This is a genomic window from Vibrio sp. BS-M-Sm-2 (genome assembly GCF_041504345.1).
Lineage (GTDB): Bacteria > Pseudomonadota > Gammaproteobacteria > Enterobacterales > Vibrionaceae > Vibrio > Vibrio satsumensis.
Genome location: NZ_CP167894.1, coordinates 2,018,500 through 2,076,170, shown reverse-complemented (window position 1 = coordinate 2,076,170; position 57,671 = coordinate 2,018,500). Strand labels below are relative to the sequence as shown.

Below are 57,671 nucleotides of genomic sequence, written 5' to 3'. Positions count from 1 at the left end.
CGGTGTGTACAAGGCCCGGGAACGTATTCACCGTAGCATTCTGATCTACGATTACTAGCGATTCCGACTTCATGGAGTCGAGTTGCAGACTCCAATCCGGACTACGACGCACTTTTTGGGATTCGCTCACTATCGCTAGCTTGCTGCCCTCTGTATGCGCCATTGTAGCACGTGTGTAGCCCTACTCGTAAGGGCCATGATGACTTGACGTCGTCCCCACCTTCCTCCGGTTTATCACCGGCAGTCTCCCTGGAGTTCCCGACATTACTCGCTGGCAAACAAGGATAAGGGTTGCGCTCGTTGCGGGACTTAACCCAACATTTCACAACACGAGCTGACGACAGCCATGCAGCACCTGTCTCAGAGCTCCCGAAGGCACACCTGCGTCTCCGCTGGCTTCTCTGGATGTCAAGAGTAGGTAAGGTTCTTCGCGTTGCATCGAATTAAACCACATGCTCCACCGCTTGTGCGGGCCCCCGTCAATTCATTTGAGTTTTAATCTTGCGACCGTACTCCCCAGGCGGTCTACTTAACGCGTTAGCTCCGAAAGCCACGGCTCAAGGCCACAACCTCCAAGTAGACATCGTTTACGGCGTGGACTACCAGGGTATCTAATCCTGTTTGCTCCCCACGCTTTCGCATCTGAGTGTCAGTATCTGTCCAGGGGGCCGCCTTCGCCACTGGTATTCCTTCAGATCTCTACGCATTTCACCGCTACACCTGAAATTCTACCCCCCTCTACAGTACTCTAGTTCACCAGTTTCAAATGCAGTTCCGAGGTTGAGCCCCGGGCTTTCACATCTGACTTAATGAACCACCTGCATGCGCTTTACGCCCAGTAATTCCGATTAACGCTCGCACCCTCCGTATTACCGCGGCTGCTGGCACGGAGTTAGCCGGTGCTTCTTCTGTTGCTAACGTCAAGAGATAGCGCTATTAACACTACCCCCTTCCTCACAACTGAAAGTACTTTACAACCCGAAGGCCTTCTTCATACACGCGGCATGGCTGCATCAGGCTTTCGCCCATTGTGCAATATTCCCCACTGCTGCCTCCCGTAGGAGTCTGGACCGTGTCTCAGTTCCAGTGTGGCTGATCATCCTCTCAGACCAGCTAGGGATCGTCGCCTTGGTGAGCCATTACCTCACCAACTAGCTAATCCCACCTAGGCATATCTTGACGCGAGAGGCCCGAAGGTCCCCCTCTTTGGCCCGTAGGCATTATGCGGTATTAGCCATCGTTTCCAATGGTTATCCCCCACATCAAGGCAATTTCCTAGGCATTACTCACCCGTCCGCCGCTCGACGCCCATTAACGCACCCGAAGGATTGTTAGTGTCGTTTCCGCTCGACTTGCATGTGTTAGGCCTGCCGCCAGCGTTCAATCTGAGCCATGATCAAACTCTTCAATTTAAGATTTTGTGACTCAACGAATACTGACTTCAAAACTAATATTCATGTAAACATGAATATGTAATTCTAAAGCTATTACCATTCCAACAGAATGGTAATGAATTGACTGTGCCAAATAACCGAAGTTATTTGTATTGGTCACTCAGTTCATTGAAATCAATTTTGATTCCGAAGAATCTGTTTTATCTAACGATAAAACGTTTTGATATTCATCAACGAGTGCCCACACAGATTGATAGGTTTAAATTGTTAAAGAGCTTTGCTTTCAGTGCCTTAGCACTTAAGCAGGACGCGTATAATACGCTTTCTACTTTGAAAGTCAACATAAAATACTAAGAAAACTTAGAACTCTATGGTGACTTGTCTACTTTGTAGACAAAGTCGAAATTAAAGCCTGGCGATGTCCTACTCTCACATGGGGAAGCCCCACACTACCATCGGCGCTATTGTGTTTCACTTCTGAGTTCGGCATGGAATCAGGTGGGTCCACAATGCTATGGTCGCCAAGCAAATTTTAAAATTCGGAAAGCTGCTTCTCTATTTAATAGAGCTATAAAAGTTATTCTCTTCAAACTCATTCAAGGTCTGTCTTTGAGTCCACAAAACCCCTTGGGTGTTGTATGGTTAAGCCTCACGGGCAATTAGTACAGGTTAGCTCAATGCCTCGCAGCACTTACACACCCTGCCTATCAACGTCGTAGTCTACGACAACCCTTTAGGACGCTTATAGCGCCAGGGAAAACTCATCTCAAGGCTCGCTTCCCGCTTAGATGCTTTCAGCGGTTATCGATTCCGAACTTAGCTACCGGGCAATGCCATTGGCATGACAACCCGAACACCAGAGGTTCGTCCACTCCGGTCCTCTCGTACTAGGAGCAGCCCCTTTCAATTTTCCAACGCCCACGGCAGATAGGGACCGAACTGTCTCACGACGTTCTAAACCCAGCTCGCGTACCACTTTAAATGGCGAACAGCCATACCCTTGGGACCGACTTCAGCCCCAGGATGTGATGAGCCGACATCGAGGTGCCAAACACCGCCGTCGATATGAACTCTTGGGCGGTATCAGCCTGTTATCCCCGGAGTACCTTTTATCCGTTGAGCGATGGCCCTTCCATTCAGAACCACCGGATCACTATGACCTGCTTTCGCACCTGCTCGAATTGTCATTCTCGCAGTCAAGCGGGCTTATGCCATTGCACTAACCACACGATGTCCAACCGTGTTTAGCCCACCTTCGTGCTCCTCCGTTACTCTTTGGGAGGAGACCGCCCCAGTCAAACTACCCACCAGGCACTGTCCGTAATCCCGATTCAGGGACCAACGTTAGAACATCAAAACTACAAGGGTGGTATTTCAAGGACGACTCCACCACATCTAGCGACGCGGTTTCAAAGTCTCCCACCTATCCTACACATGTAGGTTCAATGTTCAGTGCCAAGCTGTAGTAAAGGTTCACGGGGTCTTTCCGTCTAGCCGCGGGTACACTGCATCTTCACAGCGATTTCAATTTCACTGAGTCTCGGGTGGAGACAGCGTGGCCATCATTACGCCATTCGTGCAGGTCGGAACTTACCCGACAAGGAATTTCGCTACCTTAGGACCGTTATAGTTACGGCCGCCGTTTACCGGGGCTTCGATCAAGAGCTTCGACCGAAGTCTAACCCCATCAATTAACCTTCCGGCACCGGGCAGGCGTCACACCGTATACGTCATCTTACGATTTTGCACAGTGCTGTGTTTTTAATAAACAGTTGCAGCCACCTGGTATCTGCGACTCTCGTCTGCTCCATCCGCAAGGGACTTCACTGATAAGAGCGTACCTTCTCCCGAAGTTACGGTACCATTTTGCCTAGTTCCTTCACCCGAGTTCTCTCAAGCGCCTTGGTATTCTCTACCCGACCACCTGTGTCGGTTTGGGGTACGATTCCTTACAATCTGAAGCTTAGAGGCTTTTCCTGGAAGCATGGCATCAATGACTTCACTACCGTAGTAGCTCGACATCGTATCTCAGCGTTAGTAGCGGTCCGGATTTACCTAAACCACCCGCCTACGTACTTGAACCTGGACAACCGTCGCCAGGCCCACCTAGCCTTCTCCGTCCCCCCATCGCAATTGTAAGAAGTACGGGAATATTAACCCGTTTCCCATCGACTACGCCTTTCGGCCTCGCCTTAGGAGTCGACTTACCCTGCCCCGATTAACGTTGGACAGGAACCCTTGGTCTTCCGGCGAGGGAGTTTTTCACTCCCTTTATCGTTACTCATGTCAGCATTCGCACTTCTGATACCTCCAGCAGCCCTTACAGACCACCTTCAACGGCTTACAGAACGCTCCCCTACCCCACATACCCTAAGGTACGTAGCCGCAGCTTCGGTGTATAGCTTAGCCCCGTTACATCTTCCGCGCAGGCCGACTCGACCAGTGAGCTATTACGCTTTCTTTAAATGATGGCTGCTTCTAAGCCAACATCCTGGCTGTCTGAGCCTTCCCACATCGTTTCCCACTTAGCTATACTTTGGGACCTTAGCTGGCGGTCTGGGTTGTTTCCCTCTCCACGACGGACGTTAGCACCCGCCGTGTGTCTCCCGGATAGTACTTACTGGTATTCGGAGTTTGCAAAGGGTTGGTAAGTCGGGATGACCCCCTAGCCTTAACAGTGCTCTACCCCCAGTAGTATTCGTCCGAGGCGCTACCTAAATAGCTTTCGGGGAGAACCAGCTATCTCCAGGTTTGATTGGCCTTTCACCCCTAGCCACAAGTCATCCGCTAATTTTTCAACATTAGTCGGTTCGGTCCTCCAGTTGATGTTACTCAACCTTCAACCTGCCCATGGCTAGATCACCTGGTTTCGGGTCTAATCCTAGCAACTGTACGCCCAGTTAAGACTCGGTTTCCCTACGGCTCCCCTAAACGGTTAACCTTGCTACTAAAATTAAGTCGCTGACCCATTATACAAAAGGTACGCAGTCACACCACGAAGGTGCTCCTACTGCTTGTACGTACACGGTTTCAGGTTCTATTTCACTCCCCTCACAGGGGTTCTTTTCGCCTTTCCCTCACGGTACTGGTTCACTATCGGTCAGTCAGTAGTATTTAGCCTTGGAGGATGGTCCCCCCATATTCAGACAGGATATCACGTGTCCCGCCCTACTCGTTTTCACTGATGATGAGATGTCGATTACGGGGCTATCACCCTTTATTGCGGCACTTTCCAGAGCCTTCATCTGTCTCATTAAAAGCTTAAGGGCTAATCCAATTTCGCTCGCCGCTACTTTCGGAATCTCGGTTGATTTCTCTTCCTCGGGGTACTTAGATGTTTCAGTTCCCCCGGTTTGCCTCCTGTTGCTATGTATTCACAACAGGATACTTACTTATGTAAGTGGGTTTCCCCATTCAGGAATCCCAGACTCAAAAGGTTATTACTACCTAATCTGGGCTTATCGCAAGTTATTACGCCTTTCATCGCCTCTGACTGCCAAGGCATCCACCGTGTACGCTTAGTCACTTAACCATACAACCCGAAAGGGTTTCTATTTGCTTTCACTTTAAAAAGTGAAGACAAATAAGCGTATGGCAACTAACCAAGGTTTTTGGTTGTCATCAAGAAGGGTTAATTCTTGATAACTGTTTGCCGGACTCAATGTGATTCAAACAAGTTTGAATCGAATACAAGACACTTGAATGTGTTTGTTGTGTCTACCATAAAGGTAAACATTGAGAACTTTTAAATTTGATTGAATTACTCGTAAGTAATCAATCAGTCAGCTTTCCAAATTGTTAAAGAGCATAAAGCAAAAAGCTTTAATCAATAACTTACGTTATTAATTAAAGCTCTGGCTTTAACTAAATCTAAACCATCAATCTGTGTGGACACTTATCGTGAATATCTTCGTATAAGGAGGTGATCCAGCCCCAGGTTCCCCTAGGGCTACCTTGTTACGACTTCACCCCAGTCATGAACCACAAAGTGGTGAGCGTCCTCCCCGAAAGGTTAAACTACCCACTTCTTTTGCAGCCCACTCCCATGGTGTGACGGGCGGTGTGTACAAGGCCCGGGAACGTATTCACCGTAGCATTCTGATCTACGATTACTAGCGATTCCGACTTCATGGAGTCGAGTTGCAGACTCCAATCCGGACTACGACGCACTTTTTGGGATTCGCTCACTATCGCTAGCTTGCTGCCCTCTGTATGCGCCATTGTAGCACGTGTGTAGCCCTACTCGTAAGGGCCATGATGACTTGACGTCGTCCCCACCTTCCTCCGGTTTATCACCGGCAGTCTCCCTGGAGTTCCCGACATTACTCGCTGGCAAACAAGGATAAGGGTTGCGCTCGTTGCGGGACTTAACCCAACATTTCACAACACGAGCTGACGACAGCCATGCAGCACCTGTCTCAGAGCTCCCGAAGGCACACCTGCGTCTCCGCTGGCTTCTCTGGATGTCAAGAGTAGGTAAGGTTCTTCGCGTTGCATCGAATTAAACCACATGCTCCACCGCTTGTGCGGGCCCCCGTCAATTCATTTGAGTTTTAATCTTGCGACCGTACTCCCCAGGCGGTCTACTTAACGCGTTAGCTCCGAAAGCCACGGCTCAAGGCCACAACCTCCAAGTAGACATCGTTTACGGCGTGGACTACCAGGGTATCTAATCCTGTTTGCTCCCCACGCTTTCGCATCTGAGTGTCAGTATCTGTCCAGGGGGCCGCCTTCGCCACTGGTATTCCTTCAGATCTCTACGCATTTCACCGCTACACCTGAAATTCTACCCCCTCTACAGTACTCTAGTTCACCAGTTTCAAATGCAGTTCCGAGGTTGAGCCCCGGGCTTTCACATCTGACTTAATGAACCACCTGCATGCGCTTTACGCCCAGTAATTCCGATTAACGCTCGCACCCTCCGTATTACCGCGGCTGCTGGCACGGAGTTAGCCGGTGCTTCTTCTGTTGCTAACGTCAAGAGATAGCGCTATTAACACTACCCCCTTCCTCACAACTGAAAGTACTTTACAACCCGAAGGCCTTCTTCATACACGCGGCATGGCTGCATCAGGCTTTCGCCCATTGTGCAATATTCCCCACTGCTGCCTCCCGTAGGAGTCTGGACCGTGTCTCAGTTCCAGTGTGGCTGATCATCCTCTCAGACCAGCTAGGGATCGTCGCCTTGGTGAGCCATTACCTCACCAACTAGCTAATCCCACCTAGGCATATCTTGACGCGAGAGGCCCGAAGGTCCCCCTCTTTGGCCCGTAGGCATTATGCGGTATTAGCCATCGTTTCCAATGGTTATCCCCCACATCAAGGCAATTTCCTAGGCATTACTCACCCGTCCGCCGCTCGACGCCCATTAACGCACCCGAAGGATTGTTAGTGTCGTTTCCGCTCGACTTGCATGTGTTAGGCCTGCCGCCAGCGTTCAATCTGAGCCATGATCAAACTCTTCAATTTAAGATTTTGTGACTCAACGAATACTGACTTCAAAACTAATATTCATGTAAACATGAATATGTAATTCTAAAGCTATTACCATTCCAACAGAATGGTAATGAATTGACTGTGCCAAATAACCGAAGTTATTTGTATTGGTCACTCAGTTCATTGAAATCAATTTTGATTCCGAAGAATCTGTTTTATCTAACGATAAAACGTTTTGATATTCATCAACGAGTGCCCACACAGATTGATAGGTTTAAATTGTTAAAGAGCTCTAGCGTTTTGTGATTTACATCTCAGTCGCTAGGGGTGCGTACTATACCTGCACCACTTTGAGAGTCAAGGGTTATTTTCAAACTCTTTTTCTCTACCGATTTCGCTGTGTGACTTTCGTCTCACTCCGTGTCGGTGAGGCGGCATTATAGAGAGATTGAAGGGGAGCACAAGGGCTTTTTGAAATAAAAGTTTTGTTCGCCTAAAAAGCCACCAGATCCGCATTTTTCGAATAAAAACTAAACATTTGAGACGTATCACAGCAATACATTGGAAAAATGGAAGCCATGAACGTAAGATTCATGTGTCTATTTTGTTAATGGTAGATGCGTCTATTTCGTTTATTAATATGTAGTATTCCGATATGAACTCAAAAAAATCGATGTTGTTAATTGTCGCACTGGCTGTATTAGGCGGCATTGTTTTCTCTCAGGTAGATATATCGCCTGCAATTACCTTTATCCTTGGTGTCTTGGCTTCCGCTTTTGTTGTTAACTTTTCAAGCACCGACTCAAAATCAGATTCAGAACCTAAGGCTTCAACAAAAACACTTTATGTGGGTAACCTTCCATACAAAGCGAACGAATCACATGTACGTGAATTATTCTCAGAGCATGGTGAAGTATTTGCAGTACGTTTAATGAAAGACAAACGTACTGGTAAAAGAAGAGGCTTTGGATTTGTTGTTATGGCAAGTAATGATGTGAATCATGCAATATCTGCACTTAACGATAAAGATTACATGCAACGAACTTTAAAAGTACGTGTTGCAAATGATCCTAAACATCCTGAAGCGGACGAATCTGAACTGAGCTAAACCCTAACTGCTTTAACATACTATTTAGTGCACTTTCTTTTTTAGGGAGTGCACTACAAAAAACCTCACGCACTCCACCTTCTTTATTAATGCTTTCCAAGCTCAACAAATCTTGAACCCGCTTAGCTATCGCTTTACCAGAATCTATCAGCACTACGCTTTCACCTAATACTTGTTGAATCTCTGATTTGATCAGTGGGAAGTGGGTACATCCTAAAACTGCCACATCAATCATGTTGATCATCGGTTGAAGAATTTGCTGCAACTCTTCAAGGCTAATCTCCTCGCCTCTAAGTTTATCTTCGGCCATATCCACCAGCCGAGTGGAACCTAATAGCTCCACTCTTTTATTACTCGAAAAATTTTTGATTAGATCGTGTGTGTATTCACGAGTAATCGTCGCTGGAGTTGCAATAAGGCCAACGGCTTTATTAGCCAATAATGAAGCTGGTTTGATTGCCGGGACAACACCGACAATAGGGATAAGATTATTAGCGCGAAGTGTAGGCAAGACTATCGTACTGGCCGTATTACAAGCTATCACTACAATATCAATAGCGTGACTCACCACAAAACTGGCCACAATACTTTGGACTCGCTGAATGAGAACTAGCTGATCGAGCTCACCATATGGGTAAGCCTCATTATCGAATACATAGATATAGTTGTGATTGGGTAGTAACTGGCTTATCTCTTTATATACAGACAGACCGCCAACTCCAGAATCAAAGACCAATATGTTTTTTTGTATGCTTTCCGACACAACCATTACCTGTAATAAGTTCCACAGCAATGATACCCTTTCACTTAGTTTTCGCCAATCATCACTCTACATAATGCAAGCTCGGTAGCGTTGATGCACAAAGCACTCACCCTGCTCTGCATTTTCTAGCTCTATCTTAAGTTTTCCTTTAAAGCATGGCGCTGACGTTACTAAGGTATGAAACTCACCATCTTCACCACATGGGTCGACGTGACTTGGCAGACTGTCTATTAGTTCAGGTGTGTATTCTTTCCCGCAATAGCTCATGTCTAATGCATCGATATCAACTGTGACGAGAAAGGTTTCGATTCCTCTATCTATTATTTCTTGAGCCAGCGCTTGGCTACTCTGTCCCAGTAGAGGAAAAACACACTCCCAACCCGCAGGTTCTATATAACTTCTTCGGTAATCAGCAATACCATTGCAAAACATATCGCCGAATGCCACGGCATCGATAAATAAACCAGATCCTTTAAGTGCCGTAACAATAGTACTTTGATAGATCTCATTACTTGGGAAGACTTCCGGCAGCTCAATCGTTATTAATGGCAAACCAATCAATGTTGCCTGCATTCCGACAACCTCGATTGGTGTTACTTGGAAAGGAACCTCATTTCCCACATACGTAGTATAGAGAGCAACAACTTCATACTCAGTGCTTTCAAGTAGACGTTCTAGGGTTAATGTAGAGTCTTTGCCTGATGACCAACTTATGACGACTTTCTTTTTCATTGATATACCCAATAAGAAAAAACCGCCCGAAGGCGGTTTAGGTGTTAATTAGAATTGGTAAGTAGCATTCATGTGATATGTACGCTCTGGTGATGGGTACCCACCAGCAGTCTCATACTCTTCGTCAGTTAAATTATCCACTCGACCATTTAAAGTTAGGTTTTCATTCGCATAGTAGTTCACTGAAACATCAAACAAACTATACGCAGCAAGATCTTCAGAGAAATCCGGTCTCTCACCGACATATTGGTAACCTAGCGAAACATCAACCTCATCGAAACTAGCCACTGCATTATACTTGTAAATCTTCTTAGCTCGGCGTATCAATTGCTCACCAGATTGATCTTCTGGGTCTTGGAAGTTAGCGCTCACTTGGTGATTAATAAAGCTAGTATCAAATCCAACGACCACTTCCACACCACGCAGTTGGCTTTCGCCACCGGTATTGTAGTACTTGCTTGTCGCGTAGTTGTAATCAATTAAGTCTTCGACATTCGTATCATAGCCAGTAATCGACCAATCAACATCTTTGATTAAGCCACCAAAAGTCAGCTCAAATGAATCTGCCTTTTCAGCTTCTAACTGTGCATTACCGTAGTAGCTATAAAGTTGATATAAGTTAGGTGCCTTGAATGATGTGCCATAAGCCGCTTTTACGAAAAGCCACTCAGCATAACGGTAGCCTAACCCGGTATTGTAAGTAGTCTCAGTACCAAACTGTTCATTATCATCAACACGAAGGCTAAGCTCACCAAACACTTTATCCGCATCTGCGTTTAATGCTGCGAAGTATGCAATATTCGTTCTATCGTATTCAGTATTCGAAGGCTTCACAATATAAGCCTCATCACGCCAATCTACACCGCCACTAAGAGTCAGTGCCGAAGTCAGTTTGTATGAATTCACCCATTGAACATTTAGCTGTTCGAGTTCATCAGATGTTGCTGACACCGAGTTTTTACCTAAGGACTGTTCGTAGTTCCAGTTATCTTGATTCTGATAGTTAACTAGGAAATCAGACTTAAGTTCACTGCCACTATATTTAACCCCAGCAGCAAAGGTAGAATTCTGAACTTCTGCCTCTTTGTAAGAGTGGACAGGTGCTCCCGTAATATAATCAACATACGAACCATCATATTGAGAGATAGTCTCGAACATTCGGAAGTTAGCAAAGCCACTCCATTGCTGATCAAAGTTATGAACATAACCAATTAGTGCGTTGCGCGATTCGAAACCATGGCGGTCACCATCATTTATTCCCGAGATTGGGTGAACGTTGTAACCCTCATCCGAATCGTAACCAACAGATACGTTTAAGTGACCATTTTCGCCAACTTTAGTACCGCTAACAAAACTTAACTCTTCATAATCACGGCTGCCTAATCCCGCACTCACTACCGTTTCTTCATTGTCAGAACTGGCAACTGTAATGATATTAATCACACCACCAATAGCCTCTGAACCATACATAGCAGCACGAGCGCCTCGTACATACTCGACTCGTTCAACAAATGTGATTGGCAGCTGGCTGAAATCGACACCACCTTTTGCAGCGCGAGCAAAACGAATGCCGTCAATTAACACAAGAACCTGATCAGAGTTAGCACCTCGAACAAAGATCGAAGCTTGCTGGCCTCTACCACCATTCTGTGTAACTTGAATACCCGTTAATCGTTTGAATACATCAGTTAGTGACTTAGCTTGAATACGAGCTATATCTTGACGTGTCACAACCTCAACTTGAGCGACAACACTTTCAGTGCTTTGCTCAAAACGGTTAGCCGTAACCACCATGGTTTCGTCGGTAGATGCTTGTTGGGCGTGTAAATTGGAGATAGGTGAAAGCAGCGATGCTACAGCAACCGCTAAAAGGGATTTGTTCATGTTGTGATCCTAAATCGCGTAAAGTCCTACCAAACCACATCTTATGGTTTGGCCGCTGGCAGGTATTCGGACTCAAGAGCACAACCTTTATGGTTACCTAATACTCGACTTCCCACAAAAAGCTATTTGCAGTGTCTTATGAATACTCGTTCTCTTTTACCGCTGCGCGTCAGTTCTGGATTTACACCAGATTCCCTCTTCAGCCATCTATACATCTAAATGACACCAGCTTGCCGAAGATAGTATTGACCTCTGAATCATTTGTCTAGTCTAAGATAGTTATAAGCTATAGTTTTCATGGCCTATTTACACTGAATGACTCTCAACACTGGACAAGCGCCTGTGATTGAATAAAATCTGCGCTCTTGATTTAAAAGCACGACAGCAAAAGGCATAACAATGGCGAATTTAGATGTAAACCCGCAACGCTACCAAGAACAACTGGCAGAAAAGACAGAGCGTCTTACTGAAATGTTCTCAGAATATAATGTGCCTGAGCTGGAAGTGTATGAATCTCCAGAACAACACTACCGCATGCGTGCTGAGTTCCGCGTGTGGCATGAAGGTGACGATATGTATTACGTCATGTTCAACCAAGAGACTAAAGAAAAATATCGCGTAGACCAGTTCCCTGCTGCTAGCCGTCTAATCAATGACTTGATGCCTCTATTAACGGATGCAATGAAGGACAACCACTCTCTACGCCACAAACTATTCCAAGTAGATTTCCTTTCTACATTAAGCGGCGAGATTTTGGTGTCACTACTTTACCACCGTCAATTAGGTGAACAGTGGATTCAAGATGCTAAAGTACTTAAGCAGCAATTAAACGATGAAGGTTTTAACCTAAACCTGATTGGTCGTGCGCGTAAGATGAAAATCGTACTGGACCGTGACTACGTTATTGAAAAGCTAGACGTGAATGGTGATAGCTACATCTACCAACAAGTAGAGAACAGCTTTACTCAACCAAACGGAAAAGTAGCAGAGAAAATGTTGGAATGGGCTGTCGACTGTACTCAAGACAGCAAAGGTGACTTGCTTGAGCTTTACTGTGGTAACGGTAACTTCTCATTAGCGCTGGCACAAAACTTCGAGCGTGTACTGGCAACAGAACTGGCGAAGCCGTCAGTGGAATCTGCACAATACAACATCGCGGCGAACAAGATCGATAATGTTCAGATCATCCGTATGTCTGCAGAAGATTTTACCGTAGCAATGGAAGGCAAGCGTGAATTCCGTCGTCTACAGCAAGCGAACATCGATCTTAAGAGCTACAACTGCAACACTATCTTTGTTGATCCACCGCGTTCAGGTATGGATGTAGATACTTGTAAGATGGTTCAAGGCTACGAGCGTATCATGTACATCTCTTGTAACCCTGAAACGTTGAAAGAGAACCTAGAGATCCTAAGCGAAACACACAATATCACTCGTTTTGCTCTGTTTGACCAGTTCCCTTACACCCACCACATGGAAGCAGGTGTATTCTTAGAGCGCAAAGCATAAGTCTCGCTTTCTCGGCCTAAGACAAACAGCAAATACAAAAAAACGAGCCAATTGGCTCGTTTTTTTATTTATAGATTGGTTTAAGCGGTTTTACCGATAAAGCCTAGCTTCTTACCTACCCAGGCTAAAAGCAGCATCGCGACAATAATCGCGAAGAAGTTTGAACCTGCATCAGGGTGTTGTGCTTTCACAAAAGCCGAGTGGCCAAATGCACCCACGAAGAAACAAGCTAGACCTACTAGTGGGATATCTTCAGATACTGGATTAGTTAGGTATTCTTGGTAAAGCGCTTGTACTGCCAAAACTAAAGCGATAAGCGGGAAAATAGAGAAGCCCACTTCGCTCATTGTTACCCAAGATAACAATGCATCACCACACACACCGGCTACAACAGCAAGTACGAGTGTCTTTCTTTCAGAACCACGGTTTACAGTATTATTTTCATTCGACATTATTCAATCCCGCCTTTTAATCGGTTACGTTCACGTTCTTTACGATACCAAAAAGCTCCTTTGGCCATCATTCGCAATTGCATGATCAAGCGTTCAGCCAATTCATCTCGCTGACGTCGATCTAAATCTAATGCTTCTGCCCCTGAGTTGAAGACTAAGATGACCGAGGCTTCAGCTTGAGTGAAAGCTTCGTCCCTTGTCATGCCAGTCGTTATCAAATATTCGGTTAACTCAGCAGAGAAGTGCTGTATCTCACGAGCTACCGCTGCACGAAACTCAAATGAAGTTCCTGAGCGCTCTCGCAATAACAGTCTGAATACGTTAGGGCTGCTTTCAATGAATTCCATAAAGGTTTCAACCGATGTGCGAATCACACTACCTTCTTTTACTATGCGTTGCCTAGCTTGACGCATTAACTGGCGCAACAGTAAGCCACCTTCATCAACCATGGTTAAGCCAAGCTCATCCATGTCTTTGAAGTGACGATAAAAGGAAGTCGGTGCTATTCCAGCCTCACGAGCGACTTCTCTCAAGCTTAGATTGGAAAAACTACGATCGGCACTGAGCTGGCTAAATGCTGCATCGATTAAGCTGCGACGAGTTTTTTCTTTTTGCTGTGCGCGAATGCCCATTGGTTTCATACTTTATCAATTTCTTCTTTTACAGCCTAAACAGGCATGTCTAATACTCTGTTTAATATAACGCGAATCACTTATTTATATAAGGCACTCTGGTTATATAAGACACTAAACATACCTCTTTGTTCACGTACCGAAGTAAATACGTTCGCAGAAAAAATTTCAATATCCACACTGTCATTTGGAGACATACGACAGACCAAATATTATTTTTTCGATAACACTGCGTGATCCCACCGACTCTCTGATGCCCTTTTCATGTACCCAAGAACAGAATCAGTTAAAATCTCGCTAAAGCAATGTTAATCAAATATAACAAGGAAGATATCTATGCCGCACTCCAACCACTTTGATGTAATCGTAATTGGTAGTGGCCCCGGAGGAGAAGGGGCAGCGATGGGATTAACCAAAGCCGGGTTGAACGTTGCAATCATTGAGAAAGAGAGCAGCGTTGGTGGTGGTTGTACTCACTGGGGAACAATACCTTCAAAAGCACTGCGCCATGCCGTAAGTCGTATTATCGAATTCAACAGTAATCCGCTGTTTTGTCAGAACAACAAAAGCATTCACTCTACGTTTTCCAACATTTTGGGTCATGCTAAATCAGTTATCGATAAACAGACTCGATTACGCCAAGGCTTCTACGACCGCAACCAGTGCACGCTGGTATTTGGTACTGCACGTTTTATCGACACCAACACTGTCTCGGTAATGCAAAGCGATGGCACTGAAGAACATTACAGTGCAGACAAATTTGTTATCGCGACAGGCTCTCGCCCTTACCAACCAGATAACGTCGACTTCCTGCATGAACGTATCTACGACAGCGACTCGATTCTTTCTCTTAAACACGACCCGCAACACATCATCATCTATGGTGCTGGCGTTATTGGTTGTGAATATGCGTCGATTTTCCGCGGTTTGGGTGTAAAAACCGATCTTATCAATACTCGTGACCGCTTGTTGTCATTCCTAGACAATGAAACCTCAGATGCACTTTCTTATCACTTCTGGAACAGCGGCGTCGTGATTCGCAACGATGAAACCTTTGAGAAAATTGAAGGGACTGATGATGGCGTGATCATCCACCTAGAGTCAGGTAAAAAGATGCGTGCTGACTGCCTGCTCTATGCCAATGGCCGAACGGGTAATACCGACAAACTTAACCTTGGTGCTGTTGGCTTAGAAGCGGACTCTCGAGGTCAGGTATCAGTGAATACCAACTACCAAACTAGCGTTGATCACGTTTACGCGGTAGGTGATGTCATAGGCTACCCTAGCCTAGCAAGCGCGGCTTATGACCAAGGTCGATTTGTTGCCCAAGCAATTGTCAAAGGCGAAGCAGAAGGTCACCTAATTGAAGACATTCCAACAGGTATCTACACCATCCCTGAGATCAGCTCTGTAGGTAAAACAGAACAAGAACTTACCGCTGCAAAAGTACCGTATGAAGTAGGACGTTCTTCATTCAAGCACCTAGCTCGCGCTCAAATTGCGGGGAAAGATATTGGTAGCTTGAAGATTCTGTTCCATCGCGAAACCAAAGAGATTTTAGGTATCCACGTGTTTGGTGAGCGTGCAGCTGAAATCATTCATATCGGACAAGCGATTATGGAACAAAAAGGTGAAGCAAATACTATCGAGTACTTTGTGAATACGACCTTTAACTACCCAACCATGGCAGAAGCTTATCGTGTTGCAGCACTCAACGGCCTTAACCGTTTGTTCTAGATAAAGAACCGATAGGAGTATTTGACCACCCATAGGCCAAATACATAAACAGCAAGCCACGCGCTTGCTGTTTTTATTTAAGGCATTGAATAATAGGGCATTAGTAGCAATTAGATCATGATGTTCTAAATACCCCTTTACCTGTACAACCTCATTTACCCTTCCATAAACAGAGTCCCCAGGGCTAAGCGAGAAACTCCCCCTTCTTCCACTGAGAAACAAACAACACACCCAAGCCAACCCCGCGCATTGCCATAAAGCTCAGCATCGCTAGCCACAGTGCATGGTTCTCTAAACCTGATGCTAAGTAGAAAATCGCGAAGAAACTGCAGGTCGCAACAAACATACTATTGCGCATATCCTTGCCTTTAGTGGCCCCAACAAAAATACCATCCAACAAGAAGCACCACATAGACACCAATGGCATTGCGATTAACCACGGTAAATACACCTCGGCTTGGCTCTTCACGTCTGGGATTGTAGTGATCATATTAATTAAGCTCGAGCCAGCAATTGCGAATACTATGGTCAGTACCAAACAAATATTAAAGCTCCAGAAGAAAGTACCAATCAATGACTGGTTCAGTTCATCTTGGTCTTTCGCACCTATCGCCTTACCGACCATGGCTTCCATTGCATAGGCAAAACCATCCATCCCATAAGAGATGATCATCAAAAAACTCATCAACACTGCATTGGCCGCAACAACATCATCGCCAAAGCTTGCACCTTGGAAGGTCATGAAAGTGAAAGTCGCTTGTAGGCACAATGAACGAAGAAAGATATCGCGATTCAGTTTCACGAAACGACTCAAACCTTGGCTGGTTTTCTTAAACAGATCCCATGGCGATGGCAACTGTTTCTTCGCCCAGATTCGGTAAACACAAATCAGGCCAAATGTTAGACCAGCATAATCAGCCATTACAGATGCCAATGCTGCACCTTCCACTTGCCACCCTAAACCGATAACAAAAACGATATCCAAAACGATATTAGTGACATTGGTGATTATCACCATCCACATTGGCGCTTTGGCATTTTGAGTCCCGAGCAGCCAACCTAGAATCACAAAATTAGTCAGCGCAGCAGGCGCACTCCAAGCTCGGATTGAGAAGTATTGCTGACCATAGTGCTTAACTTGATCACTGGCGCTGCTCAATGAGAAAACTAAATCGGCGACTAGACTGTGTAAAAGCAAAAAGGCACCTGCAAACCCTAAAGCCATGGTCACGCCTTGCACAAAAACTAGGCCAAGTTGCTTACCATCATTCGCACCATAAGATTGTGCGGCTAGCCCTGTTGTCGACATACGCAGAAAACCAAGCAACCAAAAGGTCACGCTGATCATTGTGCCGCCCAGCGCCACACCACCTAAATACCAAGAATGCTCTAAGTGGCCGATAACCGCCGCATCGACTAAGCCCAGCAGTGGAACAGTAATATTAGAGAGAACCATCGGGATCGCGAGCAACAGCACTTTTTTGTGCATCGCCTGATTGGATAGCGTTTGAAAAATAATTTGGGGGTTAAATAGCTTCACGATCACCTCTTAGTTTAGAGGCGATAGTTTAACCTAGTGGGTGGGCTTTCACTATGTTGTGGAATTTTACTTATACCGATTGTGTACTCAGTTACTCGAAATGCAGAATCGCTAAGATTACCACTTAACGAGTACTAACTGCGGCGTTAAGCGCTTTTTGACCTGAGAGATTTTACAAAGAAGTCGCTGCCACAACTTCCAACGATTACATTGCTGTTCTAATGGTGAAAATGACTTAACCCATTGAGCCCATGGCAACCAATTGAGAACACTGTCTATTGGTGAAGATAACCCGTGAGCATACTTTCCTGAACCAAGCTTTTGCCCAAGAGCACTAGAGCTTTTATCTCCAGCTAACACTAAACACGCGTGTGCATGAGTAAAATAACGACTGAGAGACTGAATAAAGTGCGCGGTCTGTTGTTCATTGCAATCCAGCAGAGCATGTTCACACACCACCATCACTGAGGCTTGTTCTGGAATGTTAAGTTCATCCAACCAAGTTAGTTCATCAACAGAGCCACACTCCAAACGATAGCGTTCATTTTTGTGGAACAGGCGTTGGCGCCACACTAGGTTTTCCGTCACATCCAGCTCAACCCAATGGCAGCGTCCATTATCCAAACGGTAGAAACGGGTGTCGAGCCCTGCCCCAACATTGATGATCCAGGCATCTGGGTTGTGAGACAGAAATTGTTGAACTTGAGAGTCACAAAGTTGAGTCAGTGTTGCGTAGAGAAGTTGTTGCTGATCGAGCTCGCCAGTAAGACATTCAGGTGCGAGTTGGCAACGCTTGCAGGCTTGTGCTGCGATAGGGTCATAAACGAGACCATCATCAGCTAGGCTTTCACGACTACGAAACCAAAGGTGTTGAACGAGGTTGGTTGGAACTTGGAATTCTTGATGTGCAGCCCCTTGAACAGAAGAAGCCTTTTGCACAGAGGAGCGCGGCTTACGAGTAAGCGGCTTCATTTGAGGTTTGGTTGGGTTTGGCATCATCATCTTCCTTGTATCTCGACAAAGAAGATGATAATGAATATCAATTACAATAACAAGTTATTGAGAATAAATATCAATAAACTGTTTGTACTTATTACATCCAGTCGGTGTTACGAATAATACCAACCGCAAGTCCTTCAATAGACAAGTGTTGAGATTCTAGATCGACATGGATTGGAGAAAACTCTTCATTTTCAGCGTGTAACAGAACCGTTGAACCTTTACGTTCTAGGCGTTTTACCGTTACATCATCATCGACACGAGCCACGACAACCTGACCATCGCGTACATCTTGTGTTTTATGAACAGCCAGTAGATCACCATCCATAATACCGATGTCTTTCATACTTTCGCCATTTACACGAAGTAAGAAGTCAGCTTGTGGCTTAAACATGCCAGGGTCAACTTGGTAATGCATCTCTACATGCTCTTGAGCCAAGATAGGCTCACCAGCGGCAACCTGACCGATTAATGGTAAACCTTGCTCTTCGTTTGCAGCATCTTCGAGCAAAATACGAATACCGCGAGACGCACCCGGGATAATCTCAATCGCTTCTTTACGAGCAAGAGCTTTCAAATGTTCTTCTGCAGCATTAGCAGAACGGAAGCCTAGTTCACGTGCGATTTCTGCACGTGTCGGTGGCATACCGGAATCTTCGATCTTACCTTTGATAAGGTCAAAGACTTGTTGCTGGCGGGGCGTTAACGGCTTCATGATTCACCTGTCTTTTTATACAGTTGACTGTGAGTATATCCAGTAACTGAACAAAAGCAAAGCAATTGGTTGTTTTTAGTTCATTTTTAGCAAATTACAAAAACAAGATATCTAGCCATACATAACCGGCTAGTGCCAAACAGATGAAAACCGCAGCCGAACCGACATCTTTCGCCATCCCGGAAAGCTCATGGTGTTCACTGCCGATTCGGTCGACAACCGCCTCAATCGCGGTATTGATTAGCTCGACAACCATCACCAACACGACTACTGAGATCATCAGGATTCGCTCTACTTGGCTTACATCTAAGTAAAATGCCAACGGAATAAGCACGGCTGCCATGAACGCTTCTTGTCGAAATGCAGCCTCGTTTTTAAACGAACTGGTAATGCCTTGCCATGAAAAGCCTGCTGCTTTGATGATGCGTTTGAATCCGGTGTTTGATTTTTTGGTCATTTTTAACCCTATACTCAATCAGTCGATGAATGATTTTCCACAAACTTAACGGCAATATGACTATTTCCATTAAAAGGTTAGACCAGTTTCTGGTATTCTTGCATCGATTAAATTTACGCCTAGGCTTATCCCTATTTCACTCATAGGATTTATCCTTTTTAGCATAGAAATAGAGATACGCTTCAGCACATTGAAATAACTATTGAGGCAGTGAACCTATATGTCTTCTGGACAATCTTTTTCACGTTCATTAATGAAGCTACCTTTATCCGTATTGGTAAAGGGCACATCAATTCCTTCAAACCCTGTCGAGGATTTGAACATTGATTTGAGCAAACCGATTGTATACGCCTTACCGTTTCGCTCAAGTGTAGACATTCTTACATTGCAAAAACATGCACTTGAATTAGGCCTACCTGATCCGTTGAGCATGCTTGAAATCAACGGCAAATCACTGCAACGCTACGTTTTTATCTCTTCTCGCAAAACTCTACTGCAAGACGATGATTATGTACCAAGCTCTTCAATTGAAGTTTTCTCTGAATTGCTTTCACTACACGCTGACGACTCTGAACTCGATGTTCAAGTCATCCCTGCCACTGTGCTGTGGGGACGCAAACCTGGTAAAGAGAATAATCAGAAGCCTTACCTACAGGCAATGAACGGCTTAGAGAAATCAAAAGCAGTATTGCTAGCAGGCCGCGACTGTCTGGTTCGTTTTAGCCCAGTGGTTTCTCTACGCTATATGGCCAATTCACACGGCACCGACAGCACCATCGCTCACAAACTGGCGCGCGTGGCACGAATTCACTTTTCTCGCCAGAAACTTGCTGCCTCAGGCCCTAACCTGCCAAGCCGCCAAGCTCTGTTCGATCGCCTACTAAAATCAGAAGCGATCAAGAAAGCGATTGAAGACGAAGCGCAAGCAAAGAACATCTCGATCGAGAAAGCGAGCAAAGAAGCTCAAGATATCATGGACGAGATTGCGGCGAACTTCTCTTACTCGCTGATCAAGCGTGGTGAGAAGATTCTTGGCTGGCTGTGGAATAAGCTATACCAAGGCCTGCATATCAGCAACGCTTCAACGGTTCGTAAACTGGCTCAAGATGGCCACGAGATCGTTTATGTACCTTGTCACCGTAGCCACATGGATTACTTGTTGCTTTCTTATGTCCTTTACCACGAAGGCATGGTGCCTCCGCATATCGCTGCGGGTATCAACCTGAACTTCTTCCCTGCCGGTCCGATTTTCCGTCATGGTGGTGCGTTCTTTATTCGCCGTAGCTTCAAAGGCAATAAGCTTTACTCGACCATTTTCCGTGAATACCTAGCGGAATTGTTCGCTAAAGGTTACTCAGTAGAGTACTTCAGTGAAGGTGGTCGTTCTCGTACAGGTCGTTTACTGCAAGCGAAAACGGGCATGCTAGCGATGACAATTCAAGCAATGCTGCGCGGCATGAACCGTCCAGTGACTTTGGTTCCTGTGTACATCGGCTACGAGCACGTGATGGAAGTGGCGACTTATGCGAAAGAACTTCGTGGCAAGCGTAAAGAAAAAGAAAACGCGAGCCTAGTGATTCGTACCATTCGTAAGCTGCGTAACTTTGGTAAAGGCTACGTCAACTTCGGTGAGCCGATTCAGCTGAACCAATACCTGAATGAGCATTCACCAGAGTGGACGAAAGACATCGATCCTATGGGAACCAGCAAACCACAATGGATGAACCCGGTGGTTAATGACTTGGCGACCAAAATGATGACGCACATTAACGATGCGGCAGCGACCAATGCCCTGACCCTTTGTGCAACGGCACTATTGGCTTCAAGACAGCGCGCATTGTCTCGTGATTCTTTAGTTTCTCAGATCAATTGCTACCTGTCTCTGCTTAAGAACGTTCCATATTCTGCAACGTTCACTGTGCCAAAAGACAGCGCTGAAGATTTGGTAAAACATGCTGAGTCACTGAACAAGTTCTTGATTGAATCAGACTCAATGGGCGACATTATTTCACTAGACCGTCACCAGTCAATTCTGATGACCTACTACCGTAATAACATCATTCACTTGTTTGCTCTGCCATCATTAATTGCTCAGATGACTATTCGTCAGCACGGCTTAACGATTGATGCGATTCAAAAGAATGTTGCAGCAATTTACCCTTTCTTGAAGAAAGAGTTGTTCCTAAGCTACGACGAAGATCAGCTTGAAGATGTGGTTTCAAAGATCATTGAAGAACTAGTCGGCCAAGGCATGCTTGTAGTTTCTGATAACGAAGTCACCATCAACCAGTCAAACAGCCAAGCACTGATGCTACTAGGTCGTACGATTTCAGAGACACTACAACGTTATTCAATTGCTCTGAACCTATTGGCTGAGAATCCTGATTTGGATAAATCAGACCTTGAGCAGAAGAGCCAAGACATTGCACAGCGACTTGGCCGCCTGCAAGGCATCAATGCACCAGAGTTTTTCGATAAAGGTGTGTTCGCTTCAATGTTCGCAACTCTGAAACAGCAGCAATATCTGGATAACGATGGTAACTGTGATCTAGAAAAGACTCAGCAATTCGCTAAGCTTCTCTACTCAATGCTTTACCCAGAAGTACGTTTGACGATTCAAGAGAGTATCCACCAAGCAGAGTAACAACCCGTTTGGTGTCGCTTTAATAACAAAACGGAACACGATCAAAAAAGGCACCCAATGGGTAATGCCGATCAGTTAAGAAATTTGTGAGATCATTTGACCGATCCTCAAAAGGCTTCAAAATCCGATATTAGGAAACTAATATCGGATTTTTTATGTCTTTAGAAAGCCAACTTGCTAATACTTTTCGGTCATGTAATACCTTCCATCACTTTGACAAATACTCTGACATTCTTAGTCCAGAGCTTATCCAGCAAGGCTTTGAGCAAGCTGGCGTAGCAACCGTTAGAAGAAGACGGTTACCTTTGGAAGCAGTACTTTGGTCCGTTGTTGGAATGAGTCTCTTTCGTCAACAATCTGTTTGGGATATCGCTAACCAACTCGATATTGTCCTGCCAGACAAACAACGCTTTGTTGCACCAAGTGCTGTTGTTCAAGCGAGGCAGAGATTAGGTGAAGAAGGTGTAAAGCAAGTCTTTAAGAAGATGGCAGCGCATAGCTATCAAGCGTCTAACTTCGAAACTTGGTGTGGATTAAACCTTCTCTCCGTCGATGGTGTCGTTTGGAGAACAACAGATACACCTGAAAATCATCAAGAATTTAAAGCGCAGCGTAATCAATCATCTGAAAATATTTACCCTAAGGTACGTATGGTTTGCTTGATGGAGCTTACAAGTCATCAACTAATCGATAGTGCATTCTCTGACTATCGCACCAGCGAAATGCGGCTCGCAGAAGAGCTCATCGAGCAAACACCAAATCATTCTCTGACTATTTTTGATAAAGGATATTACTCTTTAGGGCTGCTTAATCGTTGGAACAAAGTAGGTCAAGAAAGGCATTGGATGCTCCCTGTGAGAAAGGACTTTCAGTATGAAGTCGTCCATAAATACAGCCGGAGTGACGCTATCGTTGCCATAAAAACAACACCTCAGGCAAGAAAGAAGTTCAGTGATCTCCCTGAGACAATAGAAGCAAGGTTAGTATCGAAAATTATCAAGGGTAAGGAATATCAGGTACTTACATCAATGTGTGATGGGTTGCGCTTTCCTGGTGAAGACATCGTAGAGCTCTATCGCTATCGTTGGGAGATCGAATTAGGCTATCGGGAAATGAAGCAAACCTTGCTGGATAGTGAGTATACATTGCGAAGTAAGCGGCCAGATATGGTCAAACAGGAGCTCTGGGGAATTTTGTTAGCCTATAACCTTATAAGGCAGGTTATGACAAAAGCAGCGAGTAAGTTAGATAGCATCTGGCCGAATCAATTAAGCTTTACGAGTAGTGCCATGGCTGTGACTCAATACTTCGCTGCTTTACCTTTAACGAGCCCGGGAAAACTACCTAAACACTATGAAGTGTTATTACAGCAAGTATCTATGTTTATCCTACCACCCCGAAGAGAAGATAGAAGCTATCCTCGCTGGGTAAAACTGAAACCCAAGAAATATGCAACAAACAGAAAAAATGCCAGTCAGCTTAACTGACTGGCATTACACCCAATGGGTGCCTTTTTCTTTAGCATTCGTTAACTCGAAAAGCTGATGCTTACCAGAAGGTAATGAACAAACCCACGGTCACTGCCATTCCAACATAGTTGTTGTTGAGAAAAGCTTGAAAGCATAGGTCGCGGTCTCGGTGGCGCATCAGATGTTGTTGATACACAAATAAGCTCCCAGCTACCAACAGTGCCCAATAGAAGGTGTCACCTAATTGGTAATACATGCCTAACGCAATCAGCATCGCTAGGGTGACGAGTTGTAAAGAACCAATAATCAGTTTATCGAAGCGACCAAATAAAATAGCCGTCGATTTAATGCCAATCTTCAGATCGTCATCTCGGTCAACCATCGCATATTGCGTGTCGTAGGCAATAGTCCACAATGCATTAATCACGAAGATGAACCAGACAACGCTTGGTAGCTCATTGGTTTGCGCAGCCCAAGCCATTGGTATTGCCCAGCTGAACGCCAACCCCAGAAATATCTGAGGAAGGTGTGTAAACCGCTTCATAAAAGGATAAATAAAAGCTAAACCAACACCGATAAAAGAGAGCTTTATGGTCAGTGGATTCATGGTGAGTACCAACAAAAATGAAACCACGGCTAGCACTAAAAAGAGCAGAATCGCTTCCTTACTGGAAACCAAACCTGAAGGTAATGGACGCAGCTTGGTACGTTTAACATGACCATCTACTTTACGGTCAGCAAAGTCATTGATCACACAGCCAGCTGAACGCATCAACACCACGCCGAGTACGAAAACAACCAAGACATCAAAATCAGGCATACCTTGTGCGGCGATAATCAGTGACCACAAGGTCGGCCAAAGGAGTAACAGGGTACCAATCGGGCGATTCATTCGCGTTAATTGCCAATACGCCTTCGCTTTGGTGGCAAGCATTTACACACTCTCCTTAGAGTAAATGGGTGATGTTGGTAAAAACAGTTCTGCCACAAGCATCGGTTTATGGTTCATCCATAATCGAGAACGACGCGCGAGTAATCGCTCATCGCCTGCGATAACCCAACCGACTTGCAGCGCATCTCGCTCCACGTTCTCAGCACTGAAAACGGTCAATCCAAGCGGGACATTACCTTGTTGAGAAAGGTCAGAGTGTTGATGGTCTTCTAATGTGACTCGGGGGATCAAGGTTCGACCTAACACCCACGGTTCGTCATCACCCTTTAAAATCACTTTACGCAGTAAGCAATCAAACGATGATAAAAGATGTTCCTCGTCCTGTTGTAGCATTGAGCGTTCTACAACTTGATTATGAAGCAACTCAACAGACAGGTGCTGACAGCACTTACCCAACTTGCGGGAAAGAGAACCTTGCTCCATCAGCCACTCTTTGGTGGTTTTATTAGGAAAATCAAATGTTTCTGTACTTTGCCAATCTACATTCATTAACGAATTAAGATACAGCGATATTGGCTGATTCATACTAGTATTCAATAGGTGACTTTACACGTACAATAAAGCTTCAACTTTCGAACAAAATTAAAGCGTTCTTCGAATTGTAAACGTATTTAGATTTAGACCGCTCATTGTAACAAGACTAATGCGTTTCGAATATCGCGAATAAACTAAAGAAAAGTCACAAATATGCACAAACGTTATGTAGCCCAAATATTTCTTGCGATTACCCTACTCTTTTCAGCATCAAGTTTCGCTGAAGAGGAGTCGGCAGCTAAACTCGCCTACTTCACACTAGAGCCAGACCTGACCACCAATTTTTACACTAAAGGTAAAAAACTGGGCTACATTCAGGTTCGCCTCGACATCATGGTGGCAAATAGTAACGACTTGGCCGCTATTGAGCATCACCAACCACTGATTCGCGATGCGGTGATTGAATTGCTTGGCAAACAAAACGAAGAAACCATTAAGTCTCTATCCGGCCGTGAAGACTTAAGAAAATCCTTAGTTGAGCACCTCAACAAGATTTTGCTTCCAGAGACAGGTAAAACCCTGATTGCTGACTTACTGTTTACCAAATACCTTTATCAGTAATGATGTAAAACGAATCCCAATAAAAAAGCGGCTCATCTGGCCGCTTTTTTGTCTCTATCGTTTGCCTACTCACGAGAAGATATGAGTTAACTTCTTGCCGAGCTTGGTGCTTTCATCGCATCGATAAAGCCAATAATCACACCAGCGGCTAGGCCAGCTAAATGCGCAGTATTGGCGATAGCCATAAATGGCTGCATGTACCCAAGTACCAACCACACCAACATAAAGCCGACAATCTGTCTCGGGATACCTAAACCAAGTTGCGGCGCCTTCGCACCGACAACCCATAAGTAACCAACCAAGGCATACACAACACCAGACAAACCACCGAAGTTCGCCCCCTCAACCCAATACTGCCCAGCACCTGAAAGCGCAGAAGAGACAGCAAATATTTGCAGTAACTTAAGACCGCCTAACTTTTTCTCAATATCTCCACCCAGTTGCCACCACCACAAGATATTAAATGCGATGTGCATAACTGAGAAATGCAAAACAGCATGACTGAGCCAGCGCCACAATTGCCATTGCTGCCCATCAACCGCAGGGAAATGCAATGCGTTAAAAATCGCTTGCCCGAACCCTATCTGCTGCAAAGCAAAAATCACCACACACACCAACATGATACTCAGTGTCACTGGGCCAGCTTTGGCTTTTATCATGCCCATGAAGCTTGGCGTGTGATAATGAAAGTTGCTCTTTCTAGTCTCTGCCATATCCCAAGACGCCGCTTGATAACGCTTATGATTGGGTTCCGACAAAAAGCGGTTGAGCTCAGCTTCAGTTTCCACCTGAAATTGACCATCAATAAGCCAAAGAGCAAAACGCCCTTCCCCCTCAGGAGACATCTGAATAGGGATCTGACGAGACGCCATATAATCAATAAATGCTTGAGCAAGACGTGGGTTGTCTAACACCATCAATCTAATCATTGTTACTTCCTATTCATACTATGAGAGATGCTTGAAGCGATAAAGGTAATTAACCAGCAATCACAGGAAGTTCAGCACGGTGCCAAGCTTCGAAACCGCCGTCTACACTATATACCTCTTCAAAGCCTTGGTTCACTAAATATTGTGCTGCACCTTGGCTACTAATACCGTGGTAGCACATCACCAAGATAGGTTGTTCGAACTCAACCTCATCCATGAACGACACCATTGTATCGTTAGTCAGGTGGTAGGCTGTTTGTGAGTGAGCAACCGCAAAAGACTGCGGGTCACGTATATCGACAAGTCGAGCGTTGCCTTGTTCAATGAGGGCTTGAGCGCCTTTAACATCGATATGTTTAAACTGGTCCATGACTTTCTCTTTTATACTGATTTACTTTGCTGCCATTGTAACCTATCCCAAGGCTAACATTCACATCCACTTAATAAGGTTATCCACCAGCGATCACTTTTACACCATTTGTGGATAAATCTGTGAATTGCGTGAATAAAGTGCCTTTTTAAAAATAGATCCACAACATGTAGTAAGGATCCTGATCTAACTGTGGGTTAACTGAAAAATATCCCCACTCGAAAAACCCCGTCAAAGCCTTACTACACCCTGCTTTTAGACAGCTGACGAATAAACTTCTCACAGAGTTATCCACAAAATCATTTTGCAAATTTCGATCGCAAAAATTGAGAAATCGATCCAAAACAAAAAGGCCGAGATCTCTCGATCTCGGCCTTTTCAAAATTCAGTTATTTGCTAGCTCTACTATTAGAAGGTAGAAGCTAATAGAAACTAGATGCTATTAGAAATCGCCAACGGCTTGCTTCAATTTCTTCATCGCATTCTTTTCTAACTGGCGAACACGCTCTGCAGAAATGCTGTAGGTATCCGCTAAGTCTTGCAGGGTCGCTTTATTGTCGTCTAACCAACGTGAGCGAACAATGTGTTGGCTACGCTCGTCTAAGCTTGCTAGTGCGAGTCCTAGGCGATTATTGGTGTGTGACTCCCAGTTAGCCGCTTCTACCGTTTCAGCAACGTCTGATGCTTTGTCTTCTAGGTAGTAAACTGGAGCTGTGTAAGCAGAACCGCCGTCGTCATCGTCCATAGGCGCTTCAAACGTCGCGTCTTGTGCCGCTAAGCGAGATTCCATTTCACGAACTTCAGAAGGCTCAACACCTAGCTCACGAGCAACTGTCTCAACTTCACCGTTATTAAACCAACCTAAACGCTTTTTAGACTTACGAAGGTTAAAGAACAGTTTACGCTGTGCTTTAGTTGTCGCAATTTTAACGATGCGCCAGTTACGCAGAACGTATTCATGGATTTCAGCTTTAATCCAGTGAACTGCGAAAGAAACCAATCGAACACCAACTTCTGGATTGAAGCGCTTAACAGCCTTCATCAAGCCGATGTTACCTTCCTGGACGAGATCAGCCATTGGCAACCCGTAGCCAGAGTAGCCTCTTGCAACGTGCACCACGAATCGTAGGTGGGAAAGGATCAAACCTTTCGCAGCATCGATCTCACCTTTGTAATGTAATCGCTCTGCAAGTCCACGTTCCTCTTCAGGTGTCAGCATTGGGTAGCTGTTCGCTGAGCGGATATAGCTATCTAAACTATCTTGTGTGACTAAAGCCATTTGATACGCTTGGTTTGCCATTCGGTTCCTCATCAATCTCTGATCTGGAGTAATACATCTATTAAAACCCGACAATCTTGAACCTAAAATGAACAGGTTTCAAGGAGGGGGAAGTAATTATGCATAATCAATTCGTCTATACAAGACAAAAACTGGTTAAGAAGTGCCTATTTTTCGTCTAAATATGACTCTATTCACCTAAACTGGTTCAATTTCTTTTAGGTGACGCTGTGCAGAAAGCTTCGCAGCCACACTACCCAGCAGGGTTCCGACGATCAAAAGCAGTAAAGACTCATCCCAACTCAGGCCAATTAAACGGAAGTGACTGTCGTATAGCTGAGCCAAGTCATCCACTGCGCTGTTCAGTAATACGGTAATCAATGCCGTCATTACCCAAGCGCTAATCGAACCTAAAACGCCAAACCACATCCCTGCATAAAGGTATGGTCGAAGAATATAACTGTCGGTCGCACCAATCAGCTTCATGGTTTGAATCTCTTCTTTATGCGCCAACACATTAAATCGTAGTGTATTGCCGATAATCAGAAATACCGCGCCCAACATCAATACCGTTAAGGTAATCACGATGACAGCCGCTAATGCTTTGATCGCATCTAATCGAGCTAACCAATCTTCGTCTAAACGAACATCGGTGACTAATTCTTGTTGTTTAACTGTGCCTGCCAGTTCTTTAATTAGGGTATCGCTGTGTACGCTTGGCGTAATCACCAGCACACCTGGCAGTGAATAATCGTCTAAGATGGTTAGGGCATCTTCAAAACCAGAATACTGGCTGAGGTCTGCAAGCCCTTGCTGTGGAGAGATGTACTCCACCAGCTCGACTTGATCCCAACTTTCGATTTCATCCTTAAGCACCATTACTCGGGGCTCAGGAATACCATCCTCTACATAAGCACTTATTTGTGACGGGCTAGTGACATCTTGCGCTACTTCACCCACATTTTTACCCAATAGGTACAAACAAGCTGGCATCGCCAACGCCATTGAGATCACCGCAAGGGTCAGCAAGTTGCCTAACGGGCGCTGCCACATTTGCGAGAACGATGACTTGGCTTGTTTCCAGTGAACGATAAAGAAGCCGTCGCTTGAGGTGCGGTTCGCTGCTCGATTAGATTGAGGTTTCTTAATGCGCTTATTCGCGGCCATAGTCTTCAACCTCACTCAAAAATCCTTGGTTTAATTCAAGATGGCGGTATTGAGGGCGAGTGTTCACTAACCCGATATCGTGCGTCGCTAGGATGATCGTAACACCTGCGCGGTTGAACTCTTCAAACAATCGCAACACACGGTTAGATAATTCAGGATCTAGGTTACCGGTAGGCTCATCTGCTAAAAGCAGAGTTGGGCGGTTCACCACAGCTCGAGCAATACCCACGCGTTGTTGTTCACCACCCGAAAGTTGGCTTGGCAAACAACGGGCCTTGTCTAGTAAACCTGTTTTGTCCAACGCAGCACTGACTCGGCGTTTTATTTCGTTTTCAGAAATAGATTCAATGCGCATAGGCAGAGCAACGTTATCGAAGATCGAGCGATCCATCAGCAGGCGATGGTCTTGAAAAACAATCCCAATATTACGACGTAAGAAAGGAATGTCTTTGGCTGGGATACGAGTGATATCGTGATCGTTGAACCAGACTCGTCCATCGGTTGGACGCTCTATCGCGCAGATCAACTTCAGCAAGGTACTTTTACCAGCCCCAGAGTGCCCACCCAAAAAAGCCATCTCTCCACGTTTCAGGTGAAAGTCTACTTTTTGGAGCGCTTGTCTTCCACCTCGGTAAGCTTTACTCACTTGCTGAAATTTGATCACCGAAAATTCCTCTTACGATCACTAATATCAAATTTAAAAACGGTAGCAAATTAAGGATAAACCACTTTGCTACTCGCGTTACTCTTCGCGGCTAAATAGTGCTTCAATGAAGTCTTTAGATTCAAATGGACGCAGGTCATCAATACCTTCACCCACACCAATGTAGCGGATTGGAATCTGGAACTGGTCAGCAATTGAGAAAATCACACCACCTTTCGCCGTACCATCTAGCTTAGTCAATGTAATACCCGTGACCGGAGCCACTTCACTGAATAGTTTCGCTTGGCTGATAGCATTCTGACCCGTACCTGCATCTAGCGTTAGCATGATTTCGTGTGGTGCAGAGTCATCAATCTTCTTCATTACACGAACGATCTTGCGTAGCTCTTCCATCAGGTTGCTCTTATTCTGCAAACGACCCGCTGTATCGGCAATCACAACATCAACGCCACGCGCTTTCGCTGCTTCAATCGCATCGTAGATAACAGACGCACTGTCCGCACCAGTGTGCTGAGCGATAACTGGCACATCGTTACGCTGACCCCAAACCTGAAGCTGTTCAACCGCTGCTGCACGGAAGGTATCACCCGCAGCTAGCATCACTTTCTTGCCTTCATTTTGGAATTGTTTCGCCAACTTACCGATCGTAGTTGTCTTACCCACACCGTTCACACCAACCATTAAGATAACGTAAGGTGTTTTAGTGGTATCAACAACCAGTGGCTGTTCCACTTGACTTAAGATGTCTGCCATCTCTTCTTTGAGCAAACCATATAGAGCTTCGCCATCTTTTAAGTCATTGCGAGATGCTTTTTCTGTCAGGTTTTCAATGATCTTAACGGTAGTATTCATACCCACGTCAGCAATCAGAAGTTGTTCTTCTAGCTCTTCAAACAGATCTTCATCGATTTGCTTACCTTTGAATAGACCAAAGAAACCCGCACCGATGTTTGCTTTAGTACGACTTAGGCTGCGCTTAAGGCGAGCAAAGAAGCTTTCTGTCGGCTTCTCTTGTACTTCTTCAACCTTAGCTTGAGGAGCCACCACTTCTTCCTGCTCTGCTTCTGCTTCTGCTTCTGCTTCTGCTTCTGCTGCGACAGGTTGCTGCTCTTGTTGAGTTTCTTCAAGCGCTTGCTCAAATTCAGTTGGTATAGCGACTTCAGCTTCAGGCGCGACCTGTTCAGCCTCAACTTGTGATTCAACTTCAGTTTGATCTTCAACGCTTTCTACGTTCGCTTCATTCTGAGTTTTTAGGCTTTGTTCTTCTTCACCAAAACCAAGCCACGATAATAATCCGCGCTTCTTTTTTTCCGTCATCAGAGGAGTTTCCTAGATCTACTAATTAGCTGTATTGACTTAATACACGTCGACTCTTTGCTATTGTTATACAATACAAGCTTGTACAAACGAATAGTAAAGAAAAATGACAAAGCAGTGATAAGTTTGCTTTTAGCTTGATACACTTTGTCATTGCAAATTTATTTAATACACAAACCCACTTAAATTGGGCTCGGTATAGTATCACTTTATTAGCGGTCAAAAAATCTATGGTAAGACGTCGCCAGCAAAACACATCACAAAAAAAGCCATCCGGAGGCTTTGTTCGAATTATTAGTGGCTCATGGAGAGGTAGAAAGCTACCAGTTCATGATTTAGAAGGATTACGCCCAACCATTGACCGAGTAAAAGAGACACTCTTTAACTGGGTGGCTCAAGATATCCCACATTCAACTTGCTTGGATGTATTTGCCGGTTCTGGCGGTCTAGGTTTTGAAGCAGCTTCTCGCCAAGCAAAAATGGTGACACTGCTCGAAATGAATCAAAAGGCAGCCAAACAGCTTTCTGATAACGCGAAAGAGCTCAAAGCAGACAACATCAATGTCGTGAATACTGATGCTATCTCTTTCCTTAAGAAACCGGGCACTCCTTACGATATGGTTTTCCTTGATCCACCATTTCGTAAAGGCTTACTGGCAGAAACAGTACAACTGCTTGAGAGTAACGGTTGGCTTGCAGACAATGCCATCATTTACGTCGAGACAGAAAAAGAACTGAAACTCGAAGCTATGCCAGAGAACTGGGAATTGCATCGCGACAAGACCACCGGACAGTCAAGCTACCGACTGTTCAATCGAATCACTGAAGAATAGGAGTTATTGAATGAAGTTCTTGCTTCCACTAGCAAAAGCAGCCATCGCCTTTGTTTGGTTTATCTTAATCGTAAATATTTTCTACCCGTTCCCGGGTAATGCTGCGATTGCGCTTTATATCATGACAGCATTCTTGTTCTTCATGCACGGCCTGCAGATGCTGATTTTCATCGGTGCATTCGGCGATAAGATCGAGATGTCACGTTGGGAGAAGTGGTCAATATTGATTTTCGGCGTCTTTGCCTTACTCGATATCCGACGCAAACACATGATGTAATCAAGCTTAAGCTCAGATATAAAACGCTTAGCTACAGAAAACATCATGACAGAAACAGTGAAACAAAAACGCCGCTCATTTGAGCGGCGTTTTTTTATTTACTGTGGTAACGACATTAAGCCATGTAGCCTTTCACACCATCTAGGAACATTTGCGTCGACAACATAACCAGCAACAAGCCCATCAAGCGTTCGATGGCTTTAAGGCCCCTCTCACCCAGCACTCGCAGGAAGAAACCATTAAACATCAGAATAAAGAAGGTAGCCCCCCAAGCCAGCATCACCGCGCCTGAAAGCTCTAACATATTGTCAGGGTGCTGAGTCGATAACAGAATCAATGCCGCAATAACTGAAGGGCCAGCAATCATTGGGATCGCCATCGGCACAATAAACGGTTCTTCACCCGCCGCAAGGCCGGTAATACTGCCCGCACTTGGGAAGATCATCTTAATCGCGATGATGAACAGAATAATACCGCCAGAGATACTCAAGGTTTCAGGCTGCACGTGCAGGAAGTTCATGATGCTTTGACCAGCAAACAAGAACAACAGCAGAATAATCAGCGCAAACATCAGTTCACGAACAAGAACAATACGGCGACGCTTCGGATCAATATGCTTAAGGATAGAGAGCACGATTGGTAGATTACCAAGCGGATCCATAATAAGAAACAGCATGGTCGCTGCAGATAAAATTTCCATAAGTTTGTCTCGAAAAGCGTAAGTGCGCGGAGTATAGCAGCCTCAACATTGATTTTCGAACGCAGTAATAAAAGGATTAACTTATGTAATTAGAAGGGAATTTTTCGAGAGTAAATAGAAAGGTAGAAAGGTAGAAAGGTAGAAAGGTAGAAAGGTAGAAAGGTAGAAAGGTAGAAAGGTAATTTAAAGAGTGGAACCGAAAACATCGCATCCACTCCTCTTAATCTATAAAAGCCAAAAGGCTCTAAAAACCAAGTCACTGGGAATTAGTGGTTACACACACGTTCGCGATTAGTGCAAAGCTTGTCATCAATAACTACGACCTTTTCCATCTTCAAGAAAAACTTCAGCAATCCATCTAAATCCAGGCCGTTCAGCTTACAGGTATGAAAGCGCGCTTCTGCGCCATAAGTTTGAGCAAGCTCCTGCGTCAACTCTTCGCGAGTCAGTGGCTTTTCACTCAGTAGGTTTAAAACGTTGTGTGCATGAATTTCGGTAGTCATAACTCTATCTCATGTTTAATGAAGTAGATGTAGAGTACCTACTTTCATCTGAGCTGCCTTGATGTAGCTCAGAGTTAAGCTAGCTCTACCCTAAATGGTAAGGGAAGCAACAATGAGAGCGTGAGCCAGAAAGTAACTGCCCGTCACCCAAAAGTAGGCACCCTTAATTGGGCTACGATAGAAATTTAGCGCGTATGCTAATGCCGAAAGCAGCAACACGGCACAACCAGCAAAGCCCACCGCATGCGACAGTTGAGGATCAAGCAACCAGAGCTCACCAGAAGCCCATGCAAGCTGAATAAGCACAATACCCATGATAACCACAGGAAAGACGAGTTTGTCTAAGCGAGGCAGTAATAAGAAGAAAGCAACGACACAAGCCGCCAACAGCAGCGCGAACAACCACCAGACCATTTCTCCTGATAGCTGTAACCAAAATGCTTTGCTGTAACAGAGCTGAGCCAACAAGAAGCAAACAAAATGCAGAGAACGTTTTTGAGTAACAGTATGCAAGACATCTGCGATCGCAGAAACCGCCAACCCAGCAACGACCCAATAAGTAAAATCAGCAACGACAGATTGAGTTAAAGCAATGGTCGCTAATAATACAAAGGTAAAAACCTTATACGATAAGGCCTGACCGATATGTCCATGTTTCGTTCCTGCTATTGCTCCGATACCAGACAAGGAAACCGCCAACCAACTCCACATACCATTTGCCCTATTGCTTTAAATCGTCGCCAGTCTAGGCACACGAGTGTTGATGTAAAGCCTCAGCGCCTCAAAGTTGGATCTTGATTACGCTTCCACTAAAAAGAGTCTCTTTAGATTGAAGTCGTAACAATTACTACCGTGACAATGGCCATTCGTTTAAAACTAGCGCGAATCATCATAAAACCCATTCAAACTGGCATTAGAGTCACCATACTTGAATTTTGGTCAATTCTAACCTATCAGACCCACCAAAACCGACCATATTCCGCCAAAAACCACACTTGAAAAATTAAAATAAACACATTTAAAGCAAACAATAACAATAACTTAAAGAGATAAACTCAAGTTTAATAGGAAAATAAAAACACCAACCAACCCTAGACTTGTAAAGTAGCCAGTTTTCTTTTTTAAAGCCCAGTTTTGTCAGGTTATTTCAAGCCCCCGGTAAAAACCGCCACAAAAACCAAGCCGAAAATTTAAAAAACCAACCAAAACAAACCTCACCACCACCAACCCCCATTAATACAGTTTAACAACCTTTAACAATATAAATCACACATAACAACCATTATAAAACAGCAACTTAAAACAAATAAGAACAAACATGAATCACAACGAACAAAATAAGAACACACCAAAACACACAGTTAAACAGAGCCAAACAAGCCAAAAACTAATAGTTTTCTACTACTTTTGGAGCTTTCGAAAGTAATTCTTGATCTAAACCTATAAGTGGGCTATTCTTTAAAACATAGCGAGAGACAACCAAATTTAGGAGTAGTGTTATGATTTCATCTTCGCAAAGACAAGGACTTGTAATGATCGCGGTAGTTGTAGGTCTAATGACACTACCGATGATGTACTAAGCAAGTTACAGATAAAAAAAGGGACGCCATGAGCGTCCCTTTTTTTGTTCAATTTTTTCACTTCGAAAACAGATGCAGTGTTAGCACATCCCAGTTCGCATAATAGAAACCTGCGGCAGCTAAAGTCATTGCCATCATCAGTAAAATCGCAACTCGCCAGATAAAACGACCACTACGTGGAGTCAGCTCCTTCTCACAGTCGTTACACATCATGATGAATTTATGTTGGTCTTCCAACTTAGCCTCATGTTCATTGACTACCTTGTTACGACACGTTGCGATATAACGCAGCTTACTCACCATATCGTGCGGTAACCTTTCTTCACAGCTTGTTACAAGCTCATGCAATCCTTCGCCTTCGGCATGATATTGAAGCCTCAATAATTTCTCTATATTGCGAGTTCTTGTCACCACTTTTTCAATATCGGTCATCTTGGCCCTCCCACTCCACACTATAATTCTAGTCGAGCATTTCCCTATTCTTATACAAAATCACTGTTATTTACGAGAGAAAGAGACAATAAATAACAATGCTTTATCCCAAACTGGCCATTAAATGTGATGTCTGCCGAAAAATAATCAGCTTGGCTTACAACAGTTCACGAATAACGGCTTTAAACACATATCCCTATTGCCTGAAAGACTAGAATAACCATCACGACTACATGGAGGTTATATGCCTAATTCACTCTTTTTTGCCATCTTTGCACTCGCTGCTCTAGCGGCTTGGGTATTTATTGGTTTCTATAGAAAACACTCGCAAGGTGAAAATGCGCCAGAGAAGAAAGTGAATGTCACGGTGTTAGACAAACAATCCATCGACCTTCCTGACGCAGAACCTGGCCAAGAAGATCAAGAGTACTGGATTTACGTTCAACGTGGTGTGGTTGGTCCGAAGCGAGAATTCCAAGTCGGCATCCACTACTTCCACGCCCTTAACCCGGGCGACAAAGGAACCTTAACCTACCAAGGCGATAAGTTCTTACACTTTGCGTTGAAGCGCTAAACGTCAGCCGCTTCAACTGTCTCCCCTAAGCAATCCATCAGAAAGCCTTAGCACTCACAGCTAAGGCAATAACCAACGTGTTTTCTCTGACTTAGAGACCAACCAGCTCATCCATAACGCGCCAGCTCCGCTGATCACAATCCATAATGGAATAACCCAAGCTGGATGTCCTTGGTACCAACCGAACTCTTTCATTGGCCACAAGACAATAGGGTGCAGCAGGTAAATACCTAAGCTGTGCTTACTGATAAAGCCAACTACTTGGTTACTCTTCTCAGAGAAGCCTTCACCATAGTAACGGCATACCATGAACACCATGCTCGCTGCTAATACGGTATTCAACGTCTTGTAAGATAACCAGCGCCCTACCGTGTACTCTTCTGCCACCAAGCTTGCATCAACCACCATGTAAACCGTGGTTAGTAACGCAAATCCACCCAGTAATACACTCACGCCAACTGTCATCTTGTTAAGTGGCACAATCTTATACAGCAAGTAACCCAATGGTAAGTAACCGGTGTACAACCACAACTCGTGACTCCAAGGGCCATCGATTTTCAGTAAGAACAGCAATGTTGTGAACAACCATACCGCCGTAAAGGCATAGACAGATCTATCACCGTACTTTCTGACCATGATCTGCAAGAACGGAATCACAAAGTAGAGCGGAATGAAGTAATAGAAGAAACCAAGGTGGTAATAGGTGTAATGATGGTAGCTATTAAGCAACACGTCCCAGCTGACGTCGGCATCAAAGCCCATTGCCGACCAACCCGAAAGATAGGTATAGAAAAGCGACCAGACAATGAAAGGTATCAGTACCTTACCCAGACGACGCTTGAGGTAGTATTTAGCGTCAAACGGGCGCTGATCACTGAGCATCAGTGCGCCAGTAATCAAAATGAACACAGGTACTGCCCAGCGGCTGAAACCGTTTACCGTAATGGCAGTAAACCATTCACCGAAAGGAATAGTGCCCAATTCATTGCGATAAGGCGCCAAAACATGAATCGCGATAACCGCTACGGCCGCGACACATCGTGCTAAATCAAAAAAGAGAATTCGCTGCTTCATGTAAATGCCTGATTAATATTCAATCATTCTACTATAGCAATAAAAAAGCTGACCGGAATAAATACCAAGTCAGCTTAGTGTTAAAGGAGATGCTTATCGCGAATTTAGCTCATACGACGCTAGCTTATGCGACTTGAGCTCTTACTCATGCGGCTGAAGCTTATGCCGCTGAGATTTGCGGTACTTTAGGTAAACGCAGAGAGATCACCGTCGTTATCGCTAAGAATGCGAAGGAAACCCACAGACACGCAGACAAACCTGCCATTTGGAATACCAAGCCCGACAATATCGTGCCAATCAAACGGCCCATCGCGTTTGCCATGTAATAGAAACCGACATCAAGAGAAACGCCATCGCCTTTCGCATAACTCACAATCAAATATGAGTGAAGTGATGAGTTCACCGCAAAGATGGCACCAAATACCATCAAACCACCCACGATAACGAGCTCTGGTTGCCAACCAATCTGTACTGCATAAGCGATAGCAGCAGTCACGATAGCCAGCGCACCTGCCCATAACAGCGCAGCATGGCCATCTGGCACCTTGCCTTGAGCTTTACCAGTAATCTTCGGCGCTATGCCCTGTACAAAGCCATAAGCGATTGTCCAAGCCGCTAAGAAACCGCCAACCCATGAGTGATCCCAACCAAACACATTGCCTAGGTAAATCGGTAAAGCAATCACAAACCACACATCACGAGCACCGAACAGGAACATACGGGCCGCCGATAGGATGTTGATCGATTCAGACTTAGAGAAGATCTGTTTGAATTTAGGCTTGGTTTTCGCTTTACCCATGTCCGCTTCTAAGCTCAACACACTGCCAACGAAGACTAATGCCAACACGACTGCCATCGCAAGCACAGCGTATTGGAAGCCAATCGTTGAAAGCAGCAAACCACCAATAAAGAAGCCTGCACCCTTCAGCGCATTCTTAGACCCAGTCAGAATCGCAATCCACTTATACAAAGCACCTTGCTGCTCATCCGGTACCAAGGTTTTGATTGAGCTCTTGGCACTCATCTTATTGAGATCTTTAGCGATACCTGACAAGGCCTGCGCTGCCATTACCCAAGGAATAGTCAACATAGCCGATGGCAATGCCAACATACCCAAGGCAAAGACTTGCATCCCGAGGCCAATGTTCATGGTCTTATTGAGGCCAAGACGCGCCCCCAGCCAGCCACCGATTAGGTTCGTCACCACACCAAAGAATTCATAGAAAAGGAACAGTGAGGCGATCTCTAACGAACTGTAGCCAAGGTCGTAGAAATACAAGACCACCAGCATACGAAGTGCACCATCGGTAATGGTGAAGTTCCAGTAGTTGAAAGTCACCAACATGTATTGGCGAACGCTCTTACTTAGATTTGAAAACATAATGCTATCTCTGCAATCAAAACAAAAAGAGCTTTTGGATCACGATAAGCTTAACACTCCAGATACCAAAAGCTCCTTGTCTAACACCGATGACTATTAGCTATTCGCTACGCCATTGATGTACTCAACCTGAATAGGCTTAGTAAATGCGCCGGGACGCAGTGTCTGCACCTCTTGAACGATCTTGTCGAGATCCCAGCCTTTTTCTAAAAGCAGATGAGCCGCGAACAAACCGGTACGACCTGAGCCGCCCATGCAGTGCATTGCTACCTTAGCGCCACTATCAACGATTTTGTGTAGCTCTGGGCTTGCTGCAGACCATTTCGCCGCAAACTCAGCACCCGGAGCACAATCGTCTTCGATTTCGATTTGGAACCACTGCATGCCTAGCGCACGCGTTTTCTCGCCAAGTGCTGCCACGTCTTTGCTTGCTAGCTCTGCATCATCGAGCGCAGTCACAATAGCTTCAACGCCTTGCTCTTTCAGTTGTGCCAGAGATGTATCAAGATCAGCGTCTTTAGTACCTGGGCATGGAGTCAGAATCAGCGCGCCTTGTTCAAGGTCTAGTTGCCATGTTGGGTGTGTCATAGTGTTATCTCTTAAATTCTTATAGAACCAATACTCAAAATAATTGGAGTTGCAGCTAGGTAACCTTTTCCCTACAAAGGAATGAAGTTCAGCCCTATGAGCATAGGGGCTCTATGTGATTAGGGCGGCCGGCGCTCCAGTGAACTTACGCAGTTAACAACGCTGCAGCTTCAAGTATGAAGAGTATTAAGCTAAACCAACGGTACGCACTAACTCAGCGGTACGTGTCGCGTAACCCATTTCGTTGTCGTACCAAGCGTAGATCTTAACCATGCGCTTACCTACCAACATAGTTGATAGTGCATCTACGATGGTTGAACGTTGGTCACCTTTGTAGTCGATAGACACAAGTGGGCGCTCTTCAAAGCCAAGGATGCCTTTTAGCTCGTTCTCAGATGCTTCTTTCAACATCGCGTTCACTTCTTCTGCCGTCGTGTCTTGCTTCACTTCGAAGATGATGTCAGTCAGAGACGCGTTCGCTAGTGGTACACGAACCGCGTGGCCGTTGATGCGGTTTTCTAGCTCAGGGAAGATCTCAACAATCGCCTTCGCAGAGCCAGTTGTTGTTGGGATTAAGCTCATGCCACATGCACGTGCACGACGTAGATCTTTGTGTGGCGCATCTAGAATGGTTTGCGTGTTAGTTAGATCATGAATCGTTGTGAATGACGCATTATCGATACCAAGCTTCTCGTTGATCACTTTCACTACTGGAGCGATGCAGTTAGTGGTACAAGACGCAGCCGTCACAATTTTGTGTACTGCTGGTTCAAAAATGTTGTCGTTCACACCAACAACGATGTTTGCGATGCCTTCTTCTTTCACTGGCGCTGATACCACAACACGCTTCACGCCTTGCTCTAGGTATTTGTTTAGGAAAGAAGTCTTACGGTGAACACCGGTCGCTTCGATAACCACATCGCAGCCAGACCAATCGATCGCATCGATGTCGCGCTCTTGTGTGGTCTTGATGCGCTGGCCATTTATGATCATCTCATCGCCTTCTGCAGTTACTTCGTGATGAAATCGACCTTGAACTGAATCGAACTCTAGAAGATGTGCTAACGTTGCGGTATCGCCCGCTACATCATTAATTTGTACAAACTCTAGCTCTGCCCAATCGAATGCTGCGCGAAGTGCTAGACGGCCGATGCGGCCAAAACCATTAATACCTACTTTAACTGTCATCGTATGCTCTCTCAGCTAGTGGGGAATCTAAAAATATTCAATTAAACGCAACATTGAGGGCGTGAAGTCATAGCATCTAGGCGTTCAATGTCTTGTTGATATTCAGTTTTCAAACAGTTCGATGCGATAAGGTCATCAATTAACTTTAGCATCCAACCCGGTAAATCTTTGGACAAGCGGTAGAAAACCCATTGTCCTTGGCGAACGTCAGTCAAAATGCCGTTTGAGCGCAACTGCGCAAGGTGGCGTGAAACCTTTGGCTGACTTTCTTGTAATGCCTGAGTCAACTCACCAACAGAGAGGCACTCTTGGCGCACAATCATCATTAAGCAACGCACTCGCGTTTCATCAGACAGTAATTTAAAAAATTGGTGAGGAAGCATAACTACATACTCATATATGGATATGCGTATATATTAATTATAAAAAAACGCACGTCAAGGCGTGCGTTTCAATTGTCATAAAAGTTTAACGAAGAAACATCAGAGCTTGTTGGTCACGGTATGACTCCAACGGCGAGCTTCGGTAAGCTCCGTTTTTACCTGATCCACGCTTAATCCTAAATCAGCGCAGTGCTCATCAAGCTGTTGCCAATCGGCATGTTCAAAGCTCTCTTCAAGCGCGAGCAAGGTACCATATGGCCCTTCTCTACGTAGCAGAGCCACCTTGATACTTTTACACAAAGGCAGTTGCTCAACTAAATTCTCTAACGATAGATCGAGCAATGCATCCAACAATGAGAACAAACCAATCATAAAGGCTTGCTCAGCGTGCCCTTCAAATACCTGATAACGAGACATACGCTGACAAAATTGCGCTCGCTGTAAAGACAAGCCATACAACTCTTTCGGCTTTTTATCAGAGACATAAGACGCCACCGCCAGCGAAACAAACATTTTCAGCTTCTCTTGCCCCAAGTAAACCAAGGCCTGACGGAATGACGAAATAGTTACCTCAAGACGAGGCGACATTGTGTTCACAAAGCGCAGTAGCTTATAAGACAAAGCGACATCCTTCGCGACGATGCTCTCGACACGTTGGAAGTCGACATCCGGCTTACACACTTCTTGGAACAGCTCCATGGCAATCACTTGTTCAGGGCTGATGTACTTGGTCTTGATGATTTCCGGTTTACTAAAGAAATAGCCTTGGAAGAACTTAAAGCCCGCCTCTTTGGCTTGCTGGAATTCTTGTTCGGTTTCGACTCGTTCAGCAAGAAAGCTAAACTTTTTCCCTTGATGAGCTTTTACCAAATCACACGCCTCATCCAAGCCCATCTGCATGATATCGAGCTTAACAATATGTGTGTATTTAAGGAAACGCTCCCATTCTGGCGTCGAAGTAAAGTCATCTAGAGCAATCATGTACCCCGCTTGGTATAGCTCTTTAACGGCTTCTAATAATTCGTCGGTCGGTTGGCAGGTTTCGAGGATCTCAACCACAACCTTGTCTTTCGGCAAGCTCAAAGGCAACCGACGAATCAAGCTTTGATACGGGAAGTTAATAAAGCAACGTGAAGATGGGATCGACGGGTTAAGACCAACCGACAAGAAATTCTCAACAATCAGACGATACGTTGCTCTGTTAGACTCTATATGCGCTGGATAGGCATTCCTTTCTCCGTCACGAAACAGCAGCTCATAACCAAGTGTGTTCTTGTTACGGTTTAAGATAGGTTGTCGAGCAACGTACGTAGCGGTCATTTCTTGATAACTCTAATTGATTTAACTATAACTCTATTGCTTTCACTAGGCTTTAGCGGCAGCCAGCAATGCGCCGCAGCCCATGAACATACCACCAAAGATTTTATTTATCTTACCCATTATGCGATCTGAACGAATAAAACGTCCCATTTGTGAAGCTAATGAGGTGTAGCCCAACATAACAACGCTATCAATGAATACCGTCGTCACACCTAGCACTAATAACTGCGGTGCTTGTGGTTGTGTGGGATCGATAAATTGAGGAAACAAAGCCACCAAAAATACGATAGATTTTGGGTTGGTAAGGTTAATCAGCACCGCATTTCTAAGCAGCTTGCCACTCGATAGCGTCGAGTTTTCTTGTGAGGCCACTAAGCTAGAGTTGTCACGCCACTTTTGAATACCCAACCAAAGAAGGTAAATCACGCCCACCCATTTGATGATAGTGAATGCCAACGCAGATTGAGCGACTAATGCGCCAATACCCGCGCCCACCAGCATTATGTGGAATGCAAGACCGAGCTGTAAGCCTGCGATCGACGCGAGCGACTTCTTGGTACCATAACTTAGTCCATTGCTGATTGAGTTAACGGTACCTGAACCCGGAGCCAAACTAAACAATATCGCCGTGACGACATAAGCAAGCCAAACATGAGTATCCATTTGCATTTCCTTACTAGTTCTTTAATCTAACAACATTAGTAGCGATAAAGCTCTCACATGCACCAGTTCAGGTAATTTCCCATGGAAAACCACAGCGTCGCCCCGTTTTCTTACACGCAAGAACCTCAGTTCGAGCAAGCGATTAAACACCCGATCCCTACTCTTTGGCAACAACGAAAAGATGGGTATGTAACATCATCCGGTAAAAAGAAGCTGTACTGGTGTAGCCTAACCTCACCGACTCATACCAAAGCCATCGTTATTTCAAATGGCCGTATCGAGTGCTGCCTAAAATACCAAGAACTCTTCTATGATTTCTATCAACAAGGCTATGACGTTTATTCATTTGACCACCAAGGTCAAGGTCAGTCGGAACGTATGGTAACAGACTCTGACATTGGTCACATTCATGAGTTCAATGATTATGCATCAGACATGTCTGACATCATTGCCAGTTTTGACTTAAGTAAATATACCGAGCGTTATCTTCTTGCACATTCAATGGGCAGTACCATCGCGACTCGCTATCTACAGACTCATCCGGATCACCCTTTTGATAAGGTAACCCTGTGTGCGCCGATGTTTGGCATCAACACTGAATGGTACCTAAAACCTATCGCGATGGTTGTTGGACAAGTGCTTACCGCGTATCACGCTAAACCAACTTATGCGCCAGGCCAACAAGCGTATTACTCAAAACCTTTCGAAAACAACTTACTGAGCCACAGCGAGGTTCGCTATCAGTGGTTCCGCCGTTTGTATGACGAGTCACCCTCTTTGCAGGTAGGCGGACCGAGCACACGCTGGGTGTGGCAAGGGTTAATGGCAGCCAAGCAGGCCATCCAACAAACTCGCCAAATCAAAATCCCACTGCTTTTGATTCAAGCAGGGGAAGAGAAAATTGTGAGTAACGATGCTCAAGTAAAGTTCATCAACAAGCTGAAGAAAACCAACTCAGATTGCCAGTTTAAGGTCATCGAAGGGTCTAGGCATGAGGTGTTGTTTGAGAAGGATGAGTATCGTAATCCAACATTGGATGCTATTACTCAGTTTTTTGCTTAGCGTTAGCGTGGTAACAAGAAAAGTAACGGACAAAAGAGAGAGGCGCTAAAGAGGAAGAGAAGTAAGTGAGCTTTGCCCTCTTTTCTTGCATGAATTTGGCATACAATTTCTAGATAGAGATATTGTATTTCAAAGGGCGCTAGCATTGGCTGGTGTCGATATTGGTTAAGCATTTTGCAATGAGGGTTAAATGACTATTCCTGCACTTAAAGATTCCGTGAAAATCGTTGCCTCTGATTTAGATGGTACGCTTCTGGCTCCCAACCATCAGTTAAGCGATTTTACCAAGCTGACACTCAAGAAGTTACACGACCAAGGTTATACCTTTATCTTCGCGACGGGTCGCCACCATGTCGATGTTGCGGGTATTCGAGAGATTGCTGGTATTCCGGCCTACATGATCACTTCAAACGGTGCGCGCGTACACGACCAAAATGATCAGCTAATGTATAGCCAGAACGTGCCACAGGATTTAGTTCAGCCTGTTATTGATGTGGTTCGCCAAGATCCAAACATCTTCATTCACATGTACCAAAATGAAGATTGGTTGCTGGATCGTGAAGATGAAATGCTGGCTAAGTTCCACAGTGAGTCTGGCTTTAGCTACAAGCGATTTGAAGCTGACAACGCGCCGAGTGATGGCATTGCGAAAGTTTTCTTCACACACCCAGAACAAGACCATGAATACCTAGTGACGTTTGAACAAAAGCTAAGAGACATGTTTGGCGACAAACTGAACATCGCTTTCTCAACACCTTGGTGTCTAGAAGTGATGGCAGCAGAAGTATCGAAAGGCCATGCGTTAGACGCGGTTGCGAAATCACTGAACCTGACTCTTGATAACTGCATCGCCTTTGGTGATGGTATGAATGATGCTGAGATGCTAGCTATGGCGGGTAAAGGCCTGATCATGGGCACATCACACGAGAAAGTGATGAAAGCTCTGCCAGACAATGAAGTGATTGGCAGCAACGCAGACGACGCCGTTGCTCACTACTTAGAAAAACACCTACTCTAAGCAGTCCCAATAAAAACATAAAGGCAGCCAATGGCTGCCTTTTTTGAACCTTACGCTAAAAGCTTCCTCTAAGGTTAGCGAGAACCGAGTACTTCTTTGCTTAAGATGGCCTGCCACTCCTGTTCAGTAACAGGCATGATGGACAAGCGATTACCGCGCTTCACCAATGGCATTTCTGATAGCTCTGGCATAGCTTTCAATGTTGCTAAGGGAATCAAACGCTCAGTCACTCGTACAAACTCGACATCCACCATAATCCAGCGAGGATTATCAGGAGAAGATTTAGGATCGTAGTAATCACTCTCGGGATCGAATTGAAAATGATCTGGGTAGGCTTCTCTGGTTACTTTTGCGATCCCTGCTACGCCAACTTTTTTACATGATGAGTGGTATATCATCACCAAGTCTCCAAGCTTGACATCATCACGCATCATGTTTCGAGCCTGATAGTTGCGTACACCCTCCCAACAAGAGGTTTTTTGTACTCTAAGAGTCTGAATAGAAAAGGTGTCGGGTTCTGTTTTAAATAACCAATATGCCATAATAAATCCAATTAACGGTTGCTCCGAGGAAGATATAACATGAAGGTAATGAAAAACCCAGTGACATGGCTAGTCGCATTCGCGCTACAAGGTTGTGTAACGGCGCCAGATACACCGCAACAATCTGAAGTTCCACCAGCAACCTTGGATGAGCCACTGAGCATTCAACCGCAAACCTTCATCATGCGTGGTCAGGTTGTGGTTGGCCACGAAAGCCGAACCTTCACCCCTTGCGGTAGCCAACAACAATACTGGTTAGATTTAACACCAGAACTCGCATTAGAAGCGCAAGGGCTCTCAGCGAGACCTTACCAAGCCTTATACGGCGAGCTGATTGGTCATCTAACCGTACCGAGCCAAACAGGGTATAACGCAGATTTCACGGCACGTTTCGTGGTTGATCAAGTGAATATCCTAACCGCAGAAAACCCTGATCGTTGTGACCAACCCTTGCGTTCAACACGTGTATTCGGCAATGAACCTTTCTGGTCAGCAAGCTTCGATAAAGACCAGCTCAAATACACTAAGATGGGCGAACAGCCACAGATCCTCGATATTGAATCAAGCCGCACCACACCAAGCAGTCGTGATTACCAATTAGAAGGTAAAGCAGCGCAAGGCAAACTCTACCTTACAAAAGAGAGTTGCAGCGACGGCATGAGCGATTCTATCTATGGATGGCATGCCAAGCTTAACCTCAATGACAGCAACTATAATGGCTGTGCAACGGTCTCTAACCAAGATCCAACACTGGACTGGAGCGGACTCTACTTCGCAAGCTCAACACAAAACTCTGGGTTCTCAATTAACCTAGAGCTCAACGATGACCACAGCGCGATCACGACTTACTCTTACAGCAATGGCGATCCTTCAATTGTTGAACAAGGCTTCTGGCAGCAACTCAACCAAAATCAGGTTCAAGTTGTGATGACTCGCCACCAGCAGCAATACCTGATCTCAGAGCGTATCTTCACGCTCGATAACGGCAAACTGGTCGCTGAAAAAGAAAAAGTGGGCAACGTTGTCTACCCGATTGCCAATGGCGGTCTGGTGCTATTCAGAAGCTAAGAGTGCACAAGCGCAAGTCAACACCACCGCTAACGTTGATCTAACCGCAAAGCAGGTGAACTCCAGTGATCAACTTGATCAAAAAGTTGACCAAGCGATCCGCGAGTATTTTAAGATCAACAGCAGCTCACCTGACGACACCAAATACCGCTGGTTAACCTACGACCTCAATGGCGACGGTAAAGAAGAGCTGTTCGCCCAACTCGATTGGTGTGGTTCTGGTGGCTGTACACTGCTGATTTTCGAAAACCATCAAGATAATTGGCGCTTCAATAGCCGAGTGACACTAGTTAAGGGCGACATACGCTTAGGTAAATCACAAAACCACGGCTGGCAAGATCTGGTCTTCAATGTCAGCGGCGGCGGTGCAACACCAGCGAAACACACATTGTCATACTCTGGTGTGAGCTACCCACTCAACCCAAGTGTTGCTCCAATTGCAGATGATGCTGACATCAGCGATGTGGTTTTGTTTGCTGATGGTGTCTCACCTGCACAAAGTGGGGTTAAGCTGTAAACATGAGTAACCTACAAGCTTGCCCTGGTTGTGGCTTCACTCACCAATGTATTTGTCACCTGATACCGAGTGTCGAAAGCCAAATCGATCTTGTACTGCTCACTCATGAGAATGAACTGTCGCGCGATACCAATACCGGAAAGCTGCTTCAGCAATCCCTTGATCAGTGTCGGTCCCTTGTATGGCAAAGGAAAACACCACCAGCGGAGCTAATGGCGCTGCTTGACGATGAAACACGGCAACCGTTTCTGTTATTCCCAAGTGATAAAAGTATCGAGTGCCAGCAAGCTGTGATGACCCAAGCCCTGAGTCGTAAACCGCTATTCATCATCTTAGATGGCACATGGCAAGAAGCGAAGAAGATGCTTAACAAGAGCTCATGGTTACAAGCCGTTCCACAAGTTCACCTCGACATCATTAGCGTATCTTCATACACCTTGCGCCGTAATCAAGACAGTGGCCACTTGTGTACTTGCGAGGTGGGCGTTGAGTTACTCAAGTCTTTAGGTGAGGGTGAACCTGCCAAACTCATTGATGACTACTACCAACAGTATCTAAAGGTATTCCATGCCGACAAGTGTGGCCATGCCCTCAAATAGACCAAATAGGCGCGCGGGAAGGCAATAAACAAATTTCAGGACGGGACAGATACTAAAAACAAAAAGGGTGAGCCATAAGCTCACCCTTTTTACATCGGACTTTAATCTATTGAACCATTTAGTGTTTCACGTGAAACGCACACTCTGGCTGTTCGTTGAAAAGAGATTTTACTCTCCCTATCAGAATAAGCGTTGAGGCTGACCAAAGTAGTAACCTTGCAGGTAATCGACACCCATATCCTCTGCGATTCGACACACCTGTTCATTATGTACGAACTCCGCCACCGTCTTAGCATTCAGAATCTGACATAAGCTCACCAGCTGTTGCGCTATCTTACGTTGCTTTTTATCCGTATCGATATTGCGAATTAGACTACCATCAAGCTTTATGACTTGTGGTTCTAGCTTCAATATCTCATCAATGTTCGAATAGCCTGAACCAAAGTCATCGACAATAATATTCACACCAAGATCACGGAAGTGGTTACACACCTCAATCAAGCGACCGTAATCCTGAATTTGTTCCGTTTCCAGCACTTCTAAACCAATACGCTGTGGGTGACTGATTTTCTTGATGGCTTGTTCAAGATGAAGAATGGTTTTCTCATTGCTGAAATCTTGTGGCGCTAAATTAATTGAGAACGAATCGGTTCGCTGACTCATAAAATCAAAGGTACGCGTTATCATCTGACGACTGAGGCGTGTATAGAGGTGCGTTCCTTCTATGATTGGCAAAAACTTACCCGGTGCAATCAACTGACCGTCTTCTTCAATTCGAACCAAGCACTCGTAGCTCTCTACCTGATGGCTATGCGCCGAAACAATCGGTTGAGAACACGCCACAATATTCTGATTAAGCACAGCACGACTCACGCACGACAACCAACCAAGTTGTTCTTGGCGATGCTTCTCCAGTTGAATTAACGTCTTAGCACTCACTAAGTGTTTATTCTGGCTGACGGCACTGCGCCTCGCATCAATCGCCTTCAATAATAAGTCATCAATAGAGGTCGTTGGGAAATCTCGACGGCTAGCAATACCCGCACAGATAGACACCGACAAGTAATCAATATCGGGTAAACCTGTAGGTTCGAAATTTACATGCTCGGTTTGATCGGCAAACTCCGAGAATCGCTGATGAATATGTTCTTGGCTCGCCCAGCTATCGAACACCACTGCCCACTCACCAATACCGATACTGTAGAGCTGACATCCCTCATCAAAGAACTGCCACAGCGCCTTTTGAAAATACTCACTCAAGTCATGCAGAAGCTTGTCACCCACTCGATAGCCGTACTTTTCATTGATCTGACCAAAGGTCGTGACCTTCAAAGCTAACAAGTGGCTATCACTGCTCATCTTCGACAGCTTCTCACGCAATACACTTCGATTAGGCAAGCCAGTACGGTGATCAATTCGGTAGCTCGCCGTTAATGCGGTAGCTTGTTGCTGAATCTTACTCGCCATGCTGTTGTTCATGTCATCGACATCAAGCAGTGCATTTCGGATCAATGAAAACAGAGGGGATATATTGGTCGCGGGTTGTGTATCTAATGGCAATACTACCTTACCCTCGCCTTCTCTTAATGCGAGGTAAGTGAGGCTATGGTGCAAGATTCGCTGTTGATCATTCTCTTGATAGAGTTCTCCCATGCAGTACACGCCATAGCTGTCGGCCAGCTTCTGGAAAACCTCAACCTCTTGGTTGCCATCAATAAAGTCGATGCGAGAGATACAGTTATAGATAAAAAACTGTTCCGGCTTATGAGAGGCAAGCTGTTGAACCCCCAGTCGGACCTGCTCCAGGGTCAATGAGGGATGGTCATAACAAAACCGGACCTCATCACCCACTTGGAATTGGCCACTGAACTCTATCTCTCCATATTCCGTCACCTTGAGCGGTAAGTGAATCCTTTGCTCTTTCGGATCACCAACCATCAAAGGAAAATTATGCAGTTGCTCAAAAGGCAATTCAAGGCCATCAGCGAGGTAACGATTGTAGAGCTCACGAACAGGTATACCATCCAATTCAACCAACCAGTTATCTTGGGCTCCTGTCACTCGGAAAGTCCGGCCAATAGGGTTCCATTCAGTGAAATAACCTTTAGTGATGGATAGCTCTGCACTGTGCAGCGCCAACATCACATAGGCATTTTCATAGCAAATACCGTTTAGCATCACCCATCGTCCATTATCTGTGATGGTCGATGCACCACCACAGATAGGTAATAAATATCTCGACTGCTCAAACGCTGAAAATAGAACTCGGTTATTTATCTGCAAGCGGTCTGCGAAACAGATGATGCTTTGAGTATTATCATTGCACTCAAGCTGTTGCCACATAGCGTGGCTATCGACCAATGGTTGCTCGCTATATTCGACAACACCACAAGAGTAAGACGTCGCGTCAAAACGGGTAACAATCAGATAAAGACCTTGGTGCAGGATGACGCCTTGGCTGATGTAGTGGTTAGCACTGCAACCAATCAGTTTGGCATTGGGGAAAGTCGATTGAATCACTTGGCAGGCAGCCGCAACAGAACCCTTCTCGAAAGACGAAAACACCTGAATTAGTAGGCTTTCGTGTTGATGAAAATCTATCTTTTCCAATTCACGTTGGGTTTGCTCAATGTCTTGTATCAGGAGAGAAGTCGACTGCATATTCACATTAATCGCTAGGTTAATGATTTGTTATTGTGCTTATTATAGATAAGGCTTGCACGGAATACTTACAATCGTCTTATAAATAATGTGACGTTAGTTAGACATCACTTATTCCACCACAAAGCAGACATCAATGGTGATTGAGCATTTTCGAAGCCAGCCGGCATGAGAACCCATTAGTTTTAATAACTAAAACAATCGCTTAGGCTCACCAAAGTAATAACCCTGCAGATAATCGACACCCATTTGTTCTGCTATCTCACAAACCTGTTGGTTATGGACAAATTCAGCAACCGTCTTAGCATTGAACACTTGGCATAAGCGAACCAACTGAGAAGCGATATTTCTTTGTTTTTGGTCTTTGTCGATATTACGAATCAAGCTACCGTCGAGCTTAATAATCTGTGGCTCAAGCTTAATGATCTCATCAATATTGGAGTAACCAGAGCCAAAATCATCAACAATGATTCTCGCCCCGAGTGCACGGAAGTGATCACACACCTCTATCATGCGGCCATAATCCTTGATTTGCTCAGATTCCAAAACCTCTAAGCCAAGTCGAGTGGGATCGTTCATACCACTGATCGCAGCCTCGAGTACCTCAAGCGTCTTGTCACTCAACAAATCTTGTGGGGATAGATTGATAGAGAACGAACTCTGTTTATCCGCCATATAACCGATAGTGCTCTTAATCATATGTCGACTAAGGCGTGTGTAGAGGTGCGTGTCGGCAATGATAGGTAAGAACTTTCCTGGTGCCACAATAGTACCGTCCGACTCCATGATTCTGACTAAACACTCTTGGCCAATCATTTCGTGAGTGCCCGATTCCACAATCGGCTGAGAGTAGGTAATGATGTTCTGATCTAAAATCGCACGGCTCACACAGCTCAACCAACCGAGCTGCTCTTTGCGGTCCTCTTCGCTCACCTGAATGTCTTTGGCATTGGTGATGTGGGTATTGTTCCGCACCCCATAACGTCGAGCTTCGATCGCTTTCAATAAGATCTCGTCACCGCTGTCGGTTAAGAAATCACAACGACTAGCAAAGCCGCCACACAGAGAAACAGACAGGTAATCAATATCAGCCAAACCATATGGCTCAAAATTTATGTGTTCGATGTCATCGGCGAACTCAACGAAACCTTCTTTTATTTTTGTACTACCAACACTGGCGTTAAAGATAATCGCCCACTCTCCGACCCCAATACTGAACAGCTCAACCTTCACGCGAGGCTCCTTCACGACACGAAGCTGCAATCGCTCAATAAAGTGATTAGACAGGTCAAGCAGTAACTGGTCACCCACCTGATAGCCGTATTTTTCGTTAACTTGATGGAAATTCGTGAGCTTTAACGTGAGTAAGTGTTCACTAAATAGAATCGTATTGAGGCGCTCCTTCAGTACAATACGGTTCGGTAAGCCAGTGCGTGAGTCAATGCGATAGCTCTCGGTTAAGCGACGCGCTTGTTGATGGAGTTTTTTCTCCATCTGGGTATTCATACTGTCGAGATCAGCGACTGCATTTCTGACCAAGTTAAGCAATGGTGACACTGTTGAGCCACACTGAAAATCTTCACAACGAAACTCTTTAACCTCGTCAGACTCGCGCATAGCGATATAAGTCAGGCTGTGGTGCAGTATCTCTTGGCGGTCTTCATTGCGGTATAGCTCACCCATACAGTAGGCACCACATGTATTCACTATCCCTTCAAATGGCTTAAGCTCAAGTTTACTGTCGATAAACTCAAGTCGAGATACACAATTATAGATGATCACCGACTCAGGCTGATGCATGGCTAGCATCTCGGCACCGTGACGCACCTTTTCCGCGGTCAAAGAGGGGTGGTTATAACAAAACTGCGCCTCTTCACCGACATGCCAAGGGCTATCAAACTCGATACTGCCATCATCATTAATGCGTAGAGGTGTTGAAATACCCTTCTTTCTGCCAAGTTCTCGATAAAGTGGAAAGCTCATCAGTTGGCTAAAAGGAAGGTCTTTGCCATCCGCAAGGTAATGTTTGAATACTTCAATCGCCGGCTTGTCATTCAACGCGTATAAGCGATTTCCGACCGCATGTGTGACTCGCAGTTTCATCCCAATCGGGTTCCACTCAGAGTACGCATCCGACCAAACCTTCAATCTTGGGTTAGTCAGAGCCACAGCAACACAGGCATGCTGGTAGGTTTGCTCGTTATACATAACCCAACGGCCAAATTCATTCTCATGGCACAGTCCACCAGCAATCGGCAATGCGTAAGGCAGGTTTTCAAAAGCGCTATAGATAGGGTAATCACGCCCTTCGACCTGATCGCACAAACTGATGACCGTTTTGGTGCCTTCGGTAAGGTGCAGTTGCAAAGCTAAGTCTTGGCTATCTTGATTTGGATTACCCGTAAAAGGCTGGACTGCCGAGGTTAGATGGGTTTCGTTGAACTCACTGATGATGACTAAGGTGCATGCACTTTCAAGGCAATTATCACAGATAACATGACGAGCACTCTGACCAATTAGCGTCGCATTGTTTAAACGATTGAGAGCGACACTCGCGATTTGACGAGCTAGATCTGAAGATTGAGCTGAGAAAATTTGGATAAGGTACTGTTTGCTGTCACACCATTCTCGCTGATCAAGTTGAGCTCTAAACAACGCCTCAGTATTTGCGAGAAATGTAAATGTTTGCATGCCAACCCTTGTTCAAATTCTAATGGAGTAGAGAACCCGCAACCACTGCTATGACTGAAATGAATCGATAAAAAGTAGCCGCCAATTATCCTAGCCTAATCAGGCTTTTATAGGCGACTAATGTAACAATTCACTATCATAAATGCGACACAATAAGCTTACCAAGCCATTAAATTAGTCGCATAAGATCGCTAAGTTGGTCTATTTCAACATCAGGGAGCACGCTCGCCTTCGAAGAGAGGTATAAATTGGAACCAGTGTCATTAAACCAGCACGCTTGGAAGCCATTTTGCTTGGCTCCATAGACATCCGTTTTGAGGTGATCACCAACATGAAGAATATTCTCAGCGTCACAATCTAGGTGTTGCTGAGCTTTTTCAAACATATCTGGGCAGGGTTTAGCTCTTCCATCAGGGCCAGCTTTAAGGATTAATTGAAAGTACTGCCCTAAGCCAATTTTGTGTGGGTCGACATTACCATTAGTAATCGCAACTAGAGGAATGCCTTGACTAAGCTCAGTCATCACACGATGCGTTTCGTCAGGAACATTGACTTGATTACGTAGCCATAATGCATGCTCAATACCTTCTCGAGCCGCTTGTTCTGCTTGCTGCTGAGAATAACCCAATTGCAGCAAACCACTTTTAATCTGAGTTTCACGCCATACTGTGACATCATGTTTCAAAGCTGGGTTTTCAGAGGCGATTTGCTGCTTAATGCCCTGCCACTCTTCGAGCGATAAAGAAGCCGACACTGGGTGCTTTTGATAAAGCCACTGTGCCATCTCCTTCTCAACCTTCATGATCACAGGCCAGTTGTCATACAGGGTGTCATCTAAGTCAAAGGTCATGGCTTTGATGGGCTTTAACCCTCGATAAATTCGCATAGTAAACCCTTAAATCTAATCTTTGTTCTTCTTACGCGCTCTCGGGTGAGCCTGATCATAAGCTTGTGCTAAGTGTTGGAAATCTAAGTGGGTATACACTTGGGTCGTCGAGATGTTTTCATGGCCAAGCAATTCTTGAACAGCACGAAGGTTTTGGCTCGACTCTAGCACATGCGTTGCAAAGGAGTGACGCAGTTTATGCGGGCTGATGTGGCTCGCGACAGATTGCTTCTTTCCCCACTCTTCCATACGTTTTTGCACGCTTCGATGAGAAATACGAGTCCCTAACTTCGAGACAAACAGTGCGGTTTCACCCGGTGAAGCCAACTCACCACGAACTTTAAGCCATTTATCGACCCACTCTTTAGCTAAACCAGAAAAAGGCGCTTTGCGTTCTTTATCGCCTTTACCGATGACTCGGATTTCACCCTGGCGACCCAACACATCTTTGAGGTTAATACCGACCAGTTCTGCCAGTCGTAACCCAGCGCCATACATCACTTCCATCATCGCGCGGTCACGAATCGACAGTGGGTCGTCCTCGTTAACATCAAGCAACTGTCCAACCTCATCAACATCGAGGTTTTTAGGCAGAGGACGCTGTTTACGTGGAGCAGAAACACCTTTGGCTGGATTGGCCGTCATTTCTCCACGCAACACAAGAAAATCAAAGAAACTGCGCAGTGAAGATAAGCGTGTTGCAATGCTGCTTGCTTTCATTCCCTCACGCATGCCTTTACTGGCAAGTTGTCTTACCCACGCTGCATCGACCTGGCCCCAATCCTTTAGCCCTAGCGTGACTAAATGACCGGCCATAGTTTCAAGTTGTTGTTTGTAATTACGTTGAGTGTGTAGGCTGAGTCCCTTCTCGCTTCTGAGATACTCATAGAAGCGAGAAAGTGGCTTTTGAAGGCTGTTAGGAAGAGGTATTTTGGGCTCTAGGCTCATTATTTATCTGCCAAGGTAAGGTGTCCGCCAAATGAGCGACAACAAGTGCTAAATGACGTAAAAAGAGCGTATCCATATGGGGTTGGAAATGTCCGCCTTCTTCACTAGAAAAGGCGAGCAAGCCCAATGGAGACTGCTTAGCAAGCGGTAGTACTACATAAGAGCCTAGCTCTGGAACTGGATAATCACCAAACAAATCGTGTCTGTCGGCTTTTCTCAAGCGCCCAAGATAAGCATCTTTGCCATTGAAATGGTTCAGCGAAAACTTAGAGTAGCCCTCAGCACTTAAATGATAAAAACCCGATTGTGAAAGAATTCGAACATGAGCCTTAAGCCCAAGGTCTAACGCTTTTTGTTCAACGGCCTTTATCACCTGCATGAAGTCACTGCATTTCAGCACTTGCGCTTGCAGATCCATAAACTCATAGAAGGTTTTATCGTTATTTGCCGCCAACGACATCAAGCCAGTGATCTCTTCTTCAAGCTCTTCGATTCGATGACGCTGGCGTTTAAGCTGAATCTCAACCAGAGAAACAGCGCCCTGCTCAACGTTATTGATAGCAAGGCGATCAACCAAATCTTTTCTGTCTTGGAAAAAATCTGGGTTATCACGTAAATATTCCGCGACCACTTCTGCGGTGAGTGCGTCGGCTTCAACGTAAGACAAAATCTATCCTTTATGTTTTATGAATCTATTGGTTATAAATCGTTATTAGCAAGAAAGTTGACCATCAAACACATGCGTTGCCGGGCCGGTCATAAACAGAGGTTTACCCGGGCCTTGCCAGCTAATGTGTAAGTCACCGCCTGGTAGACGAACCTTCACATTCTCAGCCAGTAAGCCTTGAGTGATACCAACGGCAACTGCGCCACACGCTCCGCTGCCACATGCCTGAGTTTCACCCGCGCCACGTTCGTAAACACGCAAACGAACTTCTTCACGGCTAACCACTTGCATAAAACCAGCATTAACACGCTCAGGGAAACGTTCGTGTGATTCGAGAAGCGGACCTAGGGTGTCCACATCAGCAGTATCGACATCATCAACGACGGTAACCACATGTGGGTTACCCATGCTTACCGCACCACAGAACAAAGTATGTACATCCGTTCTCAGGATATACGTCTTCTCTGGCTGCTTGGCCTTGAATGGAATCTTACCTGGTTCGAACTCAGGAATACCCATGTTCACCGTGATCAGGTCATTCTCTTCAATTTTGAGAACCATTTTACCTTTCTTGGTGCTGACGTTGATACTGTACTTATTCGTTAAGCCTTTCATGCGAACGAATCGTGCAAAACAACGAGCCCCATTACCACACTGCTCCACTTCACTGCCATCCGCATTGAATATGCGGTAATGGAAATCAGTTTCAGGATCATAAGGAGCCTCAACCACAAGTAGCTGATCGAAACCCACACCAGTGTGACGATCCGCCAAACGGCGGATCAAATCTGGAGAAAAGAAAATATTTTGAGTAATGCAGTCCACGACCATGAAATCATTGCCCAAACCATGCATTTTAGAAAAGTGGAAGTGCATAACGCTTAAAATTACTCCGGAAGAATGTTTTCAAGTTCCCATAGACTCGCAAGCTCTTCACGCTGACGAACCAAATGAGTTTTATCGCCATCAACCATCACTTCAGCCGCACGCGAACGAGTGTTGTAGTTAGATGACATCGCGAAGCCATAAGCGCCCGCAGAACGAACTGCTAGCAGATCACCTTCTTCAAGAACAAGGTCACGATCTTTACCTAGGAAATCACCCGTCTCACAAATTGGGCCAACCAAATCGTAAGTCACGGCTTCACCCTGTCTCGGGCTAACTGGAACAATATCTTGCCAAGCTTGGTAAAGCGCTGGACGCATCAGGTCGTTCATTGCTGCATCGATGATGGCAAAGTTCTTGTGTTCGGTTGGCTTGAGGAACTCGACTTTTGTTAATAATACACCAGCGTTAGCAGCAATCGCTCTTCCAGGCTCGAAAATCAGCTCTAGATCAGAATGATTCTCTAGGCGAGCCAATAAGGCTTTCGCGTAATCTGAAGGCTGTGGTGGTAATTCATCACGGTAAACCACACCCAATCCGCCACCGACATCAAGGTGTTTGATGTTGATACCATCAGCTCGTAGTTGGTCGATCAGTGCAAGCAGGCGATCGGTAGCATCAATGAAAGGTTCGATATCCGTTAGCTGAGAACCAATGTGGCAATCAATACCATGAATAGACAAGTTATCGAGTGTTTGTGCAAACGCATAAACGGCTGGAGCACGGTCGAAAGCAATACCAAACTTGTTATCACGCAGACCAGTAGAAATATAAGGGTGAGTGTTGGCATCAACATCTGGGTTGATACGCAGTGAAATTGGCGCTTTAACACCAAGCTCACCAGCAACTTTATTCAGTCGCTCAAGTTCTGGCTCAGACTCTACGTTGAAACACTTAATGTTCAACTCAAGTGCGCGCTTCATTTCAGCAGCTGTTTTACCGACACCAGAGAACACAACTTTTGCCGGATCGCCACCAGCAGCTACTACACGCTCTAACTCACCGCCAGAAACAATGTCAAAACCTGAACCCAAACGAGCCAAAGTATTCAACACGCCAAGGTTCGAGTTAGCTTTAACGGCATAACACACCAAGTGCGGATGCTCACCAACCGATGAGTCAAACGCGTTCCAATGACGCTCTAATGTTGCACGAGAGTATACATACAGCGGCGTACCATATTGCTCTGCGAGTTGTGAAAGTGCGACGTCCTCAGCCCAAAGCTGGCCATCTTCCTGATAGTTGAAGTAATCCAAAGTTCTTATCCCTTATAAATAACGATTTCTGCGTGTTTCACTTATTGTGATTGTTCAGTCTGCTGAACTTCATCAGGATCGTATAACGGACCCGTTTGACCACAACCAGAAAGTCCAATAACGGACAGCAT

49 protein-coding genes, 4 rRNA genes, 1 pseudogene and 1 riboswitch (2 of these 55 only partly in view) are annotated in these 57,671 nt (G+C 45.2%); of the genes and pseudogenes, 13 read left to right on the top strand and 41 right to left on the bottom strand.

Annotated elements, in window-relative coordinates:
- From AB8613_RS09405 to AB8613_RS09390, 4 genes are all read right to left on the bottom strand, one after another.
- Positions 1-1,412 (bottom strand): 16S ribosomal RNA (locus tag AB8613_RS09405); it reaches 143 nt to the left of the window's first position.
- Between the two features lie 392 nt (positions 1,413-1,804).
- Positions 1,805-1,920: ribosomal RNA gene (rrf, locus tag AB8613_RS09400) — 5S ribosomal RNA — on the bottom strand.
- Positions 1,921-2,032: 112 nt separating this feature from the next.
- Positions 2,033-4,926 (bottom strand): 23S ribosomal RNA (locus AB8613_RS09395).
- 383 nt (positions 4,927-5,309) lie between these two features.
- Positions 5,310-6,863: ribosomal RNA gene (locus tag AB8613_RS09390) — 16S ribosomal RNA — on the bottom strand.
- Together the 16S, 23S and 5S rRNA genes form the textbook arrangement of a ribosomal RNA operon.
- A gap of 622 nt (positions 6,864-7,485) precedes the next feature.
- Between AB8613_RS09390 and AB8613_RS09385 the strand changes: the two genes are divergently transcribed.
- On the top strand, positions 7,486-7,938 hold the full coding sequence (locus AB8613_RS09385; RefSeq protein WP_017061054.1) for an RNA-binding protein: 453 nt from the start codon (positions 7,486-7,488) through the stop codon (positions 7,936-7,938).
- Here AB8613_RS09385 and murI read toward each other — a convergent pair.
- Genes murI through btuB form a run of 3 tightly spaced genes read right to left on the bottom strand, consistent with a single transcriptional unit; the run spans position 7,901 to position 11,317 of the window.
- Positions 7,901-8,707 (bottom strand): glutamate racemase, encoded by an 807-nt coding sequence (gene murI / locus AB8613_RS09380; RefSeq protein ID WP_372384812.1) that lies wholly within the window; start codon positions 8,705-8,707, stop codon positions 7,901-7,903. The two genes, AB8613_RS09385 and murI, sit on opposite strands and share 38 nt — an antisense overlap.
- 60 nt (positions 8,708-8,767) lie before the next feature.
- Positions 8,768-9,433, bottom strand: coding sequence for an ATPase (locus AB8613_RS09375; RefSeq protein ID WP_372383756.1), 666 nt, complete (start codon positions 9,431-9,433; stop codon positions 8,768-8,770).
- A 48-nt stretch (positions 9,434-9,481) separates the two neighbouring features.
- Complete coding sequence (btuB, locus tag AB8613_RS09370; RefSeq protein WP_371714367.1) at positions 9,482-11,317, bottom strand: TonB-dependent vitamin B12 receptor; 1,836 nt, start codon at positions 11,315-11,317, stop codon at positions 9,482-9,484.
- A 39-nt stretch (positions 11,318-11,356) separates the two neighbouring features.
- Positions 11,357-11,562, bottom strand: a riboswitch (cobalamin riboswitch).
- Between the two features lie 154 nt (positions 11,563-11,716).
- Here btuB and trmA point away from each other — a divergent pair.
- Complete coding sequence (trmA, locus tag AB8613_RS09365; RefSeq protein WP_132764935.1) at positions 11,717-12,826, top strand: tRNA (uridine(54)-C5)-methyltransferase TrmA; 1,110 nt, start codon at positions 11,717-11,719, stop codon at positions 12,824-12,826.
- An 80-nt stretch (positions 12,827-12,906) separates the two neighbouring features.
- On the opposite strand, the gene AB8613_RS09360 is transcribed toward trmA, so the two are convergent.
- Together AB8613_RS09360 and fabR are read right to left on the bottom strand one after the other, a co-directional pair.
- Positions 12,907-13,278: a YijD family membrane protein gene (locus AB8613_RS09360; protein WP_004736696.1), complete on the bottom strand. Its 372-nt coding sequence runs from the start codon at positions 13,276-13,278 to the stop codon at positions 12,907-12,909.
- On the bottom strand, positions 13,278-13,919 hold the full coding sequence (fabR, locus tag AB8613_RS09355; protein ID WP_010438693.1) for an HTH-type transcriptional repressor FabR: 642 nt from the start codon (positions 13,917-13,919) through the stop codon (positions 13,278-13,280). Before fabR ends, AB8613_RS09360 begins: the two co-directional genes overlap by 1 nt.
- Positions 13,920-14,246: 327 nt before the next feature.
- Here fabR and sthA point away from each other — a divergent pair, with 327 nt between their 5' ends.
- Positions 14,247-15,647 carry a Si-specific NAD(P)(+) transhydrogenase gene (gene sthA / locus AB8613_RS09350; protein WP_061019802.1) on the top strand — a complete coding sequence of 467 codons (1,401 nt, stop codon included), beginning with the start codon at positions 14,247-14,249 and terminating at the stop codon, positions 15,645-15,647.
- A 184-nt stretch (positions 15,648-15,831) separates the two neighbouring features.
- Here the strand turns inward: sthA and dinF are convergent, their stop codons facing one another.
- From dinF to AB8613_RS09330, 4 genes are all read right to left on the bottom strand, one after another.
- On the bottom strand, positions 15,832-17,187 hold the full coding sequence (gene dinF, locus AB8613_RS09345; protein WP_210447753.1) for an MATE family efflux transporter DinF: 1,356 nt from the start codon (positions 17,185-17,187) through the stop codon (positions 15,832-15,834).
- 117 nt (positions 17,188-17,304) lie between these two features.
- Positions 17,305-18,183 (bottom strand): class I SAM-dependent methyltransferase, encoded by an 879-nt coding sequence (locus tag AB8613_RS09340; RefSeq protein WP_146489776.1) that lies wholly within the window; start codon positions 18,181-18,183, stop codon positions 17,305-17,307.
- 97 nt (positions 18,184-18,280) lie between these two features.
- Entirely contained in the window at positions 18,281-18,901 is a 621-nt protein-coding gene (gene lexA, locus AB8613_RS09335) for a transcriptional repressor LexA (protein WP_019820514.1), read from the bottom strand.
- A gap of 94 nt (positions 18,902-18,995) precedes the next feature.
- Positions 18,996-19,358, bottom strand: coding sequence for a diacylglycerol kinase (locus AB8613_RS09330; protein WP_372383755.1), 363 nt, complete (start codon positions 19,356-19,358; stop codon positions 18,996-18,998).
- Between the two features lie 220 nt (positions 19,359-19,578).
- Here AB8613_RS09330 and plsB point away from each other — a divergent pair, with 220 nt between their 5' ends.
- Complete coding sequence (plsB, locus tag AB8613_RS09325; protein WP_146489777.1) at positions 19,579-22,002, top strand: glycerol-3-phosphate 1-O-acyltransferase PlsB; 2,424 nt, start codon at positions 19,579-19,581, stop codon at positions 22,000-22,002.
- Between the two features lie 155 nt (positions 22,003-22,157).
- Complete coding sequence (locus tag AB8613_RS09320; RefSeq protein WP_372383695.1) at positions 22,158-23,489, top strand: IS4 family transposase; 1,332 nt, start codon at positions 22,158-22,160, stop codon at positions 23,487-23,489.
- A gap of 61 nt (positions 23,490-23,550) precedes the next feature.
- On the opposite strand, the gene ubiA is transcribed toward AB8613_RS09320, so the two are convergent.
- Positions 23,551-24,405 carry a 4-hydroxybenzoate octaprenyltransferase gene (gene ubiA, locus AB8613_RS09315; RefSeq protein ID WP_372383754.1) on the bottom strand — a complete coding sequence of 285 codons (855 nt, stop codon included), beginning with the start codon at positions 24,403-24,405 and terminating at the stop codon, positions 23,551-23,553.
- Positions 24,406-24,948 (bottom strand): chorismate lyase, encoded by a 543-nt coding sequence (locus AB8613_RS09310; protein ID WP_186727999.1) that lies wholly within the window; start codon positions 24,946-24,948, stop codon positions 24,406-24,408.
- Between the two features lie 162 nt (positions 24,949-25,110).
- Between AB8613_RS09310 and AB8613_RS09305 the strand changes: the two genes are divergently transcribed.
- On the top strand, positions 25,111-25,518 hold the full coding sequence (locus tag AB8613_RS09305) for a flagellar basal body-associated protein FliL (protein WP_048610748.1): 408 nt from the start codon (positions 25,111-25,113) through the stop codon (positions 25,516-25,518).
- A gap of 86 nt (positions 25,519-25,604) precedes the next feature.
- Here AB8613_RS09305 and glpG read toward each other — a convergent pair whose 3' ends face one another.
- From glpG to ftsY, 6 genes are all read right to left on the bottom strand, one after another.
- Positions 25,605-26,447 (bottom strand): rhomboid family intramembrane serine protease GlpG, encoded by an 843-nt coding sequence (gene glpG / locus AB8613_RS09300; RefSeq protein WP_146489780.1) that lies wholly within the window; start codon positions 26,445-26,447, stop codon positions 25,605-25,607.
- Between the two features lie 49 nt (positions 26,448-26,496).
- Positions 26,497-26,817, bottom strand: coding sequence for a thiosulfate sulfurtransferase GlpE (gene glpE / locus AB8613_RS09295; RefSeq protein ID WP_048658877.1), 321 nt, complete (start codon positions 26,815-26,817; stop codon positions 26,497-26,499).
- A 442-nt stretch (positions 26,818-27,259) separates the two neighbouring features.
- Positions 27,260-28,117, bottom strand: a complete 858-nt coding sequence (rpoH, locus tag AB8613_RS09290; protein ID WP_017055518.1) for an RNA polymerase sigma factor RpoH — start codon at positions 28,115-28,117, stop codon at positions 27,260-27,262.
- A gap of 177 nt (positions 28,118-28,294) precedes the next feature.
- Positions 28,295-29,263, bottom strand: coding sequence for a permease-like cell division protein FtsX (ftsX, locus tag AB8613_RS09285; RefSeq protein ID WP_372384811.1), 969 nt, complete (start codon positions 29,261-29,263; stop codon positions 28,295-28,297).
- Positions 29,250-29,927, bottom strand: a complete 678-nt coding sequence (gene ftsE, locus AB8613_RS09280; protein WP_004736585.1) for a cell division ATP-binding protein FtsE — start codon at positions 29,925-29,927, stop codon at positions 29,250-29,252. The genes ftsX and ftsE overlap by 14 nt, the downstream gene beginning before the upstream one ends.
- A gap of 78 nt (positions 29,928-30,005) precedes the next feature.
- A complete protein-coding gene (ftsY, locus tag AB8613_RS09275; RefSeq protein WP_372383753.1) occupies positions 30,006-31,244 on the bottom strand; it encodes a signal recognition particle-docking protein FtsY in 1,239 nt (412 codons plus the stop codon).
- Between the two features lie 230 nt (positions 31,245-31,474).
- Between ftsY and rsmD the strand changes: the two genes are divergently transcribed.
- Both rsmD and AB8613_RS09265 read left to right on the top strand, forming a co-directional pair.
- Positions 31,475-32,077 carry a 16S rRNA (guanine(966)-N(2))-methyltransferase RsmD gene (gene rsmD, locus AB8613_RS09270; protein WP_017061036.1) on the top strand — a complete coding sequence of 201 codons (603 nt, stop codon included), beginning with the start codon at positions 31,475-31,477 and terminating at the stop codon, positions 32,075-32,077.
- Positions 32,078-32,087: 10 nt separating this feature from the next.
- A complete protein-coding gene (locus AB8613_RS09265) occupies positions 32,088-32,354 on the top strand; it encodes a DUF1145 domain-containing protein (protein WP_016784000.1) in 267 nt (88 codons plus the stop codon).
- Positions 32,355-32,469: 115 nt separating this feature from the next.
- On the opposite strand, the gene AB8613_RS09260 is transcribed toward AB8613_RS09265, so the two are convergent.
- The 4 genes from AB8613_RS09260 to AB8613_RS09245 form a co-directional block, all read right to left on the bottom strand.
- Positions 32,470-33,054, bottom strand: coding sequence for a YhgN family NAAT transporter (locus AB8613_RS09260; protein ID WP_146489783.1), 585 nt, complete (start codon positions 33,052-33,054; stop codon positions 32,470-32,472).
- A gap of 266 nt (positions 33,055-33,320) precedes the next feature.
- Positions 33,321-33,557, bottom strand: a complete 237-nt coding sequence (locus AB8613_RS09255; RefSeq protein WP_017061034.1) for a YecH family metal-binding protein — start codon at positions 33,555-33,557, stop codon at positions 33,321-33,323.
- Between the two features lie 90 nt (positions 33,558-33,647).
- Entirely contained in the window at positions 33,648-34,268 is a 621-nt protein-coding gene (locus AB8613_RS09250) for a lysoplasmalogenase (RefSeq protein WP_146489784.1), read from the bottom strand.
- A 926-nt stretch (positions 34,269-35,194) separates the two neighbouring features.
- On the bottom strand, positions 35,195-35,569 hold the full coding sequence (locus tag AB8613_RS09245; protein ID WP_004736595.1) for a hypothetical protein: 375 nt from the start codon (positions 35,567-35,569) through the stop codon (positions 35,195-35,197).
- Positions 35,570-35,813: 244 nt separating this feature from the next.
- Here AB8613_RS09245 and AB8613_RS09240 point away from each other — a divergent pair, with 244 nt between their 5' ends.
- Complete coding sequence (locus AB8613_RS09240) at positions 35,814-36,143, top strand: DUF2500 domain-containing protein (protein WP_017061032.1); 330 nt, start codon at positions 35,814-35,816, stop codon at positions 36,141-36,143.
- A gap of 60 nt (positions 36,144-36,203) precedes the next feature.
- On the opposite strand, the gene AB8613_RS09235 is transcribed toward AB8613_RS09240, so the two are convergent.
- The 7 genes from AB8613_RS09235 to rhtB form a co-directional block, all read right to left on the bottom strand.
- On the bottom strand, positions 36,204-37,217 hold the full coding sequence (locus AB8613_RS09235) for an acyltransferase (RefSeq protein WP_372383752.1): 1,014 nt from the start codon (positions 37,215-37,217) through the stop codon (positions 36,204-36,206).
- A gap of 160 nt (positions 37,218-37,377) precedes the next feature.
- Positions 37,378-38,598 (bottom strand): organoarsenical effux MFS transporter ArsJ, encoded by a 1,221-nt coding sequence (arsJ, locus tag AB8613_RS09230; RefSeq protein ID WP_372383751.1) that lies wholly within the window; start codon positions 38,596-38,598, stop codon positions 37,378-37,380.
- A gap of 96 nt (positions 38,599-38,694) precedes the next feature.
- Positions 38,695-39,186 carry a cyclin-dependent kinase inhibitor 3 family protein gene (locus AB8613_RS09225; protein ID WP_372383750.1) on the bottom strand — a complete coding sequence of 164 codons (492 nt, stop codon included), beginning with the start codon at positions 39,184-39,186 and terminating at the stop codon, positions 38,695-38,697.
- Positions 39,187-39,372: 186 nt separating this feature from the next.
- A complete protein-coding gene (locus AB8613_RS09220) occupies positions 39,373-40,374 on the bottom strand; it encodes an ArsJ-associated glyceraldehyde-3-phosphate dehydrogenase (protein ID WP_372383749.1) in 1,002 nt (333 codons plus the stop codon).
- A gap of 41 nt (positions 40,375-40,415) precedes the next feature.
- On the bottom strand, positions 40,416-40,757 hold the full coding sequence (locus AB8613_RS09215; protein WP_210447746.1) for a metalloregulator ArsR/SmtB family transcription factor: 342 nt from the start codon (positions 40,755-40,757) through the stop codon (positions 40,416-40,418).
- Positions 40,758-40,856: 99 nt separating this feature from the next.
- Positions 40,857-42,077 carry an EAL and HDOD domain-containing protein gene (locus AB8613_RS09210; RefSeq protein ID WP_210447745.1) on the bottom strand — a complete coding sequence of 407 codons (1,221 nt, stop codon included), beginning with the start codon at positions 42,075-42,077 and terminating at the stop codon, positions 40,857-40,859.
- 45 nt (positions 42,078-42,122) lie between these two features.
- Complete coding sequence (gene rhtB / locus AB8613_RS09205) at positions 42,123-42,740, bottom strand: homoserine/homoserine lactone efflux protein (RefSeq protein WP_210447744.1); 618 nt, start codon at positions 42,738-42,740, stop codon at positions 42,123-42,125.
- An 81-nt stretch (positions 42,741-42,821) separates the two neighbouring features.
- Here rhtB and AB8613_RS09200 point away from each other — a divergent pair, with 81 nt between their 5' ends.
- Both AB8613_RS09200 and AB8613_RS09195 read left to right on the top strand, forming a co-directional pair.
- The gene (locus AB8613_RS09200; protein WP_372383748.1) at positions 42,822-43,802 is read left to right on the top strand and encodes an alpha/beta fold hydrolase; all 981 of its coding nucleotides are present in this window, start codon (positions 42,822-42,824) and stop codon (positions 43,800-43,802) included.
- A 190-nt stretch (positions 43,803-43,992) separates the two neighbouring features.
- A complete protein-coding gene (locus AB8613_RS09195; RefSeq protein ID WP_146489792.1) occupies positions 43,993-44,820 on the top strand; it encodes a Cof-type HAD-IIB family hydrolase in 828 nt (275 codons plus the stop codon).
- A 74-nt stretch (positions 44,821-44,894) separates the two neighbouring features.
- On the opposite strand, the gene AB8613_RS09190 is transcribed toward AB8613_RS09195, so the two are convergent.
- The gene (locus AB8613_RS09190; protein WP_017633148.1) at positions 44,895-45,362 is read right to left on the bottom strand and encodes an EVE domain-containing protein; all 468 of its coding nucleotides are present in this window, start codon (positions 45,360-45,362) and stop codon (positions 44,895-44,897) included.
- Positions 45,363-45,401: 39 nt separating this feature from the next.
- Between AB8613_RS09190 and AB8613_RS09185 the strand changes: the two are divergent.
- Both AB8613_RS09185 and AB8613_RS09180 read left to right on the top strand, forming a co-directional pair.
- Positions 45,402-46,947, top strand: a pseudogene (locus AB8613_RS09185) (COG3650 family protein).
- Positions 46,948-46,949: 2 nt separating this feature from the next.
- On the top strand, positions 46,950-47,546 hold the full coding sequence (locus AB8613_RS09180; protein ID WP_146489794.1) for a tRNA-uridine aminocarboxypropyltransferase: 597 nt from the start codon (positions 46,950-46,952) through the stop codon (positions 47,544-47,546).
- A gap of 180 nt (positions 47,547-47,726) precedes the next feature.
- On the opposite strand, the gene AB8613_RS09175 is transcribed toward AB8613_RS09180, so the two are convergent.
- The 8 genes from AB8613_RS09175 to AB8613_RS09140 form a co-directional block, all read right to left on the bottom strand.
- A complete protein-coding gene (locus tag AB8613_RS09175; RefSeq protein WP_146489795.1) occupies positions 47,727-50,207 on the bottom strand; it encodes an EAL domain-containing protein in 2,481 nt (826 codons plus the stop codon).
- Positions 50,208-50,399: 192 nt separating this feature from the next.
- On the bottom strand, positions 50,400-52,898 hold the full coding sequence (locus AB8613_RS09170) for an EAL domain-containing protein (protein ID WP_132982602.1): 2,499 nt from the start codon (positions 52,896-52,898) through the stop codon (positions 50,400-50,402).
- 169 nt (positions 52,899-53,067) lie between these two features.
- A complete protein-coding gene (yigB, locus tag AB8613_RS09165) occupies positions 53,068-53,784 on the bottom strand; it encodes a 5-amino-6-(5-phospho-D-ribitylamino)uracil phosphatase YigB (RefSeq protein WP_017071800.1) in 717 nt (238 codons plus the stop codon).
- Positions 53,785-53,799: 15 nt separating this feature from the next.
- Entirely contained in the window at positions 53,800-54,732 is a 933-nt protein-coding gene (xerC, locus tag AB8613_RS09160) for a tyrosine recombinase XerC (protein WP_017061015.1), read from the bottom strand.
- Entirely contained in the window at positions 54,701-55,399 is a 699-nt protein-coding gene (locus AB8613_RS09155; RefSeq protein ID WP_132982604.1) for a DUF484 family protein, read from the bottom strand. The genes xerC and AB8613_RS09155 overlap by 32 nt, the downstream gene beginning before the upstream one ends.
- Positions 55,400-55,444: 45 nt before the next feature.
- Positions 55,445-56,275 carry a diaminopimelate epimerase gene (gene dapF / locus AB8613_RS09150; RefSeq protein ID WP_060983632.1) on the bottom strand — a complete coding sequence of 277 codons (831 nt, stop codon included), beginning with the start codon at positions 56,273-56,275 and terminating at the stop codon, positions 55,445-55,447.
- 11 nt (positions 56,276-56,286) lie between these two features.
- Positions 56,287-57,540 (bottom strand): diaminopimelate decarboxylase, encoded by a 1,254-nt coding sequence (lysA, locus tag AB8613_RS09145; RefSeq protein WP_061019782.1) that lies wholly within the window; start codon positions 57,538-57,540, stop codon positions 56,287-56,289.
- A gap of 41 nt (positions 57,541-57,581) precedes the next feature.
- Positions 57,582-57,671, bottom strand: the end of a protein-coding gene (locus tag AB8613_RS09140; RefSeq protein WP_032554288.1) for a lipoprotein. The gene runs 123 nt beyond the window's last position; only the last 90 of its 213 coding nucleotides appear in the window; its start codon lies beyond the right edge, outside the window; its stop codon occupies positions 57,582-57,584.

Coding starts and splice junctions, on each gene's coding strand:
- AB8613_RS09385 (WP_017061054.1), top strand. CDS start 7,486: ATGAACTCAAAAAAATCGATGTTGTTAATTGTCGCACTGGCTGTATTA.
- murI (WP_372384812.1), bottom strand. CDS start 8,707: ATGGTTGTGTCGGAAAGCATACAAAAAAACATATTGGTCTTTGATTCT.
- AB8613_RS09375 (WP_372383756.1), bottom strand. CDS start 9,433: ATGAAAAAGAAAGTCGTCATAAGTTGGTCATCAGGCAAAGACTCTACA.
- btuB (WP_371714367.1), bottom strand. CDS start 11,317: ATGAACAAATCCCTTTTAGCGGTTGCTGTAGCATCGCTGCTTTCACCT.
- trmA (WP_132764935.1), top strand. CDS start 11,717: ATGGCGAATTTAGATGTAAACCCGCAACGCTACCAAGAACAACTGGCA.
- AB8613_RS09360 (WP_004736696.1), bottom strand. CDS start 13,278: ATGTCGAATGAAAATAATACTGTAAACCGTGGTTCTGAAAGAAAGACA.
- fabR (WP_010438693.1), bottom strand. CDS start 13,919: ATGAAACCAATGGGCATTCGCGCACAGCAAAAAGAAAAAACTCGTCGC.
- sthA (WP_061019802.1), top strand. CDS start 14,247: ATGCCGCACTCCAACCACTTTGATGTAATCGTAATTGGTAGTGGCCCC.
- AB8613_RS09340 (WP_146489776.1), bottom strand. CDS start 18,183: ATGCCAAACCCAACCAAACCTCAAATGAAGCCGCTTACTCGTAAGCCG.
- lexA (WP_019820514.1), bottom strand. CDS start 18,901: ATGAAGCCGTTAACGCCCCGCCAGCAACAAGTCTTTGACCTTATCAAA.
- AB8613_RS09330 (WP_372383755.1), bottom strand. CDS start 19,358: ATGACCAAAAAATCAAACACCGGATTCAAACGCATCATCAAAGCAGCA.
- plsB (WP_146489777.1), top strand. CDS start 19,579: ATGTCTTCTGGACAATCTTTTTCACGTTCATTAATGAAGCTACCTTTA.
- AB8613_RS09320 (WP_372383695.1), top strand. CDS start 22,158: ATGTCTTTAGAAAGCCAACTTGCTAATACTTTTCGGTCATGTAATACC.
- ubiA (WP_372383754.1), bottom strand. CDS start 24,405: ATGCTTGCCACCAAAGCGAAGGCGTATTGGCAATTAACGCGAATGAAT.
- AB8613_RS09310 (WP_186727999.1), bottom strand. CDS start 24,948: ATGAATCAGCCAATATCGCTGTATCTTAATTCGTTAATGAATGTAGAT.
- AB8613_RS09305 (WP_048610748.1), top strand. CDS start 25,111: ATGCACAAACGTTATGTAGCCCAAATATTTCTTGCGATTACCCTACTC.
- glpG (WP_146489780.1), bottom strand. CDS start 26,447: ATGATTAGATTGATGGTGTTAGACAACCCACGTCTTGCTCAAGCATTT.
- glpE (WP_048658877.1), bottom strand. CDS start 26,817: ATGGACCAGTTTAAACATATCGATGTTAAAGGCGCTCAAGCCCTCATT.
- rpoH (WP_017055518.1), bottom strand. CDS start 28,117: ATGGCAAACCAAGCGTATCAAATGGCTTTAGTCACACAAGATAGTTTA.
- ftsX (WP_372384811.1), bottom strand. CDS start 29,263: ATGGCCGCGAATAAGCGCATTAAGAAACCTCAATCTAATCGAGCAGCG.
- ftsY (WP_372383753.1), bottom strand. CDS start 31,244: ATGACGGAAAAAAAGAAGCGCGGATTATTATCGTGGCTTGGTTTTGGT.
- rsmD (WP_017061036.1), top strand. CDS start 31,475: ATGGTAAGACGTCGCCAGCAAAACACATCACAAAAAAAGCCATCCGGA.
- AB8613_RS09265 (WP_016784000.1), top strand. CDS start 32,088: ATGAAGTTCTTGCTTCCACTAGCAAAAGCAGCCATCGCCTTTGTTTGG.
- AB8613_RS09260 (WP_146489783.1), bottom strand. CDS start 33,054: ATGGAAATTTTATCTGCAGCGACCATGCTGTTTCTTATTATGGATCCG.
- AB8613_RS09255 (WP_017061034.1), bottom strand. CDS start 33,557: ATGACTACCGAAATTCATGCACACAACGTTTTAAACCTACTGAGTGAA.
- AB8613_RS09250 (WP_146489784.1), bottom strand. CDS start 34,268: ATGTGGAGTTGGTTGGCGGTTTCCTTGTCTGGTATCGGAGCAATAGCA.
- AB8613_RS09245 (WP_004736595.1), bottom strand. CDS start 35,569: ATGACCGATATTGAAAAAGTGGTGACAAGAACTCGCAATATAGAGAAA.
- AB8613_RS09240 (WP_017061032.1), top strand. CDS start 35,814: ATGCCTAATTCACTCTTTTTTGCCATCTTTGCACTCGCTGCTCTAGCG.
- AB8613_RS09235 (WP_372383752.1), bottom strand. CDS start 37,217: ATGAAGCAGCGAATTCTCTTTTTTGATTTAGCACGATGTGTCGCGGCC.
- arsJ (WP_372383751.1), bottom strand. CDS start 38,598: ATGTTTTCAAATCTAAGTAAGAGCGTTCGCCAATACATGTTGGTGACT.
- AB8613_RS09225 (WP_372383750.1), bottom strand. CDS start 39,186: ATGACACACCCAACATGGCAACTAGACCTTGAACAAGGCGCGCTGATT.
- AB8613_RS09220 (WP_372383749.1), bottom strand. CDS start 40,374: ATGACAGTTAAAGTAGGTATTAATGGTTTTGGCCGCATCGGCCGTCTA.
- AB8613_RS09215 (WP_210447746.1), bottom strand. CDS start 40,757: ATGCTTCCTCACCAATTTTTTAAATTACTGTCTGATGAAACGCGAGTG.
- AB8613_RS09210 (WP_210447745.1), bottom strand. CDS start 42,077: ATGACCGCTACGTACGTTGCTCGACAACCTATCTTAAACCGTAACAAG.
- rhtB (WP_210447744.1), bottom strand. CDS start 42,740: ATGGATACTCATGTTTGGCTTGCTTATGTCGTCACGGCGATATTGTTT.
- AB8613_RS09200 (WP_372383748.1), top strand. CDS start 42,822: ATGGAAAACCACAGCGTCGCCCCGTTTTCTTACACGCAAGAACCTCAG.
- AB8613_RS09195 (WP_146489792.1), top strand. CDS start 43,993: ATGACTATTCCTGCACTTAAAGATTCCGTGAAAATCGTTGCCTCTGAT.
- AB8613_RS09190 (WP_017633148.1), bottom strand. CDS start 45,362: ATGGCATATTGGTTATTTAAAACAGAACCCGACACCTTTTCTATTCAG.
- AB8613_RS09180 (WP_146489794.1), top strand. CDS start 46,950: ATGAGTAACCTACAAGCTTGCCCTGGTTGTGGCTTCACTCACCAATGT.
- AB8613_RS09175 (WP_146489795.1), bottom strand. CDS start 50,207: ATGCAGTCGACTTCTCTCCTGATACAAGACATTGAGCAAACCCAACGT.
- AB8613_RS09170 (WP_132982602.1), bottom strand. CDS start 52,898: ATGCAAACATTTACATTTCTCGCAAATACTGAGGCGTTGTTTAGAGCT.
- yigB (WP_017071800.1), bottom strand. CDS start 53,784: ATGCGAATTTATCGAGGGTTAAAGCCCATCAAAGCCATGACCTTTGAC.
- xerC (WP_017061015.1), bottom strand. CDS start 54,732: ATGAGCCTAGAGCCCAAAATACCTCTTCCTAACAGCCTTCAAAAGCCA.
- dapF (WP_060983632.1), bottom strand. CDS start 56,275: ATGCACTTCCACTTTTCTAAAATGCATGGTTTGGGCAATGATTTCATG.